The sequence below is a fragment of the Janthinobacterium glycogeni genome, from assembly GCF_051380725.1.
Classification (GTDB): domain Bacteria; phylum Pseudomonadota; class Gammaproteobacteria; order Burkholderiales; family Burkholderiaceae_D; genus Janthinobacterium.
Genome location: NZ_JBNYXP010000013.1, coordinates 57,672 through 113,879 on the forward strand (window position 1 = coordinate 57,672; position 56,208 = coordinate 113,879).

Sequence of the window (56,208 nt, forward strand, 5' to 3'; positions counted from 1 at the left end):
CACCGGCGACAACACGCACCAGCTTGCCCTGGGTCTGCTCGACTTGATAGTGCAGCCCGCGCAGTACATTCCTGGCAGATTTCGAGTGGTTGTCTTGCACGAAATTGGTGACGACCCCCGTCAGCTCCTGAAAGCGCCGCTGGTTAAAGCTTTCATAAAAGAAACCTCGGTCATCGCCGAAAACCGTCGACTCAATCAGCAACACATCGGCAATCGCCGTCTTTTGAATTTGCATAAAAGTTAAAATATTTTTTCATTCAACAGGCGTAACAGGTACTGCCCATAGCTATTCTTCTTGAGCGCCTGTGCAAGCTCATTCAATTGAGCCGCGTCAATATAACCCCGACGGAAAGCGATTTCCTCAGGACAAGCCACTTTCAGCCCCTGACGATTCTCGATAGTGGCAATAAATTGCCCCGCCTCAAGCAATGATTCATGTGTTCCTGTGTCGAGCCATGCCATGCCGCGCCCCAAACGCTCCACCGTCAGTTCGCCGCGCTGCAAATAGATCTGATTGACATCGGTAATCTCAAGCTCCCCGCGTGCGGACGGTTTAATCGAGGCGGCGATATCCACTATCTGTCCGTCATAGAAATACAAACCAGTCACCGCGTAGTTCGACTTGGGCTGCGCCGGCTTTTCTTCGATACTGATGGCACGCTGCAGGTCATCGAACTCCACCACGCCATAACGCTCGGGGTCATGCACATGATAGGCAAACACCGTCGCACCATCTTTACGGCTGGACGCGGCAAGCAGCTGCGATTCGAAATCGTGACCGTAATAAATGTTATCGCCAAGAATAAGCGCCGTCGGCGCATCTCCGATGAACTCGCGGCCGATAATGAACGCCTGCGCCAAGCCATCCGGGGAAGGCTGCACGGCATAGCTCAACCGCAGCCCCCATTGCGCGCCGTCTCCCAGCAACTCTTGGAAACGGGGGGTGTCCTGGGGCGTGGAAATGATCAGAATCTCGCGGATACCGGCCAGCATCAAGGTTGTCAGCGGATAATAAATCATCGGCTTGTCATAGACAGGCAACAATTGTTTCGACACCGCCATGGTGACTGGATACAGACGGGTACCCGAACCGCCCGCCAGGATGATGCCTTTCCGTGCGGCGTTCACAGCACCTGCTCCTCAACGCTGCGTTGCGCATAATTCTGCTGGACCCATTCCAGATAGGCGCCCGACTGGATATGCTGGACCCAGTCCTGATGAGCAAGATACCACTGGACTGTCTTGGCGATGCCACTTTCAAAGGTTTCCGCAGGCTTCCAGCCAAGTTCACGCTCAATCTTGCGCGCATCAATGGCGTAGCGGCGGTCATGTCCTGGGCGATCCGCGACATAGCTGATCTGCGCGCGATACGAAACGCCGTCCGCCTTGGGATCGAGTTGATCAAGCATGTCGCACAGGGCATGCACAACCGACAGATTGGTCATTTCATTCCAGCCGCCGACATTGTACGTTTCGCCAACCCGCCCTTGTTCCAGCACGCGGCGGATAGCCGAGCAATGATCGCTGACATACAGCCAGTCACGCACTTGCAGTCCATCGCCATAGACAGGCAGCGGCTTGCCGGCACGGGCATTGGCGATTACCAGCGGAATCAGTTTTTCCGGGAAATGGAACGGACCGTAATTATTGGAACAATTGGTCGTCAGGGTCGGCAAGCCATAGGTATGATGGTAAGCCCGCACCAGATGGTCCGATGCCGCCTTGCTGGCAGAATACGGACTATTGGGCGCATACGCCGTGGTTTCCGAAAACGGGGCATCGTCCGGCCCCAGGCTGCCATACACTTCATCGGTGGAAACATGCAGGAAACGGAAAGCCTCTCGCTCATCCTCTGGCAATGCCGACCAGTAGCCACGCACCGCCTCAAGCAGCGTGAAGGTACCATTGACATTTGTCTCGATAAAGGCCGCAGGCCCCAGAATGGAACGATCGACGTGGCTTTCCGCCGCAAAGTGCAACACCGCGCGGGGCCGATACCGCTTCAGCAGACTCGCCACCAGCGACGCGTCGCCAATGTCTCCGTGAACGAAGATATGCCGTTGATCTTGCTCGAGCGACTGCAGATTTTGCAGATTGCCAGCATACGTCAACTTGTCAAGATTCAGCACCGGTTCATTACTTTTCGCCAACCAATCCATAACGAAATTAGAGCCAATAAAACCGGCACCGCCACTTACTAATATCATGTTGACGCCTCATAAAGAGTATAAATATGGTCGTTCATTTTAATACAAACGCAACTTTATTACCAGAAGCAAGAAGGCACGAGTCAAGCCATCAACTCAAAAAATACTTGCCCAGCACGCCTCAGCGCCCTCTTATTGAGCACCTTGATGCTGCGCATAACTTAAACCTCCAAACTGCCAAGCACTTAATTCTCGACAGCAAGAAACCATCGGATTCTGCCAAGAGATAGCACAAATAATGCAATAGTGGCAATATAAATTTCAAGCGGCAGCGTCAATAACCGAGCAGCAACAGGAATCATGCACAACTTTTTCGCAGCGAAATAACAGCACGTCACAACGGCATCCGGACGTGCCATATTAGATGCAACAATAGCCTATACTACAATGGCTTATGCAAAAAAACCTCTTACACCTTGTCACAAAAAAACACAACAATGTGGAAGGCAAGAGACAGCATTCCACGTCCAAGATCTCCGTCACGCACAGGTAGAAAATCAGCAGCACTGGCCAGTCAGAATCTGCTGCACTCACCATCCCCACTCGCACCGCCTATATCCCCTGGCAACATCACCAGCAATGCCGCTCTCATCAATAATTCATTACTCAAAAGATCACTCTTCACAATAAGGCCAGAAATGCAGCATTACCGAATATAGCCAAATGGAAAGTAGAGTAAAAAACAATGATACTGAGAAATCAAGGTAGCCATACATCAAAATACCAGAATAATCGCAAAACAATCTGAGTCTGTGACAATGAAAAACCGCAGAGTGCAACTGCTGATATACAGCGATGGATATAAGATGGATATAACAATATTGCCAGCATGCACGCTGGACCATGAGGAATATTATCCTGCCCTGCGATATGGCACCACACCGTTGCGTCAATAAGGTTGGACACCACCGCGCATGCACCACACATTCACGCGCCAGACGGCACCACACGCCGAGGTTTGGCAATTCCCATAAAAAAAAGCAGGCCACCGGCAAGGCGGGCTGCTTTTTCATGGCGGCAGGAGGGCGGTAGACCAAGCCAGACCAGGACGCCTCGCCCTTCGTCATAGCTTTAGCCCATTGCATCACTGCTTTGACAAACCTCCGAGCAGGGCCGCAAGCTTTTGCTTAGGCTTGACAGACGGCAGAGTGGCGGTCGCGGCAGGCGCTGCCGCCTTTGTCGGCTCATACGGCTTGAGGAACCAGGGATCGGCCTTTTCGCGGCGGGCGCCGGGGCCAAAGGCGGGACGCACACCGCGCTCGGCGGAGCGGCTGTCGCGGCTCTCACCGGCATGGCGGCTCTCGGGGGCACGCGCAGGACGCGCCTCGCCGCCTTCGCTGCGGCGCGGCGGACGGCGCTCGCTGTCGCCGCCGCGGGCGGGAGCCGGCGAGAAGCCCGTCAATTCACCGCGCTTGATGCTTTGTTTGATGAGTTTCTCGATATCGGCCAGCAAGCGCTCGTCTTTGTCCGAATAGATCGAAATGGCGTCGCCCGAGGCGCCGGCGCGGCCCGTGCGGCCGATGCGGTGCACATAGTCTTCCGCGTTGTACGGCAAGTCGAAGTTGATGACGCAAGGCAAGTCGGAAATATCCAGGCCGCGCGCCGCCACGTCAGTCGCCACCAGCACGTCGATCTCGCCCTTCTTGAACGCTTCCAGCGCCGCCATGCGTTCCTGCTGGCTCTTGTCGCCATGAATCGCCGTGGCGCTCATGCCTTCCTGTTCCAGCACGCGGGCCAGGCGCGAGGCGCCGATCTTGGTGTTCGAGAAGACGATAACCTGCTTCAGGTCGCGCTGGCGCAGCAGATGGGCGACCAGGGCATGCTTCTGGTCCTCCGTCACCTTGTACACCACTTGCGTGACCTTGTCGGCCGTCTGGTTGCTGCGCGCCACTTCGATCGTCAGCGGATCGTTGAGGAAGGTCGCGGCCAGTTTCTTGATTTCTGGCGAGAACGTCGCCGAGAACATCAGGTTCTGGCGTTGCTTCGGCAGCAAGTTGATGATGCGTTGCAAGTCGGGCAGGAAGCCCATGTCCAGCATGCGGTCGGCCTCATCCATGACCAGCATCTGCACCTGGCTCAGGCTGATGTTCTTTTGCTCGATATGGTCGAGCAAGCGGCCCGGCGTGGCGATGACGATTTCCACGCCACCGCGCAGGATGACGGTTTGCGGCTTCATGTCCATGCCGCCGAAGACGACGGTCGAGCGTAGCGGCGTGTGCTTGGCGTAGGCCTTGACGTTTTCGGCCACCTGCACCGCCAGCTCACGCGTCGGCGTGAGGATCAGCGCGCGCACCGGGTGGCGTGCCGGCGACATGCTGCTGCTGGCATGCGCCATCAGCAACTGGATGATCGGCAAGGAAAAACCGGCCGTCTTGCCGGTGCCCGTTTGCGCGGCACCCATCACATCGCGGCCTTGCAGCACCACGGGGATCGCTTGTTCCTGGATCGGTGTCGGATGGGTGTAACCCTGGTCGGTCAATGCGCGCTGGATTTCAGGCGCCAGGCCAAAGTCGGCAAAAGTCAGGCTGGGAGCAGCGGATGCGGCAGGTGCTGGTGCAGGCGCAGCGGCGACGGGCGCCGCTTCAGGGGCAATCGCTGGGCTGGGCGTAGGAGTCGATTCGGTTTCAGACATAAATTTTCTGGTGTGCCTCCGCACTGCGGAAGCCATGCTTTCTCAATAAACAACATTTCGGGGCACAGGCAGCTCCGTCTTGCAAGCCATGGATCATTGCTCTTGCGGCACCTCCGTGCTCCGGGACATGCTGTAGGGCGTATGCGGGAGCGTCGAAGAGATGTGCTGCGATGGCGGCGGAGATCGCGCCGGCGGAACATCGCGCGCAGAAGATACAATATCAGTGCTGTAAACGATACCCTAATTCACCGCAACTGTACACGGAAACCGTGATTTTTGAGCAAAAAGCGTTCCAGCAACGGAACGGCGGGATACCGTATCATGCCAGCTCCTATGCCAACTTCGATGCCGCCGCCGCCGCCCCCTGCCCGCACCATGTCCACCCCGCTTTTACCTCTCGATCCGCAACCGCAGCCGCCCAGCAAACCGGGCAATGACGAGTGCTGCCACAGCGGCTGCACCTTTTGCGTGCTGGAAATGTACCAGGAAGACCTGGCCGCCTACGAAGAGGCCCTGAGGGCGTGGCAGCAGCGCCAGCAAGCCGCTGCCGCACGCGCCGTCCAGAGCGTCAGGAAACCGCGCAAGCGCGCTTGACTTAATTTACATTAAAAGCTTTCCCACTCATCCACTGGCGCTGCGCGACGCGCCGTGCTGGTAAGTTGACGCGGCGCCGCTGCCGACGCCGCAGTTGCCGGCGTCTTGACGGTGACGGTCGTGCGCGGCCGGGTTGCAACGGTACTGGCCGCGTCGAGCTTGAAAATGCTGACCACGGCGCTCAGGCTGGCAGCCTGCTCCTGCATCGATTCGGCCGCTGCCGCCGCCTCTTCCACCAGGGCCGCATTTTGCTGCGTCACCTGATCCATCTGGGCGATCGCCTGGTTGACCTGCTCGATACCGGCGCTCTGCTCGCTGCTGGCGGCCGTGATCTCGCTCATGATGTCCGTCACGCGGGTGATGCTGGCAACGATGTCATCCATCGTGCGGCCCGCCTGGCCGACCAGTTTCGAGCCCGTCTCGACTTTCTCGACCGAGTCGCCGATCAGTACCTTGATATCCTTGGCCGCCGCGGCCGAGCGTTGCGCCAGGTTGCGCACTTCCGTGGCGACGACGGCAAAGCCACGCCCCTGCTCGCCTGCGCGCGCCGCCTCGACGGCCGCATTCAAGGCCAGAATATTGGTCTGGAAAGCAATGCCGTCGATGACGGCGATGATGTCGACGATCTTGCGCGACGAGGCATTGATCGATGCCATCGTGCCCACCACTTCGCTGACCACCTTGCCGCCCTCGATGGCGATGCTCGACGAGGTTTGCGCCATGGTGTTGGCCTGGCGCGCATTGTCCGCATTCTGCTTCACGGTCGAGGTCAGCTCTTCCATCGACGAAGCCGTTTCTTCCAGCGAACTGGCCTGCTCTTCCGTGCGCGACGACAAATCCTGGTTGCCGGCGGCAATCTGGCTCGACGCCGTGGCGATGGTATCGGTGCCACCGCGTACCTGGCCCACCAGGTTTTGCAGGCTGGCGTTCATGTCTTTCAGGGCTTGCATCAATTGCCCCGTTTCGTCTTGCGATCGCACAACAATATGCGCCGTCAGGTCGCCGGCCGCCACCCGGCGCGCCACGCCGACGGCCGCGATCAGCGGACGCGCCACGCTGCGCGCCACCCACAGCGCCAGCAGCATGCCGATGACGACGATGCCCACCAGTAAACCGATCAGGCTGGCGCGCGAGGCCGCATAGGTGGCGTCGGCGCTGGCGCTCGAGCGCACGCCGCCGTCCGTGTTAATCGACACCAGTTTATCGAGCGTCGCCATCATGTCCGTCATGACCTTGGCCGACGGCCCCACGGCCAGCGCGCGCGCCTCTTCCTTTTTCATCTCGCGCGACAGGCTCAGCATGGTTGCGTGCAGGCGCATGAATTCATCGTTCAGCGCCAGGAAGCGCTCGAACACCTCCTTCTCGCCCGGTTCGGAAATCAGGCCGCGGTACTTGTCGGCATCGGCCTTCAGCCTGGCCTGGGTTTCCGTCATGCGCGTTTCGTCCTGCGCCATGTCGGCATCCTGCGCGGCCAGCATGTGCGCCAGTTCCCAGCGGCGGAAATCGCTGACATCGCTGCGCATGGACATGGCCGCCAGCACGCTGGGCATCCAGTTGTCGGACAGGTCCGTCGACGCCGTATTGATGCGCGCCATGGAAAAGATTGCCGACACGCCCAGCGCTGCCGTCAGCAGCAGCACGGCGCCAAACGACAAGATCAGCTTGGTGGCAATTTTCAGATCAAAAAACCATTTCATGCGTTGCTTTCTTCATTAACAGGTAAACGGGACAAGGCAGGCGCGCAGCAACGCGGCGCAGGGAATGAGGTGGCTCATACCGAAACGCCGGTTAAATTTCCACAAGGCAATATTTTATCACCGTCGTACTGCAGCGCAGAGTGGTTTGATCGCGGCATGCTTCCAAAGTTCCGGGGTAGCGGGCAGCGTGGCGCATTGTGTTCCAACACTGTTGTTTCCAAACGGGAAAATGAAAAGCAGGCGTAGGAGTTGGATGACACGAGGCAATGTTCCTAGCCTACATAAGCACGTCGGCTCATCCGATGCCCGTCCGCCCCCCCTGGTTCTATAGTTGATACAAGATTCAGCACAACGCTAGCAAGCCAGAAAAGCAGCGCCATCCAACAAAATCAGAAGACGAGGCCCTACCATGTACAAAGCTTATAGCAACCTGACACCCGCAACGAATAGCCACGCAGCCGCCCAGCACAACTGGCAAGCCGCTCCCGCCACACCCATGATCAGCATCACGGGCGCCCAACAGAACGAATTGCTGCGCGCCTTGTCGCGCGCCGACCTGGAGCGCCTGTTTTGCCAGTTGGAATTGGTCGCTTTGCCTGCCGGCAAGCACCTGTTCGATTGCGGCGGCAAGATTGAATACACCTATTTCCCCACCAACGCCATCGTTTCCCTGCTGTACGTGATGGAGGACGGCGCCACCACCGAGATCGCCGTCATCGGCCGCGAAGGCGTGGCTGGCGTGGTGTTGTACGAAGCCGAGCGCGCCACCTGCACCGCCATCGTACAGACGGCAGGCTATGGCTACCGCCTGAAAACCGCCTTCCTGCGCGAAGTATTCAATGAAGGCGGCGCGCTGGCGCAATTGTTGATGCGCTACACCAGCGCCATGTTTGCGCAAATGGCGCAGAACGTGGTGGGCGGGCGTCATTGCAGCATCGAACAAAAACTGTGCCGCTGGCTGCTGGACCGCCTCGACCGTTCCCTGTCGAACGAGCTGAAGGTCACGCAAGACACCATGGCCAACATGCTCGGCGTGCGCCGCGAAAGCGTCACCGTCACGGCGCGCAAGCTGCAGGACGAAGGCTTGATCCAGTACCGTCGCGGCACGGTCGAAGTGCTCGACCGCGAAGGCCTGGAAGCGGCCGCCGGCAATTGCTATAAAGCCGCACGCGCCGGTTTCGAACAATTCCGCAGCGGCATCAGCGCGCACAATTAAGCCACGTCGCAAGCTGATGCGGCAGGAAAGCAACACCTTGCCCCTCATTTGCCACTTCGCCTTGCCTGGCAACAATCCAGCCTCTATTATTCTCGTTGAAATTTCCCAATTGAAACTTTAGTTTCAATTGGGAAATTGTCGCGTACATAATTAGACCTACGACTGGAGTCAGTAAGCATGAAACAGCAATACCTGATCGCCACCCTGCTGGCAGGCATGTTCTGCGCAAGCCAAGCCCAGGCAGAAATCGCCATCGCCGCCGACGTGGGTACAACTGGCGTCGGCGCGCACCTGAGCGTGCCGCTGCAATCGAATCTGAATGCCCGTTTTGGCGTCGGCTTCCTGAATTACTCCTACGACTCCAGCACCGAAGACGTCGACTACAAGCTGAAACTCAAGCTGCGCACCTTCGACGCCTTGCTCGACTACTTCCCCATGGACGGCGCGTTCCGCGTCAGCGCCGGCGTCGTGTACAACGGCAATAAAATCGATGCCAAAGGCAAGCCGAACAAAAGCGGCAGCTACACATTGAACGGCAACACCTACACGGCAGCCAGCGCCGGCCAGCTGGACGGTACCATCGATTTCCGCAAGGTCGCGCCCTACATCGGCATCGGCTGGGGCAATCCGGTGAAAGAAGCTGGCTGGGGCATTTCCAGCGACATCGGTGTATTGTTCCAGGGCTCGCCGAAAACCTCGCTGCGCAATACCGGCTGCGACCCATTGGTATGCGCCGCCCTGAAAACGGACGTTGCCGCTGAAAACGAAAAACTGTCCGACAAGGTCAAGGATTTCAAGGCGTATCCGGTGCTGCGCATCAGCGCCAGCTACCGCTTCTAAGCACCTTTCCTCCCCCTGGCGCCAACCCGCCAGGCAAGATATCAAGGCACGCTGCGGCGTGCCTTTTGCATATCCGGTGTTCTTGAGATGCCGCAGGCCAGGCATTGCGGCATGGGCACCTGATCCGTACCTTGATCGACACGGCGCCACATAAGCCGCCACCTGTCCGCATCACATGCGCCATTGCCTCTCCTTGTTTGCACCGTTGCGTACCCGCCAGCTGGTACGTACCCGTTACAATATTGCCATACCTCCCTCGCTGACGCGACCCGCAACGCAGCGCGCCGGCACTATGAAAGAATAAATGGAAGACATCAATTGCGAAGGCTTGCCGCACATCCGCGTACTGGCAGGCGAAAACACAGACGGCCCCGTGTATGAAACCCTGCCGGCGCGTCAGATTGACGAGCACGTCTACGAACTGCTGGCCTCGCCAGGCCTGACCCTGAACCTGGCGCGCGGCGACATCGTCAGCATCGCCGACCCGCTCGCCCCCGCCGAAGTCTTAAAGCGCGGCGGCAATTTCTGCATCCAGATCTATGCCGATGACGTGCCGCAAGAGGCAGTGGACCAGCTCGAACGCGACGTGCAAAGCCAGTTGGGCGGCACGCTGGACGGCCAGTACAAGGGCAACCTCACCTTCAGCGTGCCGGGCCACCACGGCATCTACAACGTCAACGGCCCCTTTGATGCCTTCCGCACGGCGACGGGCGTGGAATGGTACTTCTCCAATATCTACGTCAACCTCGATGACGACGATGATGAAACCTTGCTCAACTGGTGGGTGGGTATGTAAGCATGCCCGTGCGACAGGCGGGGCCATGACACATGTCAATGCTCCGTATTGCTCTGGCACACATCAAACTGCTTGCCCGTGACTTGCGTACGCTCTCTCCATCGTCAACCACAGAGAGCAACGATATGCCCTACATTGCACGCGCCGACTATGCGAAGCAAAAAGAAATCGTGGGAAATGGCGAGTGTGTGACGCTGGCCAGGCACCTCACCGGCGCCCGTGCCTCTTCGCTTTGGCGCGAAGGCGACAAAGTGCCGGACCTGCTGGAACAAGGCGGCATCGCGAAAGGCACGCTGATTGCCACCTTCGTCAATGGCCGCTATCAGAATCTGCGGCAAGGCAACCATGCGGCACTGTTCATCCGTCAGGTGCCTGGCGGCATAGAAATTTTCGACCAGTGGCGTAACCATAAGCCCAGCGCCCGCGTGATCTACTTCGGCCGTTCGGCGGCCGGAGCATCGAATCGCCCCGAACGCTATTCGGTGGTCGAATGAAGCCGCTCGCACTGCTGGCATTGGCCATCTCTGCCGCGCCAATGCGGCCAACTGCCGCAGCCCCCCTTTCTTGTCCACCAGCCGCTCCATCAAGCTGGAACCTGCCCGGTAGCCGACTTGACGGCGTGCGCGTACTGTCCTACCCGGCGGATCAGCCGCCAGCAGATGGCGAAGCCTTGCCTATCCTGGTCCCGGACAGGGAATGGACTCGCGACGGCACCTTGTATCAACGCTGGAATATCAACTTCGATGCTCCCCAATACCTGTTTCAGGTGGACTGCCTTTATGCGGGTACCGAGCGTTACCTGCGCATGGCTTTGCCAGGCGTCAGGCAGTGCGTCGCAGCCAATCAACAACGACCAAAAATGGTCAGGCTTCAGTGTAAGTAGGCAACGCGGCTGGGATTCAGCGTAGCGGCTATCGCCACCGGATCGTCGTATTCCGTTAAACGGGCTGTAGCCCAATTCCGCCACCTGCAAGCGTCACCGCCCGCGCCCCCTACGATTGACATATCTCAAGGTAGCGGCCCAGCACCTTGTCCATGCCCAGTTCGATACACTCGACGACCAGCGCGTGGCCGATCGACACTTCCAGGATGCCGGGTATGTCCAGGAAGCGCGCCAGGTTGTGCAGGTCGAGGTCATGCCCGGCATTCACGCCCAGGCCGAGCGCCTGCGCCCGCCGCGCCGCCTGCAGATAGGTATCGAATACGGCATCGCCGTGCTCGCTGCCATGGCTTTCGGCAAACCGCTCCGTGTACAGCTCGACCCGCGCCGCGCCCACTTCACGCGCCCATTCCAGCGCCGGGTAGTCGGCATCGACAAACAGACTGACGAGGATGCCCAGGTCATTCAATTCCGCAATGACGGGACGCAATAGTGTTGCGGACTGCTCGATGTCCCAGCCGTGATCGGACGTCAATTGCCCCGGCATGTCCGGCACCAGGGTGCATTGCGCCGGGCGCGCGCTTTTCACGACTTGCAGAAATTCCGCCGCCGGATACCCCTCCACATTCAGCTCGCGCCCCCGGTCCGCGCACAGGCTCTGCAACGAGGCAACATCATCGTAGCGCGCATGGCGCTGGTCCGGGCGTGGATGCAAGGTGATGCCGGCGGCGCCCAGGTCGAGAAAGCGCGCGGAAAACGCCAGCAGGTCGGGGAAGTTGCGGCCGCGCGAATTGCGCAGCAGGGCGATTTTATTGACGTTGACGGAGAGCTGGGTCATGGGCAGAAAAGAAGTGAGGGGATGGGTCTGACAGCGATTGTAGCGGATCGCCCGCGCAGGACATGGCCAACCGAACTCAACACTACGTGCTACGATGCAAGACAAGTTCCTTTCAATACATACCATGACCTACCAGCTATTCCTGTTTGACCTGGACGATACCCTGCTCGATTTCAGGGCGTCCGAAAAACGCTCGTTCCTGCACACCATGCATGAACTGGGCTTGCGCGACGGCATCGACGGCCTGTTTTCCCACTACCAGGCGATCAACGTCGACCTGTGGAAACGTTTCGAGACGGGCGACGTGAGCAAGGATTTCCTGAAGGTGGAGCGCTTCCGCAAGACGTTTGCACTGAACGGCATCGCCATCGCCCCGGAACTGGCCAGCCGGCTGTATCTGGAATCGCTGCCGGACACGGTCGTGCTCATCGATGGCGCCAAACAAGTGTGCGAAACCTTGTCGCGTATCGGCGAAGTGGGCATCATCACCAATGGTGTCGAGGCCATCCAGAACCGCCGCATCGCCGCCTCCGGCTTGGGCGACTACATTTCCTTCGTCGCCACCTCCGAAGCGTGCGGCCACGCCAAGCCGGACGTGCGCTTCTTCGACTACGCGGCCGACATGGCGCGCGCATTCAGCAAGGATACGACCATCATCATCGGCGACCGGCTCGATGCCGACATCCTGGGCGCCAACCGCTACGGCATCGACAGTTGCTGGTTCAACCCGGACAGCATGGCCAATACCTCGGCCGCCATTCCCACCTGTGAAGTGGCCAGCCTGCACGACATCGTGCCGGCGCTGGACGCGATGCAAGTCAAGCTGAAACAGGCTTGATCTTCCACAAGCGCACCACCTGAAATACGCCGGCAGCGGCACGAAACACGCCGCTGTTCGCGTACCATCAGGACTCTTCCATCCTGATGCCAGCCCATGCCCTCCTACACTATCCTGCTCGCCATCGCGGCCTTGCTCCTGTTCTTTGCCATGCTGGCCGTGCGCGGGAACGCGAAATCCCGTGCGCCGCTGCGACTGCACAGAAAACCCGTCATGACGGCGCGCGAGCAACAGATGTACCACCTGCTGAAAACGGCCTTGCCGGAATGCACGGTGCTGGCGCAGGTGGCTTTTTCCGCGCTGGTGACGGCGAAGGGATGGGCGAACAGAAACCGTTTCGACCGCAAGGTGGCCGATTTTGTATTGTGCAGCCAGCAACTGAACGTCATCGCCGTGATCGAGCTCGACGACAGCAGCCACGCTGGCCGCGAACGCCAGGACAGGGAGCGCGACGCCATGCTCAGGCTGGCCGGCTATGTCACCTTGCGCTATGCCACCTTCCCCACGCAGCAGGCGCTGCGCGCCGATGTCGAGCAACTGTTGCGGCAAAGAGGCGACGTCGTTCCCGCCTGATGGCACTATCGCGTATCAATCGCGCGTCAGCACTTCCAGCAATTCAATCTCGAAGACCAAATTGGAGTTCGGCGGAATCAAACCCACCTGCCGCTCGCCATACCCCAGCGCCGCCGGCACCCACAGCTTGCGCGTGCCGCCCACCTGCATGCCCTGCAAACCCAGAATCCAGCCCTGGATCACCTTGTTATTGCTCAACACGCAGCGAAAAGGCTCGCCCCGCTTGTGCGACGAGTCAAACTCCGCCCCATCTTCCAGCCAGCCCCGGTAGTGGGCCGTAATCAGCGCGCCGCGCGCCGCCGCCTTGCCATCGCCCACCACAATATCGTCCATCTTCACTTCAGCCATCATCTCGTTTCACCCTTCATCAATCGCCAAGCCGCGATTGTACGACAGCACGAAAAAAGCCCCGGCAGTTGCCCGCCGGGGCTTGATCTATTATTGCTAAATTCTGGTGGGCCTCCCGTGAGTCGAACACGGCACCAACGGATTATGAGTCCGCTGCTCTAACCAAGCATGAGCTAGAGGCCCGGGGGACTGCGGCGTGGCGGCGCTGTTGATGCCCGCCTCGCGCGGCCGTTTTGGAAACGGACACGCGAGGATAGGGGTATCAGGGGCGCGCGTCAAGCCCTATTGGCTTCTAGTTGCCTTCCAAGAAGCTTTTCAGCTTGTCGGAGCGCGATGGGTGGCGCAGCTTGCGCAGCGCCTTGGCTTCGATCTGGCGGATGCGCTCGCGCGTCACGTCAAATTGCTTGCCCACTTCTTCCAAGGTGTGGTCGGTGGACATCTCGATGCCGAAGCGCATGCGCAGCACTTTCGCTTCGCGTGGCGTCAGGGAATCGAGCACGTCCTTGACCACGCCGCGCATGGACGCGTGCAGCGCTGCATCGGCCGGCGCCAGGGTGTTGTTGTCCTCGATGAAGTCGCCCAGGTGGGAGTCGTCGTCGTCGCCGATCGGCGTTTCCATCGAGATCGGTTCCTTGGCGATTTTCATGATCTTGCGGATCTTGTCCTCGGGCATTTCCATCTTGATCGCCAGGGTGGCCGGATCGGGTTCCGCGCCTGTTTCTTGCAGGATCTGGCGGGAAATCCGGTTCATCTTGTTGATCGTCTCGATCATGTGCACGGGAATGCGAATCGTGCGCGCCTGGTCGGCGATCGAGCGCGTGATGGCCTGGCGGATCCACCACGTGGCATACGTCGAGAACTTGTAGCCACGGCGGTACTCGAACTTGTCGACGGCCTTCATCAGGCCGATATTGCCTTCCTGGATCAGGTCGAGGAATTGCAGGCCGCGGTTCGTGTATTTCTTGGCGATCGAGATGACCAGGCGCAAGTTGGCCTCCGTCATTTCGCGCTTGGCCTTGCGCGCCTTCATTTCACCGGCCGCCATCTGACGGTTGATGTTGCGCAAGTCCGGCAGCGGCAAGACGACCCTCGCCTGCAGGTCGATCAGGCGCTGCTGCAGTTCCTTGACGGTCGGAATGTTGCGGCCCAGGATGGCGCTGTAGGCGTGCCCTGCGTTGACTTCGCCATCGACCCAGTCCAGGTTGGTTTCATTGCCCGGGAAGACCTTGATGAAGTGGGCGCGCGGCATGCCGCAGCGGTTCACGGCCACGTCGAGGATCTGCTTTTCGATATGGCGCACTTCGTCGACCTGGCCACGCAGGGTGTCGCACAGCTTTTCCACGACCTTGGCCGTGAAGCGGATGCCCAGCAACTCTTGCGAAATGGCTTCCTGCGCCTTGGCGTACGGTTTCGAGTTGTAGCCTTCTTTTTCGAAGGCGCGGCGCATCTTGTCGAACTGCTGAGAAATGACGGCGAATTTTTCCAGCGCCGTGCGTTTCAGGGTTTCCAGCTGTTCCGCCGAGAAACCGGCGGCGCCCGACGCGCTCGCTTCTTCTTCCTCTTCTTCTTCCTCTTCTTCCGCTTCGCCCTCTTCCTCGTCTTCTTCGACGGGAGCGGCCACGACAGGGGCGGCGGCGACCGGCTCGTTTTCATCGACGAGGCCGTCGACGATTTCATCGATCTTGATCTCGTCGTTGGCGATGCGGTCGGCGGCGGCGATGATTTCGGCGATCGTCACGGGGCAGGCGGAAATGGCCTGGATCATGTCTTTCAAGCCATCTTCGATACGCTTGGCGATCTCGATCTCGCCTTCGCGCGTCAGCAGCTCGACCGAGCCCATCTCGCGCATGTACATGCGCACGGGGTCGGTGGTGCGGCCAAAGTCGGAATCGACGGTCGACAATGCGGCCTCGGCCGCCGCTTCCGCCTCGTCGTCGCTGGTGACGACGGCAACGTTATCGGACAGCAACAACGTTTCCGCATCAGGCGCGTGTTCGTAGACGGCGATGCCCATGTCATTGAAGGTACCGATGATGCCTTCGATGGCCTCCGGATCAACGATGTTTTCGGGCAAGTGATCGTTGATTTCCGCGTAGGTCAGGAAACCGCGTTCCTTGCCGAACTTGATCAATGTCTTGAGTTTCTGGCGCCGGCGCTCGAGTTCTTCCTCGCTCGCTTCCGTGTCGGACGAGAACGCGTCCTTCAGCAGCGCGCGCTCCTTCGCCTTGCGGTCCTTGGCCTTGGCCTTGTCGACGGCCTTCAGTTCAGCCCGTTCGACGGCGTTCAGGGCGGCGACTTCATCATTTTCTGGCTGGAATTCTTTGGGCTTGCGGCCGCGGCGGCCTGGCACTTTTACCGACGGCAAGACATAACCGGACGTATCGATGGCTGCCAGGGTGGCGGCGTCGGTGGTCTGGCTGACCACGGGCGCGCTGGTGACGCGCGCTTCTGGCCGGTCGAGCGCCTTTTCGGCTTTCGTGGTAACTTTAGTGGGCTTTGCAGCCGCTTTGGATTCGGGTTTCTTGATTGGCACAGGCGCTTTCGATTACACAACGACTTGCTTTACGGTGGATTAGGATAAAGTTTGCTGCCAGTTCCCTGTCTACCTGCGGGAACCACCATCTTCGAACCTGCCGACTACGCAAATTCGACACTGTTACGTTACTTACACCTCATCGGCCACGATCCGCGGGAAGCGCAGCAATTCCTGTCCACCGGCTGTTGCCAGCCGCCTCGGCAAAAATTCCTGCATCGACCGCGTTGGGAGCGAGAGCCTGGCGCGGCTTGCCAGCGTCTGCGAGCCTTGCCCGCAACGCCGAAAGCGCCAGTTGGCCCTGGCTGCCGACACGATCCACCGCGCCGATCAAGAGCCTAACTTACTGAAAACAAATACTATTTACGAAACAGAACTAGCTTGCCAAAGCACACAATACTTAGCATTTAATTATAGCACGCGAAAAATGTTTTTCCAGTACGCGCCATAGCCTGAGAGCAAGGTTAGCGATTCACCAACTCGGCGTCGCGCTCGCGCTCCAGCACCCCCTGCTCCTGCATGATTTCGCGGTAGCGTACACCAATTTTCTCCGATGGCAAACCCGACGCGAACAATTGCTGCAATTCCGCCTTCAATGCATTCAATTTGATCTCGCGGATGGTGCTCACCAGCCACGACAATTCACTGTCGTAATCGGATTCCGTGCCGGCCGCGATCTCGCCGATGATCTCGTCGTATTCGCTGCCCAGCTCCTTCAACTGCTGCGCCAAGGCGGCAAAACTGCCGTGCTCGCCCAGCGCCTGCCCCACTGCTACCAGCTGCCCCAGGCTGTGCGCCGCATCGGGTCCCAGGTGCTGGAAGGCGGCCAGCGCGGCCTCGTCGATACGCAGGGTCAGCGGCGGATGCGCCACCAGCATGCGCATGATCTTCAATTCAAGACCGACAGGCACGGGGCGGCCCGATTTCGGCGGCGCGCGGCGCGCCACGGCAACGGGTTTCGCCAGCTCGAACAGGGCTTCGATCTCGGCCGGCGTGGACTGCGTCAGTTGCGCCAGGCCGCGCACGATCTGCAGACGCAGCGAAGACGGCGCCATCAGCTGCAGCAGGGGCTTGGCGTCGAACTGCACGCGGGCGCGCCCTTCCGGTTCCGACAAATCATGCTCACCCGACACTTCTTTCAGCAAGAATTGCGACAGCGGCATCGCTTCATGCACCTGCTGCTCAAAACCTTCGGCACCGAATTCGCGGATATAACTGTCCGGATCGTGTTCCGACGGCAAGAACAGGAATTTGATGGTCTTGTTGTCCGACACGTGGGCCAGACTCGCTTCCAGCGCGCGGCGGGCGGCGCGGCGGCCGGCCTTGTCGCCGTCGAAGCTGAAAATCACGTTATCGGTCTGGCGCAGCAGTTTTTGCACGTGGGTGGGCGTGCACGCCGTGCCCAGGGTCGCCACTGCCTGCGGGAAACCCATCTGCGCCAGCGCCACTACGTCCATATACCCCTCCGTCACCAGCACATAGCCGGCGTCGCGGATGGCCTGGCGCGCCTCGAACAAGCCATATAGTTCGAATCCCTTGGAAAACAAGGGGGTTTCCGGGGAATTCAGGTATTTCGGTTCGCCATGGTCGAGCACGCGGCCGCCAAAGGCGATCACCTGCCCCTTGGTATTGCGGATCGGGAACATGATGCGTTCGCGGAAACGGTCGTAGCGCTTGCGATTGTTGCCCTCTTCATCGACCTTGTCGATCACGAGGCCTGCCTCGGCCAGCGCCACCACGTCGTAGTCGGGGAAGACGGAGCGCAGGTTGTCCCAGCCGCCGGGCGCGAAGCCCATGCCGAAGCGAGCGGCCACTTCGCCCGTCAAGCCCCGGTTCTTCAGGTAGGCGATGGCTTCTGGCGCGTGGCGCAACTGGCCGCGGTAATAATCGCACGCCTGCGTCATGGCGTCGGACAAGGCCATGCTTTGCGCCTGGATCTGCGCGCGCTGGGCCGGCGGGATCTTGTCGTCCGCCTCCGGCACGACCATGCCCACGTTTTGCGCCAGGTCCTTGACGGCGTCGACAAAGCCCATGCCCGAGTACTCGATCAAAAAGCCGATCGACGTGCCATGCGCGCCACAGCCGAAGCAGTGATAGAACTGCTTGGTGGGGCTGACGGTAAAGCTGGGCGACTTTTCACTGTGGAACGGGCACAAACCCATGAAATTGGCGCCACCTTTTTTCAGCTGCACATAGCGCCCCACGACATCGACGATATCGACGCGGTTGAGCAAATCGGAAATGAAAGATTGAGGTATCACTGGCTAGGGCGGGTCTTGTTATAGGTCAGACTATACTACCGCACGTGGCCGGAGGTTGAGCCAGGTCAACGTGTGGGCTGTTATAGGCTGCCAGTGCGACGACTGGCAGCCCTTGCTACTATTGTTGCTTACGCTGCCGGCGTCAAGGCTTTCTTGACCAGGGCGGACACCACGGTCATGTCGGCGCGGCCAGCCAGCTTCGGCTTGACGATGGCCATGACCTTGCCCATGTCTTGCGGACCGGCGGCGCCCGAGGCGGCCACGGCGGCAGCCACTTCGGCCGCCACTTCCTCGTCCGACAGGCCGGCAGGCATATAGCCCGTCAGGTGCACCAGTTCGGCTTTTTCGATGTCGGCCAGGTCGGCGCGGCCACCGGCTTCAAACTGGGTGATGGAATCCTTGCGCTGCTTGATCATTTTTTCCACGATGGCCGTCACGTGGGCATCCGTCAATTCGATGCGCTCGTCGACTTCCTTGCGCTTGATTTCCGCCAGCAACAGGCGAATCGTGCCCAGCTTGCCCGCTTCCTTGGCGCGCATGGCGTTTTTCATGTCTTCGGTAATTTGTTCTTTCAAGCTCATGGCAATCCTCGTGTTGGTAAGTGGGGTTCGATACTTGTCCGCGCACGCTAAGCAGGCGGCCACAAAAGCGAAAACCCGCTGCGGCGAACCGGAGCGGGTATGCGACTCATCTGAAGTATCACTTCAGGCGAATCAAAACAAAACCCGTGGCGAACAATGCGCCGAACTACCCGGGTTGGTTCTGACTGAACAGTCTTAGAATAATTTTTTCGGCAGTTGTTGGCTGCGGATGCGTTTGTAATGACGCTTGACAGCAGCTGCCAGCTTGCGCTTGCGCTCAGCTGTTGGCTTTTCGTAGAATTCGCGAGCGCGCAATTCGGTCAGCAGACCCGTTTTTTCGATGGTGCGTTTGAAGCGACGCATTGCGACTTCGAACGGCTCGTTTTCTTTAAGGCGAATAGTGGTCATGTAAAATTCAAACCGTTGAGGTGGTGTATAGGAAGAGATAGATAGTAGCAGCTTTTATTCGGAAAGGGAAGCCCCTCCCCCACTTGCGTGCGGCATGCAGCCTGCGGTCGCTGCCGGAATGTGGCGTAAACCACGCACCGGGATCGGCGCACCGGGCGCCAGACCCCATATTACAGAGTAGCTTACTGCAAGGCAATACCTGCCGCCACGCCCGACGCCCAGGCCCACTGGAAGTTGTAGCCGCCCAGCCAGCCCGTCACGTCGACCGATTCGCCGATGAAATACAGCCCTGGCACTTTATTGGCCATCATGGTCTGCTGCGACAGTTCGCGCGTGTCGATGCCGCCGCGCGTCACTTCCGCCTTGCGGTAGCCTTCGGAACCGTTGGGCACGATGGACCAGGCATTGATGGCCTGGCCCAGCTTGCGCAGCTGCGCGTCGGGCATGTCGGCGATGCGCGCGTCCGGCGCCAGGCCGCTCGTGGCCAGCAAGCAGTCCGCCAGGCGCTGCGGCAGCCATTGCGCGACGATATTGCCCAGTTGCTTCTTCAGGGTGCCCTTGCCTTCGATCAAGGTCTGCGCCACGTCCACTTCCGGCAACAGATTGATGACGATGGGCTCGCCCGGCAGCCAGTAGCTGGAAATCTGCAGGATCGCCGGACCCGACAGGCCGCGATGCGTGAACAGCAAATCTTCGCGGAAACGCGCGCCCGTGGCCTTGCGGCCTTTCAGACTGCCCGTTTCCACATCGACTTCCAGCGCGATGCCGGACAATTCCGCGAACGGCGCCCAGCTGGCCGGGTCGAACGTCAGCGGCACCAGGGCCGGACGCGGTTCGACCATCGCCAGGCCGAATTGTTTGGCGATGCGGTAGGCAAAGTCGGTGGCGCCGATCTTCGGGATCGACAGGCCGCCCGTGGCGATGACGATGCTGGCCGTCTCGATGTCGCCGCTATCGGTCTGCAGCACGAAGCCGCCGTCGGCTTGCTGAGCAACATTGTCGATCTTGCACGGCATGCGCCAGTGCACGCCGCCAGCGGCGCACTCGTCCTTGAGCATGTCGATGATCTGCTCGGCCGATTCATTGCAGAATTGCTGGCCCTTGTGCTTTTCGTGGTAGCCGATCCGGTATTTTTTCACCAGCGCGAGGAAATCCTGCGGCGTGTAGCGCGACAGCGCGCTCTTGCAGAAATGCGGGTTTTCCGAAAGGAAGTTTTGCGGGGTGGCGTTAATATTGGTGAAATTACACCGTCCACCACCCGAGATGCGGATCTTTTCGGCCAGCTTGGCCGCGTGATCGATCAACATCACGCGCTTGCCTTGCTGGGCGGCAACAGCCGCACACATCATGCCGGCCGCGCCCGCGCCGATCACTGCCACATCAAATTGTTTTGCCATAAGAATTCCGGTCACCGCTGATTACAAAGACGCCATTGTAAACTGCGGCGACGCGGCTAGCGCGGCCGTGCTGCAATCTGCCGCGACGCCATCAGGCATTGCTCCACCTGCCCGGCGATCGACGGCGGCACGGGCACCTCGCCGCGCAGCACGGCGGCGATCCAGGCGGCCGTGGTGGCCGCATCGCGCTCGGCGGGCAAATGCGGCAACTCTTCCACCAGCAACTGTTTTTCCACCAGCAGCGTGCGTTCGCTCCCGTAAAACCAGTCGATCTGCTGCGCCTTGTTGGCGTTGGCCACCGTCTCGCCTTCCGTGCCGCGCATCAGGAAAGCGTCGCCGCGCGCGGGATCGGAGGCGGTCAGGAAATATTCGCCGAGCATTTCCAGGTATTCCGGGTGCGTGTACGACACCAGGCGCAGGGCCGGGCCGGCGAACGGCTGCATGATTTTCACCAGCGTATGCGTGGAATTGCGCACGCCCAGCACGCGCCGCAGCGACAGCATGTATGCCAGGCGCGGCGCCAGCGCTTCAATGGACAGGAAGGCCGCCTCCCCGCGCGCCATGGCGGCCTCGGCCTGCGCATGGTCCTGCGAGGCGGGCACGCCCAGCGCGGCCAGCACTTCGGCCGTGGTGATGCGGCCCGGGTCGCTGGTGACGCCATGCACGAGCACGGGCGCCCCCGCGCGCGCCAGCAGCAGCGCCAGCAAGGCCGTCAGGTTCGCCATCTTGCGCGCGCCGTTGTAGCTGGGAATGATGATCGGGGCGAACTCGCCGGCCGGCGCGGCCAGCGGAGAGAACGACGTTTCGGCCGCGTCGAGGAAGCCGGCGATCTCGTCCACGGACTCGCCCTTGATGCGCATCGATAACAAAATGCCGCCCAACTCCAGGTCCGACACGCGGCCCTCGAGCATGGCGCGGTACAGGGCGCGGGCGTCATCGCGCGTCATGCTGCGCGCGCCGTTCTTGCCGCGTCCTATTTCCTTAATGAAACGTGCTGCGGGGAATGGCTCACCGGCCACATCGGTATGGGGGATGGATACAGTCGTCATGGCGCCAGCTTACACGGATTTTCTTCCTTGCAGAGGGGCTGGAAGACGCCATAGGCGCCAATGCAACAGTCTTTCCCGCTATTTTTTGGGGAACTGCCTCGCGACCGCATCCAAACGCGCCACCGCTGCGTATAAGACGGTACAGGGGGAACTCATCATGGAACACGCGAGCAAACAGGAAACCGCCTTCGTCGGCATCGAAACGAGCAAGCTGCTGCTGAAAGCCGTGCTGCGCTCGGGCGGCGACGTGCTGTGCAAGGTGCTGGAGAACGACCTGGCCGGCTGCCGCTGGCTGCGCAGCTGGCTGCAGAAGAACGACGTCACCATCATGGGCTTGCGCGTCTGCATGCGCCTCGACGCCCCATACAGCGAGGCGCCAGCGCGCATGCTGGCCGACATGGGCATGCTGGTCTGCGACGCCCAGCCCGCGCCGCTGGCAGACTATCTGCGCAGCCAGGGTTTGCCCAAGGATGCGGCGCACAGCGCCGTGGTGCTGGCCCATTATTGCGCGGCGGCACGTCCTGCTCCCTGGACGCCGCCCTCGCCCGCCTACGTGGAATTGCGGCTATGGCTGCGCCGTCTGCATGCCGTGCGGCAGTTGCGCCAGCAGGAAATGGCGCGCCTGGAAGGCCACTTCCATGCGGGACAGATTGCGCTGCATCAGTTACTGCGCCAGCAAATCGCCTGCCTGGACGCGCAGATACGCCAGCACGAAAGCGCCATCGTCGCGCATGTGCGGCGCCATCCCGACCTGCCCCGGCCGCCTGAACTGGCCGGCAGCTACCCGCGCATCGCCCGCTACAGCGTAGGCGCCAGCCTGGCCGGCGGCCATTGAGCGCGAGGGAGCAAGGGGCCGGCGGCGTGCCGGCCCTGCCATAAAAACAACTCGGCCATTCCCGTTTTACCCCCTTCCCCGCCGCCAGGCCGCATTTCCGCTACACTATTGCCTCTTAAAGAACGCAATAGCGAAAGCCGAGCCAGAATCATGAATACGCCAGACATCGAAAATATCAACGTCACTTCTTTCGCGCCCATGCCGACACCGGCTGAACTGCACGCCAAGCTGCCCCTGTCGGAAAGCGCCTTCGACACCGTCAGCCGCGGCCGCGAAGCGCTGCGCAACATCATCGACCGCAAGGACCAGCGCCTGTTCGTTGTCGTCGGCCCATGCTCGATCCACGACCCGGTCGCCGGCCTCGATTACGCGCGCCGCCTGAAAGCGCTGCAAGAGGAAGTCAAGGAGACGATGCTGCTGGTGATGCGCGTGTATTTCGAAAAACCGCGTACCACCACGGGCTGGAAGGGCTATATCAACGATCCGTACATGGACGATTCCTTCAAGGTCAACGAAGGCATGGAAAAGGCGCGCCAGTTCCTGCTCGACGTGTGCGAACTGGGCCTGCCCACCGCCACCGAAGCGCTGGACCCGATCTCGCCGCAATACCTGGGTGATCTGATCGCGTGGACGGCCATCGGCGCGCGCACCACGGAATCGCAGACGCACCGCGAAATGTCGTCGGGCCTGTCGACACCGGTCGGCTTCAAGAACGGCACCGATGGCGACATCAGCATCGCCGTCAACGCGATTTTGTCGTCGGCGCACCCGCACTCCTTCCTGGGCATCAACGCCGAAGGCAATGTCGCCATCGTGCGCACGCGCGGCAACGCGTATGGCCACGTGGTGCTGCGCGGCGGCGACGGCCGTCCAAACTACGACTCGGTCTCGATCGCCATCGCCGAACAGGCGCTGGCCAAGGCCAAGCTGCCGGCCAACCTGGTGGTCGACTGCTCGCACGCGAACAGCTATAAAAAGCCGGAACTGCAGCCGCTGGTGATGGGCGACGTAGTCAACCAGATCCGCCAGGGCAACCGCTCGCTGGTGGGCGTGATGATCGAATCGAACATCGTCGGCGGCAACCAGAAAATCCCGCAAGACCTGTCGCAACTGACCTATGGGTGCTCCGTCACCGACGGCTGCATCGACTGGGACACGACGGCCACCATGCTGCGCGATGCGCATGCGCATTTGCTCAATCGCCCAAAATAATGCCGGCGATGTTGTCGGATTACGGCCCTTCGGGCCTAATCCGACCTACGGTCGAAGGAGACCAAAACACCACGCTGCGCGATGAACATGCGTATGCAACGTAGGTCGGCTTAGCGCGTAGCGTGTAAGCCGACACATCACTGCAGACAAAGAACGGCGCCCTGTGCGCCGTTTTTGCTTTTCCCTTCATCACGCCATCTGCACATGCGGCAGCACGGCGAACGATCCCGCCAGCGCCTGTTCCGCCTTGCTGGCCGGGATATTGAGTTCATTGACATCCAGGTAGATGCGCCCGTCGAGGATGCGCACGGCGTACAGGCGCGCCATGCCCTGCACGGGCGCCACCAGGCGACCCGAATCGAGCTCGATGATCCAGCTGTTCTTCGGCCCCATCAGGTTTTTCTCCATCAGCACCCCGTGCGCCAGCGGGCCACCCAGGCACGGCACCGTGTCAAGCAGCGCGTACACCGTGTCATCCGTCGCTCGAAACAGCGCCACGCCCGGCAAATCCTGCCAGGCCAGGCCCCGCTGCACCATGCGCGCGCCCGACAGCGGCATGTCCTTCAGGCGACAGATCATTTTCCATTGTTCCGACATTGCTAGCTCCCGTGAGAAAGGCACACGCCTGTCTAAGCAAGAGCGGTGCCAATGCCTGCATAAGCGAAAAACAACCGCAATCCCGGGCAAAACCGGCCCGCGGCGCACTGCGCAAGTGCACACTGCCGCCGAAATGGTGCGCCGGCCACACGGTGGACTGCCCGGCTTTCCTTTACAATGGCGGATTACTCCTCCCTATTTAGCACCTTCATGATTGTTCTTGGCGTCGAATCCTCCTGTGACGAAACCGGCCTGGCCTTGTACGACACGCAACGCGGCCTGCTGTCGCACGCCCTCTATTCGCAAGTCGCCATGCACGAGCAATATGGCGGCGTGGTGCCGGAACTGGCGTCGCGCGACCATATCCGCCGCGCCATCCCGCTGCTGGAAGAAACCCTGACGAAGGCCGGCATCACCCTGCCCGAGATCGACGCCATCGCCTACACGCAGGGTCCGGGCCTGGCCGGCGCGCTGCTCGTGGGATCGTCCGTCGCCTGCAGCCTGGGCCTGGCCATCAACAAGCCGGTGCTGGGCATCCACCACCTGGAAGGCCATCTGCTGTCGCCGCTGCTGGCGTCCGAACCGCCGCAATTCCCCTTCATCGCGCTGCTGGTGTCGGGCGGCCACACGCAGCTGATGCGCGTCGATGGCGTGGGCCAGTACACGATGCTGGGCGAAACCCTGGACGATGCGGCCGGCGAGGCCTTCGACAAGTCGGCCAAGCTGCTGGGCCTCGGCTATCCGGGCGGCCCCGCCATTTCGCGCCTGGCCGAATTCGGCGATCCGCTCGCCTATAAACTGCCGCGCCCCATGCTGCATTCGAAGGATTTCAATTTCAGCTTTTCCGGCTTGAAGACGGCCGTGCTGACGGTGGTGAAGAACCATGAAGAAAAAGTCATCGCCAATATCTGCGAACAGGACAAGGCGAACATCGCGCGCGGCTTCGTCGACGCCATCGTCGACGTGCTAACGGCCAAATGCGTATCGGCCCTCAAGCACACGGGCTTGAAACGCCTGGTGATCGCCGGCGGCGTGGGCGCCAACGCGCAGCTGCGCGCCTCGCTCAACGCGGCCGCCGCCAAGAAGCGTTTTAAAGTGTACTACCCTGAGCTGGAATTCTGCACCGACAACGGCGCCATGATCGCCTTTGCCGGCGCCATGCGCCTGCAAATCAATCCGGACGCGGCCAAGCACGATTACTCGTTCAACGTGCGCCCGCGCTGGCCGCTGGACGACATCCGCGAAGTTTAATCGTTTGGGGACAGTCCCGCCGGGCCTGTCTCCTGCCATTTGTCGTTTTTTCTCCAGCGCCTACTTCGTCAACAAAAAATTCCGGCCCACCGCCACGCTACCCTCTTCCACCGTTTCATCCTTCAATGCCACGCCCGACAGCTGCCGGCTGAACGCCTGCGACAACAGATAATGCAGCCGGTACGCGGCCGGCGCATACGCCAGGCCTTCCGGACGCACGTTCGAGACGCAGTTGCGGCGCTCGTCCAGCAGCCCCACTTGGGGCGCCCACGTCAGGTACAGGCCCAGGCTGTCCGGGGAACTCAAGCCAGGCCGCTCGCCGATCAGCACCAGCACGGCGCGCGCCTGCAGTAACTCTCCCACCTCGTCGCCGACGGCCACCCGCCCCTGCGCCACGATGTGCAGCGGCGACAGCGTCCACGCTTCCTGCGCCAGCCGTGCGCGCAAGGCGGCCAGGAAGGGCGCCGCGTGGCGCTGCACGGCCAGCGCCGACAGGCCATCGGCCGCCACCAGCGCCAGGTCGACTCCCCTGGCACTGGCGGCCAGCCGCGCGCGTGAAACGTCGTCGAGCCTGCGCCCCAGGTCGGGGCGTTGCAGATACTCGGCGCGCGTGACGGCGGCGCTATGCAGTGGCACGCAGTCCAGCCCTTGCGCTGCCAGCGCTCCGGCCAACGCCTCGCCATCGAGTTTCAGGTGCACGGCGTCGCGCGCCTGCGCGTGGGCCAGCTGGAACGCCAGCTGCGCGCGGGTCGGCACGCTCACGCCGCGGCGCCCCAGCGCGATGCGCGCCGCCGTATGCGCGCGCAGCGTTTGCCACGGTTTATGGTCGTCCATGCGTCCCCCTAATCGCCAAGGCGCAGCAGGGCCGCCTGGAAGGCCGGCGCCAGCGCCACGTTCAGATTTCCCCGCGCATCCGTGATCTGCATGCGCGCCAGCCAGGCCGCGAATTCGGGCGCAGGGCGCAAACCCAGCACGCGGCGCGCGTACAGGGCGTCGTGGAACGAGGTGCTCTGGTAGCCGAGCATGATGTCGTCCGCGCCCGGCACGCCCATGATGAAATTGCAGCCGGCCACGCCCAGCATGGTCAGCAAGGCATCCATGTCGTCCTGGTCCGCTTCCGCGTGGTTGGTGTAGCACACGTCGCAGCCCATGGGCAGCCCAAGCAGCTTGGCGCAGAAATGGTCTTCCAGTCCCGCGCGCATGATCTGCTTGCCGTCGTACAGGTATTCGGGACCGATGAAACCCACCACCGAATTGACCAGCAGCGGCCGATACGCGCGCGCCACCGCATACGCGCGCGCCTCGCACGTCTGCTGGTCCATGCCGTGGTGGGCGCCGGCCGACAGGGCGCTGCCCTGCCCCGTCTCGAAATACATGACGTTGTTGCCCACCGTGCCGCGCCCCAGCGACAGGGCCGCCGCCTGCCCCTCGGCCAGCAGCGCCAGGTCGATGCCGAAGCTGCGGTTGGCCGCCTGCGTGCCCGCCACCGACTGGAACACCAGGTCGACGGGCGCGCCGCGGCGGATCGCCTCGATCGTATTGGTGACGTGCGTGAGCACGCACGACTGCGTGGGAATCTGATATTGATCGATGACGGCGTCGAGCAGGTGCAACAGCGCGACCACCTGCGCCACATTGTCGGTGGCGGGATTGATGCCGATCACGGCGTCGCCGCTGCCCAGCATCAAGCCATCGAGCATCGACGCCGCAATCCCCGTGGCGTCATCCGTCGGGTGATTCGGCTGCAGGCGCGTGGACAAGCGCCCTTCCAGGCCCAGGGTATTGCGGAACGACGTGACGACACGGCACTTGCGGGCCACCAGCACCAAGTCCTGCAGGCGCATGATTTTCGAGACGGCGGCCGCCATTTCCGGCGTGATGCCAGCGGCGACGCGTGCCAGCGTTGGCGTATCCGTCGCGTCGTCGAGCAGCCAGTCGCGAAAGCCGCCCACGCACAGGTGGGAAATCGGCGCAAAGGCGGCGCGCTCGTGGGAGTCAAAAATCAGGCGCGTGACTTCATCGTCTTCGTACGGCACCAGCGCCTCATTGAGGAACAGCTCCAGCGGCACCTCGGCCAGCGCCAGCTGCGCGGCCACGCGCTCGCGCGCGCTCGATGCCGCCACACAAGCCAGCACATCGCCCGAACGCAGCGGCGTGGCCTTGGCCAGCAGCTCCTTCAAGCTGGCAAACGCATAGGTATGGCTGTCTATCGTATGGCTGAATGAGGGCATGGGCGTCTCCTGATGGGGTCAGACCCGCCGGGTCTGACCCCGGAGCATGCCTCATTCTACGCCAGGCTACAAACTGCGCAGCGCGCTTTCCAGTCGCGGATAGCGGAAGACAAAGCCGTCGGCCAGCAAACGGCGCGGAGCCACCCTCTGGCCTTCCACCAGCAAGTCGGCCTGCTCGCCCAGCAAGGCGCGCATGACGAAGGCCGGCGTGGGCATAAAGCTGGGGCGGTGCAGCACGGCGCCCGCCACCCGGGCGAAGCGGCGCTGCTCGATGGCTTCCGGCGCGCAGAAGTTATACGCGCCGCTCACTGCCTGTGCTTCGCTGCGGCGCGCCAGGTAGGCGATGCCGCGGATGACGTCGCGCACGTGCACCCACGTGACCCACTGCTTGCCGCTGCCGAGCGGGCCGCCCACGCCGAAGCGGATCGGCAGCAGCATCTGCGGCAGCGAACCCTGGTGGCCGAAGACGAGGCCGAAGCGCATGCAGCCCACCTGCACGCCAAATTTCTCCGCCTGGCGCGCGGCCGCTTCCCATTCCTGGCACAGCTGCGACATGAAGATGGCTTGCGGCGCGCTCTCCTCCGTCAATTCCGTGTCGTCGCCCTGCGGCTGCACGCCGTAATAGCCGATGGCCGACGCCGACAGCAGCACGCGCGGCTTGTGCTGCGCGCGGGCGATCCACGCCACCAGATCCTGCGTCAGCGCCACCCTGCTGCGGCGCAGTGCCGCCTTGCGCGCCTCCGTCCAGCGCCTGCCGACGATGCGCGCGCCGGCCAGGTTGACCACCATGTCGATGCGCTGCGCGTCCGACAGCTCGTCCAGCGTACGGATGCAGCGCACCTGGCCATCGAAGGTCCAGGCAGCCTGTTTCGGCTGGCGCGTCAGCACCGTCACCGTATGGCCGTCGGCCAGCAAGGCGCTGACCAGCTGCTGGCCGATGAACCCCGTCGCGCCCGTCACCAGCACGGACTGCGGCGCGGCGGCAAAACGCAGGCGCTCCTCTTGCTCCGCTGTCTCCTGCACCTTGCGCCGGCCCAGCTGCCACACGGCATACGCGTCGCGCAAGCCGGACAGGCCCACGCCCACGCCGCACAGGGCGAGGAAGACGCTGAGCCAGCCGTACGGCTGCCATACGAGGGCCGTCGGCAACGTCGCCCACTGGCTGCTGTTCAGGGCCAGCAGCGCGATGAAGGCGCCCGCATTAATCGCCAGCACCGTGTGCGTGACCCGCTCTGTGGCGGGCAGGAGGCGGGTCTGGTCTTCGACGACGAAATCCCACAGGGTCAGCACGATTTCCACGCCAAACACGATCACCAGCACCCAGGCCCAGGCACCATGCCATTCCCAGGCCGCCAGGCCGACAAACAGCAGGCTGTAGATCAGCGCGCGCGTGGCATGGATGGTCAGTTCCAGGCGCGCCGAAGCCTTTTGCGGCAGCGCTTCCGTGATTTCATGGTGGTAGATGGTGTCAAAGGCGCCCAGGCAGCCTTGCGCCGCCATCAGTTGCAGGGCCAGCAGATGCGTATTCATGGTGTCTCCTTGTGAATTTCCGGCGCGGCGGACTCGCGGAATACCCCCGCCTGGGTGAACGTGGTGCCGAACAGGGCGTGGCGGATCTCGATGCGGATGTTGAACTGCTGCGGCGTCTCGTTGCGGTGGCACAGATAGGTCTTGCCGGGCGTGAGCACGCCGGGCAGCGGCATGCGCCAGCCGAAAAGATCCCAGAAATAGCCGTCGCTGGTGAAGTGCAGGTTGCCGTCTTCCACGTGCAGCACGAGCTTCATGCCCAGGCCCATGCCCACGTATTCGAGCACTTCTCCCTTTGCGCTTTCGGCCATGTAGGAAGTAAAACGGATGGGCGCGCGGCCATGCAGGCGGTAGGTGCGCTGCTTGAAGATGAAGGGACAGCCGGGGCGCGAATACACTTCAATGTCGACAGGAAAGTCGTGATCGTCATGCGGGATCAAGGCGCCGTCGATGAAGGGGCGCGTGAGCCAGCCCAGCACCTTGCCCAGCCGCGAGCTGGTGAGTTCACGCAGTTCCCCCCGGTAGTACAGGGGCTGGCCCGGCGCGGGATTTTTCTCGAAGCGGCGGCGGATGTCCGGGTGCAGGGTGAGCCATTGCTCGCCCATCACCTTCTTGAACAATTCTCCTTCCGAGGGGCCGTTCATGATTTGCCGCGCTTGCCCGGCTTGTCGTCCGGGCTGAGGAACTTGGCCACCTTGCCGCCCATCGACAGCATGCGCTGCAGGGTCGCCGGCGGCAGGTTCTTGTAGTCGCTGTAGGTAGAACTGAGCATTTCCAGGAAAGCCAGCACTTCGCCCATGCGCGCCAACGTCTCTGGCGGTATCGCCGCATCGTGCTCGCCCTCGATCGCGCATTCGCGCAGCACCGTCAGCGTGGGATCGATCTCGCGCCGCTTGCGCTCTTCCATGATGACGCGGAAGATTTCCCACACATCCTGCAATGCCACGAAATGGTCGCGCCGGTCCCCCATCACATGCGTGATGCGGACCAGGCCCCAGCTTTGCAATTCCTTCAGGCTGTTGCTGACGTTCGAGCGGGCCACGTTCAGGCTGGCCGCGATGTCTTCCGCCGTCAAGGGAGCGTTGGCCAGGAACAGCAGCGCGTGGATCTGCGCCACGGTGCGGTTGACGCCCCAGCGGGTACCCATCTCGCCCCAGTGCAGAATATACTTTTGCGTGGTCGGACTCAGAACGCCTACCATAATCTACTCCGCGTCGCGCTTTGCGGTCTGCGATGCTCACTGTGCTCACGCACAGCTGCGCTTCTCGGCCACAAATCACTGCCGCTCGCTACGGTTCTGTTAGACGTTCTTGATTCCATGATTTTCTCTTATTTCTGTCGTTACAGAAATGTAAGACGAAACGGAAACCGAGTCAAGCGCGATTCGTCAGGGCTTTGCCGGTGGCTGCCCCATGGCGCGCAGGAACGCTTGCTGCGAGGCGTGCAGCTGGCCGTAACCGAGCTCGCGGTAGACGAGGCCGTGGCGCGGCGCCAGTTCGGCGAGGATGCGCGCCAGCGCAGGGTAGTGGCGGTGGCTCCAGGTGGGGAACAGATGGTGCGTCAGGTGCAGATTCAGGCCGCCGAGCCAGTAGCCGAGCCAGCGCAGCGCGCGCGGCTTCGGCGTCCAGTCGCAGGCCGTGTAAAACGTGTGCTGGTACCAATCGTGCGGCAAGGTGCCGTCTTGCCCCGGCTGGAAAAACTCGACTTCAGCCCAGTGCGTGCCGAGGATCAGCGCCACCAGCGCGCACGAGGCGAGCATCTGGCCCAGGAAATACGCGCCCAGCACCACGCCCCAGCCGATACCGTGCTGCTGCAGCACCCACATGGGCAGCGCCAGCACCAGCGCCACGTGGCCCAGCTTCCAGCCCAGGAACGACAGCCAGCCGCGCCAGCCCCGCAGGCGGCTGTGCGCGGCCACGGGCGTCTTGCCGAAGCGGTCCAGCCAGTCGCCATACCAGTTCAAATACGGCAGCGACAGGGCCGCCACCACGGGCCAGTACAGGTATTGATAGCGGTACTGGGGCGACCAGCTTTGGAACGGCGTCTGGCGCAGGAAGGGGTTCGGTTCCGTGTCCAGGTCATAGCCTTCCACGTTCGCATAGGTATGGTGGAAGTGCACGTGGCGGATGGTCCAGAAATCCGTATCCACGCCGACGGGCATGCCCACCAGGCGGATCAGCATGCGGTTCAGGCGTCCCTGGCGGAAGACGGCGCTGTGGGCCGCATCGTGCAGGGTATTCATGGCCAGCGCCATGGCCGCGACCAGGCAAGCCACATAGCTGGCGACAAACGGCCAGGTGCTGTCGGCGCTCAAGGCCAGCGCATACAGCCCCGCCGCCAGCGCGGCCAGGAAGATGGTCTTCGCATGCAGGCGCCAGTCGCCGAAGCGGTGTTTTCCTTCGGCTGCCAGGTAGGCGTCGGCGCGCGCGCGCAGTTCGCGGCGGAAGGCGGAATCGCGGGCAGGCTGGAAGCGCAGCGGCGGCAACGAAGGTACAGGCTGCGTCACGCGCGCGTCCCCGCCGCTGCCGGCCACCACAGGCGGCGCGCGCCGTCGAGGCCATGCGCCAGCAACGCGGCCAGGAACACCATGCCCCACGCATCGCGCGCGCCATACCAGCCGAGGAACAGCAGCGGCATGGCCACGGCGATGGCGACCCAGGCGATGGCGCCCCAGCGGCGCGCATCCGACAGGCCGCCCAGCGCCAGCGTGCCGCCGAAGATCAGCGCGAACAGGATCGCTTGCTGCGCGCCGGCCAGCACCGCTTCATGGTTGACGTAATAGATCACCAGGCCAAACAGGATCACGCCGCCGACGCCGATGAACAGTTCGGGCACCTCGAACGTGCCGCGCGACTGCCAGTGGGGAAAGCGCGCGCGCAGCCACTTGAACAGCTTGCCGTTGCTGGCCAGGAGCGGATTGTGCGTGGGCGTCATGCCCTTCACGCCATAGCGCATTTCCACGCCCTCGAGTTCCGGCTGGAAGCTGCCGAACAGCCTGTCCCACAGCAGCAGGGTGCCGCCGAAATTGCGGTTGATATAGCGCTTGTCCGTGCCATGGTGCACGCGGTGGTGCGACGGCGTGACCATGAAGCTATCGAGAATGCCGGACTTGTTCACCAGCGCATTGTGGTTGTAGAACTGCACCGTGTAATGCAGCGACGAGACGACAAGGAAGATTTCCAGCGGCACGCCCAGCACGGCCAGGATGGCGATGAAGGGGAAATTCGTCAGCGACGAATACCAGGAATTGCGCACGCCCAGCGACAGGTTGAAATGCTCGCCCTGGTGGTGCACCACGTGCACGGCCCACAGCAAGGGAATCTTATGGTGCAGCCGGTGCATCCAGTAAAAGCACAGGTCCCAGGCAAAAAAGGCGAAGACCCACTGCGCGGCCACGGGCCACTGGTCGACGATGTGCAGGTTCACATGGCGCAGCAGCAGGGCAAACGCCGCCACTTCCACACCGCGGAACACCCACATTAATATGTGGCCGGAATTGAGGTTGAAGATCACGTCCTTCCACGGCACGGGGGTCTTGCGTACCCATTTGAGGATCAGCAGTTCGGCCAGCACAAAGGCCAGCATGATCAGGAATGACAGGGCAAAGGGATTCATCATGGTGCGGTTTTGATGGAAACGGCGCGGCGGGCAGCCAAGGATACCTGCATTTTCGCCAGCATGCCGCCAGCGATGCCGACAGCCAGGCCGGCGGCCAGATCGATGCTCACGTGCCGGCGCAGCGCGATGATGGCGTAGCAGATGGCCACGCCCAGCATCACGGCCAGCGCGGAGCGCAGCAGGTGGCGCCTGTCGCACAAGGCCCACACGCACAGCAGGGTCAATGCGCCATGCAGCGAGGGCAGGCAGTTTTGCGTGGAGTCCGCCGCCTGCAGCATGCGCAGCGCCTGCGTGCTCCAGGCGCTGCCGTCGGCCACGGGCGGATACGCGAGCGTGGTCGGATACAGCAGGAAGACCACGCCGCAGGCCAGCGCGGAGAGCGCCATGGCGCGCGCCAGCCAGCGCACGCGGGCCGCATCGGCCGCCAGGTAGGCGTAGGGAATCAGGATGAAGAAGGACAGGTACAGCCAGATGGCGGCGTCCGTGTAGGGGATGGCGCGGTCGATGGCCGTCTCGGGCAGCAGCACGCCCTGGCCTTGCAGCAGGTCGCTGGAAAAATACACGAGGCCGACGCTGCCCCAGCCGGCCAGCAGGTGCAGCAGGCGGCCGCGTACGGTCATGGAAGAAGGATTCATGCGGTCGCAAGGCGCCGGATGCGGCGCCGTTTCATGGTGGGGTCAAAGGGAGGCAGGTCGCCGCTCACCGTCCAGGCCAGGCCGTCGACGGCCACGCCCAGGCCGCGCAGCACCGCTGTCAGGTGCGCGCGCAGGGCGGCCAGGCCGGCGTCGTCGAGGGCCGCGTGCAGCTGCAAGGCATTGTCGCCCGACTGCAGCAGGCGGTAATCGGCATCCGCCGGCAAGGCTTGCGCGAACGCGCGCGTCAGCACGTCGGCAAACACGGCGACAGGGGCGCCGCCGTCCGCCGACGGCAAGGATGGCAAGAACAGCATGTCGTCGCAGCGTCCTTCGATGCCGTCGATGGCGCGCGTGGCGCGGCCGCACGGGCATGGCGTTGCGCGCGCGAGCAAAATATCGTCGAGGCGATAGCGCACGATGGGCTGCGTGATGCGGGTAAAGTCCGTAATCACGGGCACGAAGCGACGTTGTTCGTCGTCCAGCCACTGCGGCTCGATGTGCACGTATTCCTCGTTCAGGTGCAGCACGCCGTGTTCGCAGCTGCTGGCGAGGAAACCCTCGGTGGCCTGGTAGATTTCATGCACGGCGCCGAACGCCTGCACGATCAGCGCGCGGTCCTGGGCTTCGAGCACTTCGGCCACCGAGATGACTTTTTTCGGCGCCAGCGCCAGGCTGCCATCGATGACGCGCAAGGCCAGCTGGCGCAGCACCTGGGCCGGCGCGACGATGACGGAGGGTTGATAGCGCGCCAGCTGCGCGCACAGGCTGTCGAACGGTGCGAACAAGTCGTAAAAGGCAAAGGTCAGCCACGGCGAGCGCACGGCCGTGTACAGATTGCTGTTCGCGCGCAGGAACAGCGCCACCTTTTCGCCGGAAAACAGGCCCTCGGGCAGCGCCTTGGCCAGCATCACGCCCGCCCATTGCGCCTTTTCGCGGGGGCTGACGGTAAACACGGCGCGCCGCGACGAGGTGCCCGACGACAGGCCCACCGTGATGTCGCCCACGGCCGGCGTGAAGTCGCGGCTCTGCTCGGCCGCCATGGCCGCGTCCATCGCCTGCGCCAAAGTCACCCCCTCGGTGTTCATGGCATCGAAATGCTCGAGCATCAGCGCCTTGTTCATCGTCGGCCACTGCGCCAGGGGCAGATCGCGGTACGCGGCGAAGTAGCGGCTGCGCGCGCACAGGGTGTCGATGAAGCGCGCCAGCTGCTTGCGCTGGTAGGCGTCGAGCTGCGCGCGGCTTGTGAAACGCAGGCGGCGCGTGCGCCAGTACGACAGCAACAGCCAGAAAATACGCTTCACGGGCGGCCCGTCACAGGAACATAGTCCGCCGTGTCTTCATGAGTGATGCGGATCCGCGCATTGCCCGACTGGTGCAGCTGGTGCAGCCGGTTCAGGGTGGCGTAGTACGGCGCGCGCTTGTGCTGGATGAGGAAGGACAGTTCGGACGGTCCGCGCAGCTGCTGGAAGCTTTCCGGCACCCAGGCAGCGTCCGACGCCAGCAGGGTCCAGCCTTCGTCCTGCAGCACGAAGGCGCCCAGATGGCCGATGGCGTGGCCGGGCAGGTCGACGATGTAGATTTCGCCCGTGCCGCTGACGTCGCGCCCGTGCGTGAATGGCAGCAGGGCCGCCGGCAAGGCCGTCTCGGGCACGCTTTCCACGAAATCCAGGCGATCAGAAATATCGTTCGGCAGCAGTTCGGGCACGAAGGCCTGGCGCACGGCGGCCACGCCGGACAGTCCCCGCACGGCGTCCCAGCCCGTTTTGGAGGCCATCAGCCGCGCGCCGGGAAAATCGCGCAGGCCGGCGATATGGTCGGCGTGGAAGTGCGACAGCAGCAAGGTGTGGATGTCGCCGGGCGATACGCCATGCGCGCGAAGCTGGCCCTGCAGCGATTCCTGCTCGTCGAAGGAAATCGGCGTCACCCACGCGTACATGCGGTAGACGCCTTTCGACGTGGCGGCGCGGAAGTGTTCGGCGTAGCCCGTGTCCCACAGGTACAGGCCCGCGCGCGTTTCGATCAGGTAGGCGCGCGAGGGGAAGCAGCGGCTGGACAGTCCGCTGCCTTTCAAGACCATGCACGAAGGATGGGTGCAGTGGCCGACGCGAAACGCGGTGATGCTAGCCATTGCGCTCCTTGCCCACCTTGTGCGCCGCCGCTTCCTGGCGCATCCACTGCGCCGTGCGGGCGATGCCGTCCTGCAGGCTGACGACGGGACGGTAGCCGAGCACCTTGCGCGCCTTGGCGCTGTCGAGCGTCATGTCGAAACTGAGCGCACCGATGCTGTAGGGCGTGAGCGACGGTTCGCGGCGCGTGAAGCGCGAGGCGAACTGCATCAAGCGCGCCACCAGCGCCAGCACGCGGTAAGGCACGCTGACGATCTCGAACGGCTGCTGCAGATGGTCGCGGAACAGGCTGCGCAAGATGTCGCACAGGCGCGCCGGCTCGCCATTCGTGATGTTGAAGGCGGCGCCCGAAGCGATAGTCTTGTGCACGGTGGCCAGCCACATCGCATGCACGACATTGTCGACATAGGTGACGTCGATGGTGGCCGCGCCGCCGTTGGGCAGCGGCAGCTTGCCGCCGCGCTCCTGCAGCACGCGCGCCAGGCGCGGGATCAGCACCTGGTCGTGCGGGCCGAAGATGGCGCGCGGGCGCAGGATCACGCACGTCATGCCGCGGTGGCGGTCGACGCACTCCTGCACCAGTTTTTCCGCCATCGCCTTGCTGCGCGCATACGCGTTGACAAAAGAATCGGGGCGGAAGGTTTCCGGCACCTCGTAGCGGTTGCGGTAATCGAAATAGATGGCCGGGGTGGAGATATGCACGAAGCGCGCCACGTGCAGGCTGGCGGCCGCGCGCAACAGCTGGGCCGTGGCCGTGACGTTGGCGGCGATGAAGTCGCGTTCCGCGCCCCAGGGCGACGACAGCGCGGCGCAGTGCCAGACGGCGTCCATGCCGCGCACCAGCTCGTCGACCTGGCGCGGCGTGGCCTGCGCCAGGTCGAGCACCACGAATTGCGCGCCCATGCGTTCGAGTTCGCGGCCCACGGCGGCGTTGCGGCCCGTGGCGCGCACTTCCACGCCTTGCGCCAGCAGGGTGCGCACGGCATTGCGCCCCAGACCGCCCGTCGCTCCCGTGACCAATATCCGCCTCATCGCACCACCTTCACAGGTCAAGAATCATGCCGCCGATGGTCAGGCCCGCGGCCGTCCCCATCATCAGCAATCGCTGGCCTGCCACGGCCCGCCCCGTCATCACCGCCTCGTGCAGGGCGGTGGGCAGGGACGCGGCCACCTGGTTGCCATGCGTTTCAAAGATCTTGATGATTTTAGCATCGGGGACGTCGAGGATGCGCGCCGCATGCGCGAGGCCCAGCGGGCTGGCCTGATGGGGCACGACCACGTCGATTTTTTCCAGTCCCGCGCCCGATTCCTGCATGAGTTCCGCCAGGAAATCCGGCATCACCTTGACGGCCAGGCGGAACACGGCCTTGCCATCCATGCGGAACAGGTAGTCGCCCGGTTCGCAGCCGTTGCGCGGGTTGCGCTCGGTGCCGCCGCCGCGGATTTCGCAGTAGCGCCGCCCTTCCGGATACGTGCCCATCTTGTAAGCGCGGATGCCGGCGCTGCCGTCGCCCTGCTCGACGATGACGGCGGCGGCGCCGTCGCCAAAGATCATCGACGCTTCCGGCTCGCTCCAGTCAACGCCGCGCGAAGCGAGGTCGGATGAAACGATGGCAATGCGCCGGTAGGCGCCGCCGGCCAGCATCGAGGCGGCCACGCGGAAGGCGGCCATGAAACTGAGGCAGCTGGCGTTGACGTCGAAGCTTTGCGTGCCTGGCGGCAAGCCCGCGTGTTCGGCCACGAAGCAGGCCGTGTTCGGCAATGCCTGTTCTGGCACGCCGTTGGCGCAGATCAGGAGGTCGATGTCGGCCGGACGCAGGCTGGCGTTCTTCAGCGCGTCGAGCAGGGCGGCGGCGCCCAGCTGGCTTTGCGACTCATCGGGCGCAGCGACAAAGCGCGACAGCACGCCGCTCTTGCGCAGGGTAAAGCCGGCCGGATGACCCAATGTCAGGTCCAGGCTGGCGGAAGTCACACTATGCGACGGCACGGCTTTGCCCGTCGCGATCAGGCGAACTGGAATCATGTTGGCCTTAACAGAGTAAATATGGTGATGAATTAATCACGTGCCAGCGGCGGCAATGCAACACCGCAGTTCTTGCAGAAATTGGCATCGTCATCGAGCCCTTCTTTCAGGCACGTGGGACAGGTACGCGTGGTGACCAGCTTGGAACTGCGCTGCACCGTCATTTCGGCACTGATAATGCCGGTAGGCACTGCCAGGATGCCCCAGCCGAGCAGCATCATCAGCGAAGCGATGGTGCGCCCGATATCGGTGCGCGGCGTGATATCGCCGAACCCGACGGTAGTCATGGTGCTGATGGCCCAGTAGATCGACGTGGGGATACTGCTGTAACCGTTATCGGGCCCTTCCACGACGTACATCACAGTACCCAGCAGAAAGACCACCATCATGACAAACGATAAAAAGATGAGGATCTTGCGCCGGCTGGCCAGCAAGGCCCGCCCCAGCACCGTGTATTCATGCACATACGACGTGAGCTTGAGGATACGAAACATGCGCAGCAGGCGCAAAATGCGCACGTCGATCAGCACGTGCGCGCCCGGCAGCAGCAAGCCGATGTAGGTCGGCACGATGGCCAGCAAGTCGATGATGCCGAAAAAACTCTTCGCGTAACGCACCGGATGCCGCAGGCACGACAGGCGGGCGACATATTCGATGGTAAATAAAATGGTGAAAAACCACTCCAGCGCCGTCAGCCAGACGCCATAGCGCTCGGCCACGGAGGCGACACTGCTGAGCACGACCACCGTCACGCTGACCAGGATGGCGGCGATCAGCAGCAAGTCGAAGGCGCGGCCCGTGCGCGTTTCCGCCTCGAAAATGACGGTGTACACCTGTTCGCGCCAGCCCCGCTCGGGCTTGCCATATTTTTGCTGCGTTTCCTGCGCCGCCAGTTGCTGCGGCGTCAGGGGTGCCGCACCGCTCTTCGTCGCGGCTTTCATGTGGTGAGTGTGCTCATATACTATTATTGTATAGATAATTGACAAAGCACGGCGACACGCACGATTGCAATAAGGTTTGCGCTACGCCAACTTCTTCGCCAGCAACACGGCATTGCGCCGGTCGCGCTCCGCCTGCACGATGTCAGTCGTGCGCGCTTCCGACAGGCCCACCGTGTGCAGCACGGTGGCCGTCAGCTGCAGCGCCGACTCCAGCGCCTCGGGCACGACCAGGGTGGCGCCCGCCTGGATCAGAGCCACCGCATGCGCCTCGTCGCGGGCCCGCGCATACACGGGCAACTGCGGATATTCGCGGCGGATCGATTTCACGGCATGCAGCACGGACGCCGCATGGTCCATCGTCAGCACGACGGCGGCGGCCCGGTCCGCATTCACCTTTTGCAACAGTTCCGCGCGCGACGCATCGCCGAAATACACGGGAAAGCCGCGCGGATGCAGGGTCGTCACCAGCCGCGCGTCATTTTCAATCGCCACATAGGCGATATCCTGCTCCGTCAGCACCTTGGCCAGCAACTGCCCCACCCGGCCGAAACCGGCGATGATGACGGTGCTGCCCTGCGGCGGCAGCGCGCCGTGCGCCAGGTCGGCCAGCTGATGGTGGTGGCGCTGTTCCCACCAGTTGCCGAAGGCGCGCGCCGCCTTGGCCAGCGCCGGCGTGGCGAACAGGCTCAGCCCCACCACCAGCATGACGAACTGCGCCACCTGCGGGCCGATTAACTTGGTACCGAGCGCATACGCGACGACGATGAAGGCGAATTCGCCGCCCTGCCCCAGCAGCACGCCCGTTTCCACGGCGCGTCCCCAGTGAAAGCCGCCGATGCGGAAAATCACGCCGATGACGAGGGTTTTCAAGGCAAACAGGCTCAGCACGGCCAGGGGAATCAAGACGGGCGACTTGAGGATTTCGCGCACGTCGATCTGCATGCCCACCGACATGAAGAACAGGCCCATCAGCAAGCCCTTGAAGGGCTCTATCGTCACTTCCACTTCATGGCGAAATTCCGTTTCCGCCAGCAGCAGGCCGGCCAGCAGGGCGCCCAGCGCCATCGACAGGCCCGCCAGATAGGTCAGGCCCGCGATGCCCAGGGTGCTGAGCAGGGTCAAGGCCATGAACACGTCGGGCTGGCGTTTCTTGACGAAAAACTGGAACAGAGGGCGAATCACGCGGCGTCCCAGCAGGTAGATCAGCAAAATGGCGCCGGCCGATTTCACGGCCGCAAAGCTGAGCAGGTAGGCCAGGTCGTCGCTGCGCCCGCTGGCGAACACGTCGATCAGGATGAACAGCGGCACCACCATCAGATCCTGGAACATCAGAATGGAAAAGCCCGCCTGGCCGGCCGGCGTCTGCAGGGAACGCTGGTCCGTGAGCAGCTGCATCACCACGGCCGTCGACGACAGCGACAGCACCAGGCCCAGCACGATGGACGCTTCCAGCGACAAGCCGAAGTAATACGCGACGCCGCCGATCAGGCAGGCGCTGACGGCCACCTGCCCCACGCCCGCACCGAACACCCAGCGCCGCAGCGCCCACAGCCGTTCCGTCGACAGTTCCAGGCCGATCATGAACATCAAAAACATCACGCCCAGCTCGGCCAGGCCGCTGACCTGCTCGGCGCGCACGAACGAAAAATACGTCAGCCACGGGAAGTCGCCGGCCCACAGACCGAAGCCGAACGGGCCGAACAGGGCGCCCACGGCCAGGAAGCCGAGCACCTGGTTGACTTTCAGACGTTGCAATAGCGGAATAAAAATCCCCGCCAGGGCGAGAAACAGCAGGGTTTCCCGCAAATACGGTAAGGCGTGTTGCTCTTCCAAAATAGTCCTAACTCAATGGTATCCATGCCGAATTGATAATTGTCGCATGCTGGGCGACAGAGAAGTAAGTGCACACGTGATATTTTTCCACAAGGCAACAAATACGCTACGGGCGCGCCGCTGGCGGCGCCAGCATGTCGGCGCGTGGGCGGTCCCAGCCCGGCACATAGGCGGGACACGGCCTGCCACGGAACTGTTGCAGCTCGACGGTCGTAAAATTGGGCAGCAAGCCGGGGTTGAAGCGCACGTCCGTCAGCTTGTCCGCGTTCAAGCGGGGCATGCGGGCAAAGCGGAACCAGGCGTCGACATAGCAATTGTCTTCCTGCAGCGCACGCAAGGCGGCCAGGCTGCCCGCCGCCTTGGCGGAGACGGCAATGCCGGGCGCCAGTTGCTGTTCGCGCTTGCCCGTCTCGGCCAGCCCCGCCGGGCAGGCCGCGGGCGCCAGCGATGCGGGCAGCAGGCTCAGGGTGCCGCGCCGCAAGGTGTACACGTCCGTCTTGCTGTCGAGCGAGACATAGATCCAGCACAGGGGGTTGCTGGGAAACGCCGTCATCGCCACATCCCACACGCGCGTGCCGGGATCGAGCCGTTGCACGGCCGCCTCGATGCGCGTACGGCCGAGGGCCGAGGCCACGCCCTGCGTGCCGATAAACGTGGCGGCCAGCGCGAAGGCCAGCAGCAGCGCCCCCCGCCCTCGCTCGCCAGCCCGTCCCTGCAGCACGGCCAGCACCGCGCCCAGCCCCAGCAAGACGGCCAGCGAGGCGGGCGCCAGATAGGTCTTATAGGTAAAGAAGCACAGGGCCGCCGCCAGCCCCGCCAGCAGTACGCTTTTGACGATGCCGTAACGCAAGGACATGATCACGGGAACGCCCAGCAGCACCCAAAACATGGGTTCGACAATGAAGACCATGTCGCCATACAGCCAGCGGCTATCGAACGGATAGAACGGGTGCAAGCCATAGGAATTGAGAAAATCCATGCCCATGTGCAAGCAGAATCCCAGCAGCAGACACGCCGCCAGGCCGATGCGGGCGGGCATGCTTTCCTTGAGCAAGCGCCGTGCGCCGGGCCACAGCAGCCACAGCAGGGCCAGCAACAGCAGCGCCTGCGGCAAGGCCAGCAGCAAGGTATGCGTATGGCCGCGGTGGTGCAGCATGTAGCCGAAGGGGCGCGGCAGCAGCTTGGTCAGCACCAGATCGAGGTCGGGCGCGTTGCTGGCAAACCAGGCCGTAAACAGAAACAGCGCGCGCCGGGTGCGCTGTGCGGGGGCTTGCGGCTCGGGCGGCAGGCTGCGATGTACCAGTTCGCCGACACCGAGGCCGATGACCGAATGTGTAATATTATCCATCGGGCAATTTTACAGGATGACCGCCCCGGTGCGCTGTCGCGCGACTACTTGCGCTACAGTTTTTCCAGCTGCTCGCCGCGCATGCCCACCAGCAAGGCGCGGCCATCGGGCAGCACGCGGAACTCGCCATAGCGGGCCTTCTCCCAGCGCGCCGCCTCGCCTTCCTTGAAGAACCAGGCATCGCTGACCAGCACCCAATTGCCATCCTTCGGCGTCAGTTCGAGCAGGAATTCGCCGGGCGCCAGCGCCTCTCTGGTGTACGGGCGCAGCAATTCGGCCACGCCGCGCGCATCGCGCCGGGCTACCACGAAGGGCCGGCCGGGCGCCCGCTCCACGCTGGCCAGGGTGGACAGGACGCCCAGGTTGACGAAATTGAGGCGCATGTAATCGCCCTGCATCAGCGAACGGGGATCGACGGGTTCCAGCGCCACGAAGATGGCCTCGCCCTTGGCGATCAGCTGCTCTTTCTGCCAGATGCCGCCGTTGGCGACCAGCAGCACCAGCAGCAATCCGCCCAGCACGCCCAGTCGCGCCGCGCGATATTCGGCCGCCACGCCCGGTGGTTTGTTTTCCACCAGGTGCAGCACGGCGCCGCGCGTGGCCAGCCACGACAGGGCACACAACACGGCGCCGGCCACGGCCAGCAGCGCGGCCTTGCTGGCCAGCGGCCAGGCCAGCTGGTAATAAAAACTGCCGATGATCCACGCCGCCGCCAGCGAGGCCGCGACGGCCACGCGCGAACGTCCGCTCGTCACGCAATACGCGAGGATCAGCAGCACGGGCCCCAGCGCCGGCATGAACCACGCCAGCACGATCAGCACCAGCGCCACGCCGATGGCGGGCAACTGGCGCAACGCGGGCCAGCGCCATCCCGTCCAGGCGGCGGCCGCCGCGGCCAGCACGAGCGAGACGCCGTTCAAGGCCTGCGCATACCAGGCAGCGCTCTGGTGCCGGCTCACTTCGCGCGCCACCTCGCCCGTGAAGCCGCCGCCCAATGCACCGCCCAGCATGAAGGTCATGCCGGACCAGAAGACCAGCCCGAGCAAGATGGCCAGGACCCACCCCGTCGACAGCGATTCCAGGAAGGCGGCGATGGGGGCGCCGCGGCCATCGTTGAAGGCTTGCTTCTGCAGCCAGTGGGCCGCCAGCCAGCATGCCAGGGCCAGCATCCACGCCAGATACAGTTGCGTCGGATCGTTGTCGAAGATCCAGTCGCGCGTGCTGTCGACGATGCCCAGCCCCAGCAAGCCGCAGGCGACCAGCCCCAGCAGCACGCGCAGCCAGTCGCGCGGCAAGGCGGCGGCCACCACCAGGCTTGCCAGGCACAGCAGCAGCGACGCCGTCTGCGTGGAATAGTCGCGGTACAAGGCATAGCCGAGCAAGCCGCCGCCCACCAGCAGGCAGGGCACGGCCAGCTGCTCGACAAACAGCGCCACGCCGCGCGTGCGGATCAGCAGCACGGACACCACCAGCACGATGGCAGCCACGACATACGCGCCGGGACCGTGGCGCACGACGCTTTCCAGGCCCACGCCCAGCGCAATCATCAGCGGGATGGCGGCAAGCCAGGCGCCGAAGGCCGTCATCAGCACCAGCGGCCACGGCCGTACATCCTGCACAGGGCGGCTGGCGTTGGGCGGCAACAGGCCGGCGCGCGTGGCGTCGTCGATCAGGGTGGCGAGCGCATCGGCTCGCTGACTGTTCATCTTGCTCATGCCGCCTCCTGGCGCGCGCGCCACAAAATGCCTTGCACGGTCAGCGCCAGCAGTACGGCAGCGACCAATCCCAGCATGATCAGCTTGCCCACATCACTGCCGCCGCCGCCGTTGAACAGCAAGTACATCAATCCTCCCACCAGCAGGGTATTGAGGCCCAGCGCGACGGCGCTCAGGCCGAACACGTCAAAGTAGCGGCGCGTGGCCAGCAGGACAGCGGCGACGGCCAGCAAGCCGAGACCAGCCCAGTACGGCGACCCGACCTCGCTGCCGAACAGGGCACTGACGGCCGTGCCCGTGATGAGGATGGTGGCCAGCACCAGGCCCAGGCGCAAGGCCCAGCTGCCCGCGCCCGTCCAGCGCGCCAGCAGGGGCGAGACAAACGCACAGGCCAGCAGCACGGCCAGCCAGCCGCTGACGAAAATGCTCAGATCGGCCGAATCGATGCGCCAGCTGTGGCGCGCATGCGCCTGCATCCACAGGGCGGCGGCCGTCGACAGTATCAGCATCCACGGCGTCCACAGCACGTCGCTGCGCGCGACAAAACACAGGGGCAAGGCCAGCACGGCCCACAGGGCGAACAGCTGCCACGGATCGGCGCCCGTCTGGTAGGTCTGGCCGAAATACGCGAACAGGCCGCCGATGGCCAGCAAGGCCATCAGCAACAGCGGTATGCGCGCCTTGGGCACGGCGAAGGCGCCCACGCAGGCGGCCGCAAACACGCCTTGCAACAGGGCAAAGCGGCCCATGCGGCCAAGGTCTTCCCAGTTGGCGGCGACCCAGCAGATCAGACCCATGCCCAGCAGCGCGGCGCCCAGCACGGCCACGCCGCGCGGCAGCCAGTAGGCCAGGCGCGCCGGTTCGCGCTGGAAGCCGGCCGCTTCCTGCAACTGCCGGGTCTGCTGGGCATCGAGCGCATGGGCCGAGGCGAGTTGGTACACGGCGAGGCGTAAATCCATCGTCTGCTTTCTGTATCAGGAAATAGGAGAGAAATAGAAGAAGTCGGGTCAGCGCTCGACGCTCACGCCGCGCCAGAAGGCGACGTGGCCGGCAATTTGCTTGGCGGCATCCTTGGGCTGGGAGTAATACCAGGCCGCGTTGGCATTCGTCTGGCCATCGACGACGACATCGTAATAGCTGGCCGTGCCCTTCCACGGGCAGATGCTCGTGTGGCTGCTGGGACGCAGATAGGCCTGCATCACCGCCGACAAAGGAAAATACACATTGTTTTCAACGACTTGCACCTGCGCATCGGTGGCTTGCGCGATGACGGCGCCATTCCAGCTGGCTGTTGGCATTTGACTACCCTCCTTCTGCGCCGAGTGTAGCGCAAAAAGTCCGCCATGGCGCGCGCCATTGGCGCCCCGTTCAGGCGCCGGAGATGATCTGGCGCAAGGCTTGCTCAAACACTTCGGGCGGCTGGCCGCCGGAAATCAGGTGGCGCTCGTTGATGATGACGGCGGGCACGGAATTGATGCCGTTCTGCTGGTAGAAGCGCTCCTGCGCGCGCACCTCGTCCGCATAGGCGCCGGACGCCAGCACCTCGGCCGCTTTCACGGTGTCCAGGCCCACCTTGTCCGCCACGGCCAGCAGCACCTCATGCGAGGACGGATCCTGGCCTTGCGTGAAGTAGGCATCGAACAGCGCCATCTTGAGTTCCTTCTGGCGCCCTTCCAGGGCGGCCCAGTGCAGCAGACGGTGCGCATCGAAGGTGTTGTAGATGCGCCCGCGCTTGTCCATGGCAAAGGTAAAGCCCAGCTGCTCGCCGCGCGCGCGGATCGCTTCGCGCGACTGCGCCATCTGTTCCGGGCTGGAACCGTATTTGCGGGCGATGTGTTCGCCGATATCCTCGCCTTCGGGCGGCATATTGGCGTTCAGCTCGAAGGGCTGGAAATGGATGTCGGCCTGGACGGTGTCTTGCAGCTTGTCCAGCGCCTGTTCCAGCGATTTCAGGCCCACCACGCACCAGGGGCAGGAAACGTCGGAAACGAAGTCGATACGGATGGGAACGGGTGTGGCGGGAGTGGAACTCATGGTGGGCAGCCTTTGCGCGAGTCGGTGGCGGCCGCACCGCGCGGCGCCGCAAGGTTGGGGTCAGACCCGGTGGATCTGACCCCGGCATTTTACTTCTTCTTCACGGGCGCCTTGCCCGCATCCTTCTTGCCGCCGATCTTGCTTTCCTTGCCAGAGAGCAGGTTCGCGATGTTCTGGCTGTGGCGGTAAGCGAGCAGCACGCTCATCACGATGACGGCCAGCAAGATCGGGTCGACGCCGAACAGCAAGCCATAGTAAAACGGCGCGAACAGGGCCGCCACCAGGGCCGCCAGCGAGGAATAGCGGAAGGCATAGGCGATGATCAGCCAGGTGGCCAGGGTTGCCAGGCCCAGCCAGGGATTGATGCCCAGCAGCACACCGAGGGCCGTCGCCACGCCCTTGCCGCCGACGAAGCGGAAGAACACGGGCCACAGATGGCCGAGGAAGACGGCGATGGCCACCAGGGCCACGGCCGTATCGCCCACACCCAGCGCGCCGGCAAAATGGTCGGCCAGGAACACGGCCAGCCAGCCTTTGGCGCCATCGCCCAGCAGGGTCATGATGGCGGCGCCCTTGTTGCCGCTGCGCAGCACGTTGGTGGCGCCCGGATTCTTCGAGCCATAGGTGCGCGGATCGGCGATGCCGTAGACCTTGCTCATCACCACGGCAAACGATATCGAGCCGAGCAAGTAAGCGGCCACTGTCATTGCCACGGTTGTGATTACTGGATTCATTTCTTCCCTTTATTGTGTTTATTGCACCAGCATCGAGGCTGGCGCAGCAGAATATACACCAGCGTCCAGTCCGGGAACAGGGCGGCGTCTGGTTTTCTTAATCTTGCAGCGCGCACTGCACCGGCTTGGCCTTGAGCAAGTCGAGCAAGACCTGCGGCGCCAGCGAGACGAGGAAACCGCGCCGTCCGCCATTGATGTAAATGCGCGGCAAGTCCAGGATCGATTGCTCCACGTACACGGGCATGGTCTTTTTGGTGCCGAACGGCGAGGTGCCGCCGATCATGTAGCCGGAATGGCGCTGCGCCACCTCGGGCTTGCACGGCTCGACGGACTTGCAGCCGATGGCGCGCGCCAGGTTCTTGGTCGACACCTTGCAATCGCCATGCATGAGCACGATCAGCGGCTTGGCCGCCTCGTCCTGCATCACCAGGGTCTTGATCACATCGTGCTCGGGCACGCCCAACTCGCGCGCCGAGACGCTGGTGCCGCCATGCTCTTCGTAGGGATACGGGTGTTCTTCGAAGGAAACCTGGTGCTTGCGCAGCAGCTGCGTCGCCTGGGTTTCGGAAATATGCTCTTTTTTAGCCATGCGTGATACGCTGATCGTTCAGTGAGGAGTGCTAATTATGCAGGAAGAAATTCGCTTTGCCACATTCAATGTCTGCAACCTTGCCCCCGCCGGGGCGAAATTGTATGACAACCTGGAACCGTTGAGTCCGGCGCAATACGAGGCCAAGGCGGAATGGACGGCGCGGCAGATCGACCTGCTCGACGCCGACGTGATCGCTTTCCAGGAAATTTTCTCGCAAACGGCCCTGCGCGACGTGCTGTCGCGCACGCGCCACTACCGCGCAGCCACGCTGGCCGGCTACGATGCGATGGATACTGCCGGACGCATGCTGCCCACGGTGGCGCTCGTATCGCGCCTGCCGCTGGCCGGCGCTGGTGTTGCCTGGGCGAATTTTCCAGCCGGCGTGACCGTGTCCGCCGACAGGCCGGGCGCCGACGACAACGCCTGCCGCTTCGCCCGTGCGCCCCTGCATGTCCAGGTCATCTTGCCGGGCGGACAACTCACCGACGTGGTCGTCGTGCATTTGAAATCGCGCCGGCCCGACTACCGCCATGGCGACGGCAACGATGCCATCGCCTACGCGCTGGCCAACCTGCGCTCGCTGCAGCGGCGCGGCGCGGAAGCCGTGGCCTTGCGCGTGCTGGCAAGCGAACTGGGTCACAGTGGCCGTCCCCGCATCGTGCTGGGCGACTTCAACGACATCGCCAATGCCGTCACCACGGCCATCGTCATGGGCGCCGGCGCGCCGTGCGAACCTGGCATGGAAATGCGCGCGCGCCTGTACGACGCCAACGCCATCCAGCTGCGCCAGGGCGCCTTGCGCCACGCGGGCTACACGAATATTCACGACAGCGCCTACATGACGATCGACCATATCCTCGTGTCCGACCATTTTCATCCTGCCTCGCCGCGCGCCATCGGCGTGCTGCAGGAAGTGACTTATCTCAACGACCATTTGCTGCTGGGCCTGCCGCACGCCTCCGACCATGGCCAGGTGCTGGCACGCATCAAGCTGCTGGGAAACATTCATTAGTTCAATAGTGCCGCCAGCGCGCTGCCCGCGACTTGCGCGCTGGCGTAGCGCCCCTGGTACTGCTGGCAACCCTGGCCCCGCAGATACGCCAGCTGCTGCGCCGTTTCCACGCCTTCGGCGATCACCGTCAACTGCAGCTCGCGCGCCATGGCGATGATGGTGGCGGCCACGGCCGTGTCGGACTCGCCCGCCGCGGCAGGCAGGAAGGACGGGTCGATCTTCAGCTTGTCCACCGGGTAGTGGCGCAGATTGGCCAGGCGCGAATAGCCGGTGCCGAAGTCGTCGATGGCCAGCCTGGCGCCCAGCGCGCGCAATTGCGCCAGCACGCCGGCCAGACGCGCGCCGCCCTTCATCAGCAAGGACTCCGTCACTTCCAGTTCCAGGCTGGCGGCGGGCAAGCCCGACGCGGCCAGCGCGTCTTGCACGCTGAGCAACAAATTATTGTGCAGGCATTGCGCCGGCGACAGATTCACGGCCACGCGCCAGGCATGGCCCGCATCGTGCCAGCCGCGTGCGCGCCGGCAGGCTTGCTGCAGCACCCAGTTGCCAATCGATACCATCAAGCCGCACTCCTCGGCCACGGCGATGAAGCGCTCGGGCGGCAGCAGGCCCAGTTGCGGGTGGCGCCAGCGCAACAGCGCTTCGGCGCCGAGGATCTGCCCGCTGGCCACATCGAGCGCGGGCTGGAATTCGAGCACGAACTCGTCGCGCCCCAGCGCCTCGCGCAAGCCCTGCTCCAGGCTGGCCCGCTCGACGATTTGCGCATTCATCTCGGCATTGAAAAACTGGAAATTGTTGCGCCCGTTTTCCTTGGCGTGGTACATGGCGACATCGGCGTTGTGCACGAGGCTATCGATGCTGTCGCCATCGCTGGGAAAGATGGCCACGCCGATCGAGGTCGACACCTGCAATTCGTATTCGCCCAGCTGATAGGGCTGCGTGACGGCATGCAGCAGGCTGGCCGCCACATGGGCCACCTGGTCGATGCCGCCCACCTCGGCCAGGATGATGACGAACTCGTCGCCGCCATGCCGGCTGACGGTATCGACGCCGCGCACGCAGCGCACGAGGCGCCGCGCCACTTCCTTGAGCAGCAGGTCGCCCACGTGGTGGCCCATGCTGTCATTGATATGCTTGAAGTGGTCGAGGTCCAGGTACAGGACGGCCAGCATGCTCAGCTTGCGCCGCGCCGCCGCCAGGGCCAGCGACAGCCGGTCCAGCAGCAGCACGCGGTTCGGCAAGTCGGTGAGGAAATCGTGCTCGGCCAGGTGGCGCGTGTGTTCCTCGTTTTTCTTGCGCTCGCTGATATCGCTGAGGATGGCCAGGTAATTGCTCAATTGCCCCTGCGGGTCGCGGATGGCCGTCAGCGACAGCCAGGCCGGATAGCGCCCGCCCGCCTTGCGCTGGCCCACGATGTCGCCTTGCCAGTAACCGTTGGCATCGACTTCGTCCCACACGTGGTCGAAAAACGCGGGCACGTCCGCCTCGACGCCGTGCGGGACGAAGGGCTTGCCCAGCATGTCGTCCAGGCTGTAGCCGCTGATCTCGCTGTATGCGGGATTCATGCTGACGACCCGCTGCTGCGGGTCCATCACGACGATGGCGACGCTGGCATGCTCGATGACCTGCATCGACAGGTACAGGGCCCGCTCGGCAAGTTTGCGTGAGGAAATATCGCGGATCACGGCGTAAAACAGATAGGTATGGTCGAGCGTGACGGAGGTGAGCAGCACTTCGCCCCAGAACAGCTGGCCCGTGCATGTCTGATAGCGCCAGTCGTAGCGGCAGTTGCCGTCGGCATGGGCCTGCGCCGCCAGCTGCGTGCCGCGCAACGAGGACAATGCGCCATCGGGCTGGCGCAAGGGTGAAAAGTCGCTGAGGCGGCGCCCCAGCAGCCGTGGCCGGTCTTCGCATTGAAACAAGGCAATGGCGGCCGGATTCGCCTCGGCGATATGCTCGTCGCGCAGCAGCAGAATGGCGTCGGCGGATTTCTCGTACAGCTGGCGGAAATTGTCGCCCATCAGCAGCAGGGCGCCCTGCGCCGCGCCATCCTGGCCGCTGGCCGTGATGTCGACATCGATGCACACCACTTGCCGCACTCTTCCTGACTGGATGACAGGAAACACGGTGGAACAGATGCAGCGCGGCGCGGCGCCGTCGGCGCCGAGCTTCCACAGGCGCATGCCGCGCGCCTTGCCGCTCTCCCACACGGCCGCCAGTTCGTCTGCCCCCTCCTCGGCCAGGCTGGCGGCGTCCGGCAGCGAGGCGGCCACCCTGGCCCACGGCTGGCCCAGCGCCAGCTCGGCCGCCACGCCATACAGACGTGATGCCCCCGCGCTCCAGTAGCGCACGATGCCGTCGCGGTCGATGCCGCGCATGGCCAGGCCCGGTGTCTGTTCGACGGCAGCAACGATGATGGACAGCAAATCGAGCGCCTTGCCGGCCGCCCCCGCCTGCGGTTCGACCGGGGCCAGCAAACGGCCAGGCGACGGGGCGGCTCCGGCAATCCGATCAGACATCAGGCCCCCTGTGGCGCGGCCGCGCGGCAACCGGCGGGCGTGTGGCCTGTCCGGTGGCGCAACCATCCCGACCATTCTTGCGCGCCGGCGAATCGGCTTCTTGAGAAGGCGCAAGCATCGTGACGTGGACGGCGCGCATGCTGGCGGTGGTCTTTGGTCGCCGTTTTTTGCATTCCAGCCCCGATTTTGTGCAATCTGTCGCACGGCGATGGCGGCCGGACTTGAATCTTCCTAAAGTGGCAACATGCGCATCGCCGTGGACGGCCGCAGCGGCAGGCGTGCTGTCTGCGGCCGCCACGGTGATGCGCTACCCGAATTCCCCCGGCCTGCCGCAGGCCGGCCGCACCGAGACCTGGCGCCGAAACCCTGCGCCGCTCCTGAAAAAAACCTATGAAAAACGAGACCCTGCCCCCCGCCTCTCCCCTTGCCGCCACGCGCCGCCGGCGCTGGCGCACGCCCCTCTTGATCCTCGTCGTGCTGGGCCTGGCAGGCGGCGGCTGGACGGTGCTGCAATCGAAGCAGCAAGCGGCCAAGGCTGCGGAACAGCAAGCGAGCAAGAAGAAGGAGCAGGAAAAGACGCCCGTGCATGAACTGGCGCAGGGCGACGTGGCCGCCATCGATGCGCGCGCCCTCAGCATCAGCCTGCCCCTGTCCGGTTCGCTCGCGCCCGTGACCCAGGCCACCATCAAGGCCAAGGTTTCCGGCGTGATCCAGGAAACGACCTTGCAGGAAGGCCAGCAAGTGGCCAACGGGCAAGTCCTCGTGCGCCTGGACGCGGCCGACCTGCGCGCCCGCCTCACGCAGCAGCAAGCCATGCTGGACGAAGCGCAGGCGCGCCTGTCGATGGCGGCCAAGAATGAGGCGAACAGCCAGGCGCTGCTCAAGCAAAAATACATTTCGCAGACGGCCTACGACACGACGCAAAACTCGGTCGACCTGGCGCGCGCCAACGTCAAGTCCGCCGCCGCCATGGTCGACATCGCCCGCATCGCGCTGGCCGATGCGGTGATCCGCGCGCCGATGGCCGGCATCGTCAGCAAGCGCCACCTGCAGGCCGGCGAAAAAGTCTCGCCCGACATGCCCGTCTACACCATCGTCAACCTGGCGCAGCTGACGCTGGAAGCGCCCGTGCCCAGCGCGGACATCCCCCGCATCAAGCTGGGCCAGGACGTGCACTTCAAGGTCGACGGCTTCGGCGCGCGCGACTTCGCCGGCAAGGTCACGCGCATCAACCCCACCACAGAGAGCGGCTCGCGCGCCATGCTCGTCTACATCGCCGTCGACAATGGCGATGGCGCGCTGCGCGGCGGCATGTTCGCCAAGGGCAGCATCGTCACCGAGCGATCAATCGTGGCGCCGCTGGTGCCCTTGACGGCCGTGCGCAATGAAAAGCAGGGCCCCGTCGTGTATGCGCTGGTGGGCAACAAGGTCGTCGCCCAGCCCGTCACCCTGGGCTTGCGCAACGAAGATGAAGGCTACGCCGAGGTCAAGTCCGGCCTGGTGCCGGGCGCGAAAGTCATCGTCGCCAAGCTCGATGGCGTCAAGCCGGGCCACAGCGTGACCTTCGCCGCGCAATCGGCTACGCCCGCCGCCCCCGCCGCGCCGGCAGCCGTGCTGGCACGGAAGGATTAAGCCATGTGGATGACCAAAGTCAGTATTCAAAACCCCGTCTTTGCCACCATGGTCATGGTGGCGCTGGTGGTGCTGGGTATCTTCTCGTACCGGGGCCTGGGCGTGGAAAGCATGCCCAGCGTGCAGTTCCCGTTCGCCGCCATTGAAGTGAACTACCCGGGCGCCTCGCCCGAAGCCGTGGAAAACGACATCACGCGCCCCATCGAGGACGCCGTCAACACCGTCAGCGGCATCAAGACCATCCGCGCCAACTCGTGGGAAGGACGCGCCGGCGTCTACCTGGAATTCGAGCTGTCGACGAACATGGACAAGGCCATGCAGGACTTGCGCGACAAGGTAGCCCTGGTGCGCCCGCGCTTCCCGAAGGAAGCCAAGGACCCGTTCATCGCGCGCGCCGAAGGCGACAACGAGCGTCCCATCGCCACCATCGTGCTGACCTCGACCGGGCATGACCTGCGCTCGCTGTCGACCATGACGGAGCAGATCATCAGCAAGCGCTTCCAGGGCGTGGCCGGCGTGGGCCAGGTCAAGCTGCGCGGCCTGCGCGCGCGCCAGATCCTCATCAGCATGAAGCCGATCGAACTCAATGCCCAGGGCATCGGCGTCGATGAAGTCATCCGCGCCATCCAGGCGACGAATACCAATTTGCCGGCCGGCTCCATCAGCCATGGCGCGGCCGAACAGCTGGTGCGCGTGGAAGGCAAGATCAAGGATGCGCGCGAATTCGGCAAGATCATCGTCGCGCGCCGCGCCGTCGGTCCCGTCTACCTGGACCAGGTGGCCACCGTCGTCGACGGCGAGCAGGAAGAACTGTCGATTTCGCGCATGAACGGCCAGCAGGCCGTGACCATGGAAATCACCAAGGTGCAGGACGCCAACGTGGTCGAAGTGGGCACCGGCATCCTGAAAGTGGCGGCGGACCTGCAAAAGACGCTGCCGCCCGATATCACCCTGCGCGTGCTGGACGATGAGTCGGAACGCGTGCAAAGCCAGCTCAATAACGTCAAGCGCACCATCATCGAAGGCGCCGTGCTGACCATGGTGATCGTCTTCCTGTTCCTGCACTCGTGGCGCTCGACCATCATCACGGGATTGACCCTGCCGATCTCCGTGCTGGCCAGCTTCATCGCCATGAAGGCCTTCGGCTTCACCCTGAACTTTTTGACTCTGATGGCGCTGTCCCTGTGCATCGGCCTCTTGATCGATGACGCCATCGTGGTGCGCGAAAACATCGTGCGCCACCTGGGCATGGGCAAGAACCACTACCAGGCGGCCAACGACGGCACCAATGAAATCGGCCTGGCCGTGATGGCAACCACCTTCGCCATCGTCGCCGTGTTCGTGCCCGTCGCCTTCATGGACGGCATCATCGGCCGCTTCTTCCTGCAGTTCGGCATCACTGTGGCCGTCGCCGTTCTCGTCTCGCTGTTCGTCAGCTTCACGCTCGACCCCATGCTGTCGTCCGTCTGGCGCGATCCCGTCAAGGACCGCTTCAAGTACGCGCCGTGGCTGGGCCGCTTCATGGCCTGGATCGAGACGGGCATCGACCGCCTGCATGTCTGGTACGGCAAGGTGTTGAAAGTGGCCCTGCGCTGGCGCAAAACGACCCTGGCCACGGCCGTGGCGCTGTTCGCGGGCAGCCTGATGCTCGTGCCCATGATCGGCGGCGAGATGTTCCCCGAGACGGACCAGGGCTGGGTCAACCTGCGCTTCAAGACGCCCGTCGGCTCCAGCCTCGAATACACGGACAGCAAAGTGCGCCAGATCGAAACGGCCTTGAAGGAATTTCCCGAGATCGACAGCCTGGTGGCCAATATCGGCACGCCCGATGGGCGCAACGCGGCCGAGGTGAACCTGAAGCTGACGGACATCAAGACGCACAAGCGCCGCTCGCAGCAGGAACTGGAAAAACTGATCCGCGAACGCCTGGCGCCGATCGCCGGCATCACCCTGTCCGTCGGCCAGCGTCCCATCTTCATCGCCATCCTGGGCACGGACGAAGGCAAGCTCGATGCGGTGGCGCACACCCTGATGGACAAGATGCGCAACATCAAGGGCCTGGCCGACATGGAATACAGCCAGGAAGGCGCCAATCCGTCGACCACCGTGAAGATCAACAACGAGCTGGCCAGCGACCTGGGTTTGTCGGTGCAGCAGATCGGCAATGCCTTGCGGCCGTTCGTGGCCGGCGACACGGTCAGCCACTGGCTGGCGTCCGACGGGCAGAACTACGACGTCAACGTGCAGCTGCCCAAATCGGGCCGCCAGAAAGTGGCCGACCTGGCCGACCTGTCGCTCGCGTCGAGCAAGTTCGACGCAAATGGCAAGCCCGTCATGATCCCGCTGCGCCAGGTGGTCGAATTCGTGCCGTCATCGAGCCCGCAGGTGCTCAAACGCCAGGCCTTGCAGCGCCGGGTCGCCATCTATGCGGGCGTGCAGGGCCGCCCTGCCGGCGACGTCGACGCCGACGTGCAGAAGGCCATCAAGTCCATCGACCTGCCGCCGGGCGTGCGCTTCGACGTGGCTGGCAATGCGCAGCAGATGGCCGAAACCATGGGCGGCGCGATGATGGCGCTGGGGATCGCCGTGATCTTCATCTACCTGGTGCTGGCCTCGCAGTTCGGCAGCTTCCTGCAGCCGATCGCCATCATGGTGTCCTTGCCGCTGTCGCTGATCGGCGTGCTGGCCGCGCTGCTGATCACGGGCAGCACCCTGAACATCTTCTCCGTGATCGGCTTCATCATGCTGATGGGCCTGGTCACCAAGAATGCGATTTTGCTGGTCGACTTCACCAACCAGCGTCAGCGCGAGGGCCTGGGGCAGTTCGAGGCGCTGATGGAAGCGGGGCAAGTGCGCCTGCGCCCCATCCTGATGACGACCCTGGCGATGGTGTTCGGCATGCTGCCGATGGCCATCGGCATGGGCGACGGCGGCGAATCGCAGGCGCCGATGGGCCGCGCCGTCATCGGCGGCGTCATCACCTCGACCCTGTTGACCTTGGTGGTGGTGCCCGTCGCCTACACCTATCTCGACAGCCTGGGCAAGCGCGCCGCGCGCTTTTTCGGCGGCGGCGACGACGCGCATGCGCACGCTGAATCCACCGACGATGGCAAAGCACACGCCCACTGATTGACCGGTCGCCTTCACCGTCCCCGCATTGGCGGGGACGACGCGGCGGCTGCCTGAAGAGAGCTTCAGTTGACCAATACGGCACCACTGGCTAGACTGTCCCCGTTATCAATGATATGGAGTGACTCGTGGGTGCTTGTTCCAGTGACAGTAGTCGATTGACCATCGGCGATCAGCCTTAGGCAAGACGCGCGCATTCCGCCCGCCCTGCCCTCGGCAAGGTGCGGTTTTACCAGCGGCGATGTCCATTCGCCGCCACTTCCCCCTCATCGTTCCACCGTGATCGTCTGCTGCCCCCTTGCGGGCGGATTGTCTTCGCCCTTGCACTCGCCTGTTCCTCCCCAGCCGGGAGAAACTGATGGTGGTATTTGATTTTGCGCTGCGCGTTGCCGCGGCATTGACCCTGGGCGCCATGATCGGCGCCGAACGCCAGCTGCGCCAGCGCATGGCGGGCCTGCGCACGAATGCGCTGGTGTCCGTCGGCGCCTCGCTGTTCGTGATGGTTTCCGTGCTCGAAGGCGACAGCGCCGGCCATATGCGCATCGCCGCGCAGGTGGTATCGGGCATCGGCTTTCTCGGCGCCGGCGTCATCATGCGCGAGGGCATGACGGTGCGCGGCCTGAACACGGCCGCCACCCTGTGGTGCTCGGCCGCCATCGGCATCCTGTGCGGCCTGGGGTTTGCCCTGGAAGCGGCCATCGGCACAGGCTTCGTGCTGATCGCCAACCTGGTGCTGCGCCACCTGGCGCAACGGATCAACGCCCACGGCAGCGAAGCGGGCATCGAGACGGAAAGCATCTACCGCGTGACGGCCGTGTGCGAGGCGGAGCAGGAAGTGCAGGTGCGCAAGCTGATGCTGCGCCTGATCAGCGGCATGCCGGCGCTGATGCTGCAATCCTTGCACAGCGAAGACGCGGCGCAGGCCGGGCGCATCGAAGTGCGGGCCGACCTGCTCACGCCCTTGTCCAGCCTGGGA

At 63.4% G+C, this 56,208-nt stretch carries 51 protein-coding genes and 1 tRNA gene (2 of these 52 running past the window's edge); 15 read left to right on the plus strand and 37 right to left on the minus strand.

Translation table 11 applies throughout. The features are described from left to right. The 4 genes from rfbC to ACQ4W4_RS23605 form a co-directional block, all read right to left on the minus strand. Positions 1 to 235, minus strand: partial view of a dTDP-4-dehydrorhamnose 3,5-epimerase gene (gene rfbC, locus ACQ4W4_RS23590; protein ID WP_436544018.1) — the beginning only. The gene continues 311 nt to the left of window position 1, outside the view; the window shows 235 of its 546 coding nt (coding positions 1-235); its start codon is at positions 233 to 235; the stop codon falls past the left edge of the window. A 5-nt stretch (positions 236 to 240) separates the two neighbouring features. Beyond that, a complete protein-coding gene (rfbA, locus tag ACQ4W4_RS23595) occupies positions 241 to 1,128 on the minus strand; it encodes a glucose-1-phosphate thymidylyltransferase RfbA (protein ID WP_436544019.1) in 888 nt (295 codons plus the stop codon). Next, positions 1,125 to 2,207 carry a dTDP-glucose 4,6-dehydratase gene (gene rfbB, locus ACQ4W4_RS23600; RefSeq protein ID WP_436544020.1) on the minus strand — a complete coding sequence of 361 codons (1,083 nt, stop codon included), beginning with the start codon at positions 2,205 to 2,207 and terminating at the stop codon, positions 1,125 to 1,127. Before rfbB ends, rfbA begins: the two co-directional genes overlap by 4 nt. A gap of 1,084 nt (positions 2,208 to 3,291) precedes the next feature. Further along, positions 3,292 to 4,839 (minus strand): DEAD/DEAH box helicase, encoded by a 1,548-nt coding sequence (locus ACQ4W4_RS23605; RefSeq protein ID WP_436544021.1) that lies wholly within the window; start codon positions 4,837 to 4,839, stop codon positions 3,292 to 3,294. A 333-nt stretch (positions 4,840 to 5,172) separates the two neighbouring features. Between ACQ4W4_RS23605 and ACQ4W4_RS23610 the strand changes: the two genes are divergently transcribed. Beyond that, entirely contained in the window at positions 5,173 to 5,433 is a 261-nt protein-coding gene (locus tag ACQ4W4_RS23610; RefSeq protein ID WP_436544022.1) for an oxidoreductase-like domain-containing protein, read from the plus strand. 11 nt (positions 5,434 to 5,444) lie between these two features. On the opposite strand, the gene ACQ4W4_RS23615 is transcribed toward ACQ4W4_RS23610, so the two are convergent. After that, the gene (locus tag ACQ4W4_RS23615; protein ID WP_436544023.1) at positions 5,445 to 7,130 is read right to left on the minus strand and encodes a methyl-accepting chemotaxis protein; all 1,686 of its coding nucleotides are present in this window, start codon (positions 7,128 to 7,130) and stop codon (positions 5,445 to 5,447) included. 496 nt (positions 7,131 to 7,626) lie between these two features. Here ACQ4W4_RS23615 and ACQ4W4_RS23620 point away from each other — a divergent pair, with 496 nt between their 5' ends. From ACQ4W4_RS23620 to ACQ4W4_RS23640, 5 genes are all read left to right on the plus strand, one after another. After that, positions 7,627 to 8,346 (plus strand): Crp/Fnr family transcriptional regulator, encoded by a 720-nt coding sequence (locus ACQ4W4_RS23620; RefSeq protein WP_035828139.1) that lies wholly within the window; start codon positions 7,627 to 7,629, stop codon positions 8,344 to 8,346. 177 nt (positions 8,347 to 8,523) lie between these two features. Next, complete coding sequence (locus ACQ4W4_RS23625) at positions 8,524 to 9,186, plus strand: hypothetical protein (RefSeq protein WP_436544024.1); 663 nt, start codon at positions 8,524 to 8,526, stop codon at positions 9,184 to 9,186. A 304-nt stretch (positions 9,187 to 9,490) separates the two neighbouring features. Continuing rightward, the gene (locus tag ACQ4W4_RS23630; RefSeq protein WP_436544025.1) at positions 9,491 to 9,982 is read left to right on the plus strand and encodes a DUF4265 domain-containing protein; all 492 of its coding nucleotides are present in this window, start codon (positions 9,491 to 9,493) and stop codon (positions 9,980 to 9,982) included. Between the two features lie 32 nt (positions 9,983 to 10,014). Then, positions 10,015 to 10,476, plus strand: coding sequence for a BPSL0067 family protein (locus ACQ4W4_RS23635; RefSeq protein ID WP_436544026.1), 462 nt, complete (start codon positions 10,015 to 10,017; stop codon positions 10,474 to 10,476). Next, the gene (locus ACQ4W4_RS23640) at positions 10,473 to 10,865 is read left to right on the plus strand and encodes an STY0301 family protein (RefSeq protein WP_436544027.1); all 393 of its coding nucleotides are present in this window, start codon (positions 10,473 to 10,475) and stop codon (positions 10,863 to 10,865) included. The genes ACQ4W4_RS23635 and ACQ4W4_RS23640 overlap by 4 nt, the downstream gene beginning before the upstream one ends. Before the next feature lie 109 nt (positions 10,866 to 10,974). On the opposite strand, the gene ACQ4W4_RS23645 is transcribed toward ACQ4W4_RS23640, so the two are convergent. Continuing rightward, positions 10,975 to 11,700, minus strand: a complete 726-nt coding sequence (locus tag ACQ4W4_RS23645) for a pyridoxine 5'-phosphate synthase (protein ID WP_436544028.1) — start codon at positions 11,698 to 11,700, stop codon at positions 10,975 to 10,977. A 124-nt stretch (positions 11,701 to 11,824) separates the two neighbouring features. Between ACQ4W4_RS23645 and ACQ4W4_RS23650 the strand changes: the two genes are divergently transcribed. After that, complete coding sequence (locus tag ACQ4W4_RS23650) at positions 11,825 to 12,538, plus strand: YjjG family noncanonical pyrimidine nucleotidase (RefSeq protein ID WP_436544029.1); 714 nt, start codon at positions 11,825 to 11,827, stop codon at positions 12,536 to 12,538. Positions 12,539 to 12,634: 96 nt separating this feature from the next. Then, positions 12,635 to 13,111, plus strand: a complete 477-nt coding sequence (locus ACQ4W4_RS23655; protein ID WP_436544030.1) for a DUF2726 domain-containing protein — start codon at positions 12,635 to 12,637, stop codon at positions 13,109 to 13,111. 15 nt (positions 13,112 to 13,126) lie between these two features. On the opposite strand, the gene ACQ4W4_RS23660 is transcribed toward ACQ4W4_RS23655, so the two are convergent. From ACQ4W4_RS23660 to ybiB, 8 genes are all read right to left on the minus strand, one after another. Next, on the minus strand, positions 13,127 to 13,462 hold the full coding sequence (locus tag ACQ4W4_RS23660; protein WP_436544031.1) for an FKBP-type peptidyl-prolyl cis-trans isomerase: 336 nt from the start codon (positions 13,460 to 13,462) through the stop codon (positions 13,127 to 13,129). A gap of 101 nt (positions 13,463 to 13,563) precedes the next feature. Beyond that, positions 13,564 to 13,642: transfer RNA gene (locus ACQ4W4_RS23665), tRNA-Ile, on the minus strand. Between the two features lie 109 nt (positions 13,643 to 13,751). Beyond that, on the minus strand, positions 13,752 to 15,992 hold the full coding sequence (gene rpoD / locus ACQ4W4_RS23670) for an RNA polymerase sigma factor RpoD (protein ID WP_436544032.1): 2,241 nt from the start codon (positions 15,990 to 15,992) through the stop codon (positions 13,752 to 13,754). 464 nt (positions 15,993 to 16,456) lie between these two features. Then, a complete protein-coding gene (gene dnaG / locus ACQ4W4_RS23675) occupies positions 16,457 to 18,253 on the minus strand; it encodes a DNA primase (protein WP_436544033.1) in 1,797 nt (598 codons plus the stop codon). A gap of 128 nt (positions 18,254 to 18,381) precedes the next feature. After that, positions 18,382 to 18,834 carry a GatB/YqeY domain-containing protein gene (locus ACQ4W4_RS23680; protein ID WP_034746974.1) on the minus strand — a complete coding sequence of 151 codons (453 nt, stop codon included), beginning with the start codon at positions 18,832 to 18,834 and terminating at the stop codon, positions 18,382 to 18,384. Between the two features lie 195 nt (positions 18,835 to 19,029). Beyond that, positions 19,030 to 19,242 (minus strand): 30S ribosomal protein S21, encoded by a 213-nt coding sequence (gene rpsU / locus ACQ4W4_RS23685; protein WP_008451879.1) that lies wholly within the window; start codon positions 19,240 to 19,242, stop codon positions 19,030 to 19,032. 182 nt (positions 19,243 to 19,424) lie between these two features. Continuing rightward, positions 19,425 to 20,639 (minus strand): BaiN/RdsA family NAD(P)/FAD-dependent oxidoreductase, encoded by a 1,215-nt coding sequence (locus ACQ4W4_RS23690; RefSeq protein ID WP_436544034.1) that lies wholly within the window; start codon positions 20,637 to 20,639, stop codon positions 19,425 to 19,427. A gap of 56 nt (positions 20,640 to 20,695) precedes the next feature. After that, a complete protein-coding gene (gene ybiB / locus ACQ4W4_RS23695) occupies positions 20,696 to 21,688 on the minus strand; it encodes a DNA-binding protein YbiB (protein ID WP_436544035.1) in 993 nt (330 codons plus the stop codon). 157 nt (positions 21,689 to 21,845) lie between these two features. Between ybiB and ACQ4W4_RS23700 the strand changes: the two genes are divergently transcribed. After that, positions 21,846 to 22,523 carry a hypothetical protein gene (locus ACQ4W4_RS23700; protein ID WP_436544036.1) on the plus strand — a complete coding sequence of 226 codons (678 nt, stop codon included), beginning with the start codon at positions 21,846 to 21,848 and terminating at the stop codon, positions 22,521 to 22,523. Between the two features lie 150 nt (positions 22,524 to 22,673). Further along, positions 22,674 to 23,735 carry a 3-deoxy-7-phosphoheptulonate synthase gene (locus ACQ4W4_RS23705; RefSeq protein ID WP_436544037.1) on the plus strand — a complete coding sequence of 354 codons (1,062 nt, stop codon included), beginning with the start codon at positions 22,674 to 22,676 and terminating at the stop codon, positions 23,733 to 23,735. Positions 23,736 to 23,924: 189 nt separating this feature from the next. Here ACQ4W4_RS23705 and ACQ4W4_RS23710 read toward each other — a convergent pair whose 3' ends face one another. After that, positions 23,925 to 24,332, minus strand: coding sequence for a nitrite reductase (NAD(P)H) small subunit (locus ACQ4W4_RS23710; RefSeq protein ID WP_436544038.1), 408 nt, complete (start codon positions 24,330 to 24,332; stop codon positions 23,925 to 23,927). Between the two features lie 210 nt (positions 24,333 to 24,542). On the opposite strand from ACQ4W4_RS23710, the gene tsaD reads away from it, so the two are divergent. Continuing rightward, positions 24,543 to 25,583: a tRNA (adenosine(37)-N6)-threonylcarbamoyltransferase complex transferase subunit TsaD gene (tsaD, locus tag ACQ4W4_RS23715; RefSeq protein WP_436544039.1), complete on the plus strand. Its 1,041-nt coding sequence runs from the start codon at positions 24,543 to 24,545 to the stop codon at positions 25,581 to 25,583. A gap of 60 nt (positions 25,584 to 25,643) precedes the next feature. Here the strand turns inward: tsaD and eutC are convergent, their stop codons facing one another. The 21 genes from eutC to ybaK all read right to left on the minus strand — a co-directional run bounded on the left by eutC (position 25,644) and on the right by ybaK (position 46,937). Continuing rightward, positions 25,644 to 26,417: an ethanolamine ammonia-lyase subunit EutC gene (gene eutC, locus ACQ4W4_RS23720; RefSeq protein ID WP_436544040.1), complete on the minus strand. Its 774-nt coding sequence runs from the start codon at positions 26,415 to 26,417 to the stop codon at positions 25,644 to 25,646. A gap of 8 nt (positions 26,418 to 26,425) precedes the next feature. Then, positions 26,426 to 27,814 (minus strand): ethanolamine ammonia-lyase subunit EutB, encoded by a 1,389-nt coding sequence (locus ACQ4W4_RS23725; RefSeq protein WP_436544041.1) that lies wholly within the window; start codon positions 27,812 to 27,814, stop codon positions 26,426 to 26,428. 66 nt (positions 27,815 to 27,880) lie between these two features. Then, positions 27,881 to 29,344: a TIGR01777 family oxidoreductase gene (locus tag ACQ4W4_RS23730; protein ID WP_436544042.1), complete on the minus strand. Its 1,464-nt coding sequence runs from the start codon at positions 29,342 to 29,344 to the stop codon at positions 27,881 to 27,883. Continuing rightward, positions 29,341 to 29,985, minus strand: a complete 645-nt coding sequence (locus tag ACQ4W4_RS23735; protein WP_436544043.1) for a DUF4166 domain-containing protein — start codon at positions 29,983 to 29,985, stop codon at positions 29,341 to 29,343. The genes ACQ4W4_RS23730 and ACQ4W4_RS23735 overlap by 4 nt, the downstream gene beginning before the upstream one ends. Then, a complete protein-coding gene (locus ACQ4W4_RS23740) occupies positions 29,982 to 30,542 on the minus strand; it encodes a GbsR/MarR family transcriptional regulator (protein ID WP_436544044.1) in 561 nt (186 codons plus the stop codon). The genes ACQ4W4_RS23735 and ACQ4W4_RS23740 overlap by 4 nt, the downstream gene beginning before the upstream one ends. Before the next feature lie 186 nt (positions 30,543 to 30,728). Then, a complete protein-coding gene (locus ACQ4W4_RS23745; RefSeq protein ID WP_436544045.1) occupies positions 30,729 to 31,847 on the minus strand; it encodes a fatty acid desaturase family protein in 1,119 nt (372 codons plus the stop codon). After that, entirely contained in the window at positions 31,844 to 32,959 is a 1,116-nt protein-coding gene (locus ACQ4W4_RS23750) for a sterol desaturase family protein (RefSeq protein ID WP_436544046.1), read from the minus strand. The genes ACQ4W4_RS23745 and ACQ4W4_RS23750 overlap by 4 nt, the downstream gene beginning before the upstream one ends. Next, a complete protein-coding gene (locus ACQ4W4_RS23755) occupies positions 32,956 to 33,594 on the minus strand; it encodes a phosphatase PAP2 family protein (protein WP_436544047.1) in 639 nt (212 codons plus the stop codon). The genes ACQ4W4_RS23750 and ACQ4W4_RS23755 overlap by 4 nt, the downstream gene beginning before the upstream one ends. After that, on the minus strand, positions 33,591 to 34,895 hold the full coding sequence (locus ACQ4W4_RS23760; RefSeq protein ID WP_436544048.1) for a F390 synthetase-related protein: 1,305 nt from the start codon (positions 34,893 to 34,895) through the stop codon (positions 33,591 to 33,593). Before ACQ4W4_RS23760 ends, ACQ4W4_RS23755 begins: the two co-directional genes overlap by 4 nt. After that, positions 34,892 to 35,722, minus strand: coding sequence for an MBL fold metallo-hydrolase (locus ACQ4W4_RS23765; protein WP_436544049.1), 831 nt, complete (start codon positions 35,720 to 35,722; stop codon positions 34,892 to 34,894). The genes ACQ4W4_RS23760 and ACQ4W4_RS23765 overlap by 4 nt, the downstream gene beginning before the upstream one ends. Then, a complete protein-coding gene (locus tag ACQ4W4_RS23770) occupies positions 35,715 to 36,752 on the minus strand; it encodes an NAD-dependent epimerase/dehydratase family protein (protein WP_436544050.1) in 1,038 nt (345 codons plus the stop codon). The genes ACQ4W4_RS23765 and ACQ4W4_RS23770 overlap by 8 nt, the downstream gene beginning before the upstream one ends. A 10-nt stretch (positions 36,753 to 36,762) precedes the next feature. Further along, on the minus strand, positions 36,763 to 37,743 hold the full coding sequence (locus ACQ4W4_RS23775) for a 3-oxoacyl-[acyl-carrier-protein] synthase III C-terminal domain-containing protein (protein ID WP_436544051.1): 981 nt from the start codon (positions 37,741 to 37,743) through the stop codon (positions 36,763 to 36,765). Between the two features lie 32 nt (positions 37,744 to 37,775). Beyond that, positions 37,776 to 38,684, minus strand: a complete 909-nt coding sequence (locus ACQ4W4_RS23780; RefSeq protein ID WP_436544052.1) for an ion transporter — start codon at positions 38,682 to 38,684, stop codon at positions 37,776 to 37,778. Between the two features lie 81 nt (positions 38,685 to 38,765). Then, positions 38,766 to 40,517, minus strand: coding sequence for a cation:proton antiporter domain-containing protein (locus ACQ4W4_RS23785; RefSeq protein WP_436544053.1), 1,752 nt, complete (start codon positions 40,515 to 40,517; stop codon positions 38,766 to 38,768). 106 nt (positions 40,518 to 40,623) lie between these two features. Beyond that, on the minus strand, positions 40,624 to 41,865 hold the full coding sequence (locus ACQ4W4_RS23790) for a metal-dependent hydrolase (protein WP_436544054.1): 1,242 nt from the start codon (positions 41,863 to 41,865) through the stop codon (positions 40,624 to 40,626). Positions 41,866 to 41,918: 53 nt separating this feature from the next. Next, positions 41,919 to 43,580: a GDYXXLXY domain-containing protein gene (locus tag ACQ4W4_RS23795; protein WP_436544055.1), complete on the minus strand. Its 1,662-nt coding sequence runs from the start codon at positions 43,578 to 43,580 to the stop codon at positions 41,919 to 41,921. Further along, positions 43,577 to 44,539: a DUF2157 domain-containing protein gene (locus ACQ4W4_RS23800; RefSeq protein ID WP_436544056.1), complete on the minus strand. Its 963-nt coding sequence runs from the start codon at positions 44,537 to 44,539 to the stop codon at positions 43,577 to 43,579. Before ACQ4W4_RS23800 ends, ACQ4W4_RS23795 begins: the two co-directional genes overlap by 4 nt. A gap of 48 nt (positions 44,540 to 44,587) precedes the next feature. Next, positions 44,588 to 44,878, minus strand: a complete 291-nt coding sequence (locus ACQ4W4_RS23805) for a DUF427 domain-containing protein (protein WP_436544057.1) — start codon at positions 44,876 to 44,878, stop codon at positions 44,588 to 44,590. Between the two features lie 70 nt (positions 44,879 to 44,948). After that, on the minus strand, positions 44,949 to 45,614 hold the full coding sequence (locus ACQ4W4_RS23810; RefSeq protein WP_436544058.1) for a DsbA family oxidoreductase: 666 nt from the start codon (positions 45,612 to 45,614) through the stop codon (positions 44,949 to 44,951). Positions 45,615 to 45,703: 89 nt separating this feature from the next. Further along, the gene (gene plsY, locus ACQ4W4_RS23815; RefSeq protein ID WP_436544059.1) at positions 45,704 to 46,348 is read right to left on the minus strand and encodes a glycerol-3-phosphate 1-O-acyltransferase PlsY; all 645 of its coding nucleotides are present in this window, start codon (positions 46,346 to 46,348) and stop codon (positions 45,704 to 45,706) included. A gap of 97 nt (positions 46,349 to 46,445) precedes the next feature. Next, entirely contained in the window at positions 46,446 to 46,937 is a 492-nt protein-coding gene (ybaK, locus tag ACQ4W4_RS23820; protein WP_436544060.1) for a Cys-tRNA(Pro) deacylase, read from the minus strand. A gap of 37 nt (positions 46,938 to 46,974) precedes the next feature. Between ybaK and ACQ4W4_RS23825 the strand changes: the two genes are divergently transcribed. Continuing rightward, positions 46,975 to 47,952, plus strand: a complete 978-nt coding sequence (locus tag ACQ4W4_RS23825) for an endonuclease/exonuclease/phosphatase family protein (RefSeq protein ID WP_436544061.1) — start codon at positions 46,975 to 46,977, stop codon at positions 47,950 to 47,952. Here ACQ4W4_RS23825 and ACQ4W4_RS23830 read toward each other — a convergent pair. Continuing rightward, positions 47,949 to 50,471, minus strand: a complete 2,523-nt coding sequence (locus tag ACQ4W4_RS23830; RefSeq protein ID WP_436544062.1) for a sensor domain-containing protein — start codon at positions 50,469 to 50,471, stop codon at positions 47,949 to 47,951. The genes ACQ4W4_RS23825 and ACQ4W4_RS23830 overlap by 4 nt on opposite strands. Positions 50,472 to 50,861: 390 nt before the next feature. Between ACQ4W4_RS23830 and ACQ4W4_RS23835 the strand changes: the two genes are divergently transcribed. From ACQ4W4_RS23835 to ACQ4W4_RS23845, 3 genes are all read left to right on the plus strand, one after another. Further along, positions 50,862 to 52,103, plus strand: a complete 1,242-nt coding sequence (locus tag ACQ4W4_RS23835) for an efflux RND transporter periplasmic adaptor subunit (RefSeq protein ID WP_436544063.1) — start codon at positions 50,862 to 50,864, stop codon at positions 52,101 to 52,103. A 3-nt stretch (positions 52,104 to 52,106) separates the two neighbouring features. Further along, a complete protein-coding gene (locus ACQ4W4_RS23840; RefSeq protein WP_436544064.1) occupies positions 52,107 to 55,232 on the plus strand; it encodes an efflux RND transporter permease subunit in 3,126 nt (1,041 codons plus the stop codon). Between the two features lie 361 nt (positions 55,233 to 55,593). Further along, positions 55,594 to 56,208: the 5' portion of an MgtC/SapB family protein gene (locus tag ACQ4W4_RS23845; RefSeq protein WP_215406639.1), read on the plus strand. It continues 105 nt past the right edge of the window; 615 of the gene's 720 nt are visible here — the first part of the coding sequence; its start codon is at positions 55,594 to 55,596; its stop codon lies off the right edge, out of view.

Excerpts from the sequence above, each read along its gene's own strand:
- rfbB (WP_436544020.1), bottom strand. The coding sequence starts at position 2,207 with ATGATATTAGTAAGTGGCGGTGCCGGTTTTATTGGCTCTAATTTCGTT.
- ACQ4W4_RS23605 (WP_436544021.1), bottom strand. The coding sequence starts at position 4,839 with ATGTCTGAAACCGAATCGACTCCTACGCCCAGCCCAGCGATTGCCCCT.
- ACQ4W4_RS23610 (WP_436544022.1), top strand. The coding sequence starts at position 5,173 with ATGCCAACTTCGATGCCGCCGCCGCCGCCCCCTGCCCGCACCATGTCC.
- ACQ4W4_RS23615 (WP_436544023.1), bottom strand. The coding sequence starts at position 7,130 with ATGAAATGGTTTTTTGATCTGAAAATTGCCACCAAGCTGATCTTGTCG.
- ACQ4W4_RS23620 (WP_035828139.1), top strand. The coding sequence starts at position 7,627 with ATGATCAGCATCACGGGCGCCCAACAGAACGAATTGCTGCGCGCCTTG.
- ACQ4W4_RS23625 (WP_436544024.1), top strand. The coding sequence starts at position 8,524 with ATGAAACAGCAATACCTGATCGCCACCCTGCTGGCAGGCATGTTCTGC.
- ACQ4W4_RS23630 (WP_436544025.1), top strand. The coding sequence starts at position 9,491 with ATGGAAGACATCAATTGCGAAGGCTTGCCGCACATCCGCGTACTGGCA.
- ACQ4W4_RS23635 (WP_436544026.1), top strand. The coding sequence starts at position 10,015 with ATGTCAATGCTCCGTATTGCTCTGGCACACATCAAACTGCTTGCCCGT.
- ACQ4W4_RS23640 (WP_436544027.1), top strand. The coding sequence starts at position 10,473 with ATGAAGCCGCTCGCACTGCTGGCATTGGCCATCTCTGCCGCGCCAATG.
- ACQ4W4_RS23645 (WP_436544028.1), bottom strand. The coding sequence starts at position 11,700 with ATGACCCAGCTCTCCGTCAACGTCAATAAAATCGCCCTGCTGCGCAAT.
- ACQ4W4_RS23650 (WP_436544029.1), top strand. The coding sequence starts at position 11,825 with ATGACCTACCAGCTATTCCTGTTTGACCTGGACGATACCCTGCTCGAT.
- ACQ4W4_RS23655 (WP_436544030.1), top strand. The coding sequence starts at position 12,635 with ATGCCCTCCTACACTATCCTGCTCGCCATCGCGGCCTTGCTCCTGTTC.
- ACQ4W4_RS23660 (WP_436544031.1), bottom strand. The coding sequence starts at position 13,462 with ATGATGGCTGAAGTGAAGATGGACGATATTGTGGTGGGCGATGGCAAG.
- ACQ4W4_RS23680 (WP_034746974.1), bottom strand. The coding sequence starts at position 18,834 with ATGAGCTTGAAAGAACAAATTACCGAAGACATGAAAAACGCCATGCGC.
- rpsU (WP_008451879.1), bottom strand. The coding sequence starts at position 19,242 with ATGACCACTATTCGCCTTAAAGAAAACGAGCCGTTCGAAGTCGCAATG.
- ACQ4W4_RS23690 (WP_436544034.1), bottom strand. The coding sequence starts at position 20,639 with ATGGCAAAACAATTTGATGTGGCAGTGATCGGCGCGGGCGCGGCCGGC.
- ybiB (WP_436544035.1), bottom strand. The coding sequence starts at position 21,688 with ATGACGACTGTATCCATCCCCCATACCGATGTGGCCGGTGAGCCATTC.
- ACQ4W4_RS23700 (WP_436544036.1), top strand. The coding sequence starts at position 21,846 with ATGGAACACGCGAGCAAACAGGAAACCGCCTTCGTCGGCATCGAAACG.
- ACQ4W4_RS23705 (WP_436544037.1), top strand. The coding sequence starts at position 22,674 with ATGAATACGCCAGACATCGAAAATATCAACGTCACTTCTTTCGCGCCC.
- ACQ4W4_RS23710 (WP_436544038.1), bottom strand. The coding sequence starts at position 24,332 with ATGTCGGAACAATGGAAAATGATCTGTCGCCTGAAGGACATGCCGCTG.
- tsaD (WP_436544039.1), top strand. The coding sequence starts at position 24,543 with ATGATTGTTCTTGGCGTCGAATCCTCCTGTGACGAAACCGGCCTGGCC.
- eutC (WP_436544040.1), bottom strand. The coding sequence starts at position 26,417 with ATGGACGACCATAAACCGTGGCAAACGCTGCGCGCGCATACGGCGGCG.
- ACQ4W4_RS23725 (WP_436544041.1), bottom strand. The coding sequence starts at position 27,814 with ATGCCCTCATTCAGCCATACGATAGACAGCCATACCTATGCGTTTGCC.
- ACQ4W4_RS23730 (WP_436544042.1), bottom strand. The coding sequence starts at position 29,344 with ATGAATACGCATCTGCTGGCCCTGCAACTGATGGCGGCGCAAGGCTGC.
- ACQ4W4_RS23735 (WP_436544043.1), bottom strand. The coding sequence starts at position 29,985 with ATGAACGGCCCCTCGGAAGGAGAATTGTTCAAGAAGGTGATGGGCGAG.
- ACQ4W4_RS23740 (WP_436544044.1), bottom strand. The coding sequence starts at position 30,542 with ATGGTAGGCGTTCTGAGTCCGACCACGCAAAAGTATATTCTGCACTGG.
- ACQ4W4_RS23750 (WP_436544046.1), bottom strand. The coding sequence starts at position 32,959 with ATGATGAATCCCTTTGCCCTGTCATTCCTGATCATGCTGGCCTTTGTG.
- ACQ4W4_RS23755 (WP_436544047.1), bottom strand. The coding sequence starts at position 33,594 with ATGAATCCTTCTTCCATGACCGTACGCGGCCGCCTGCTGCACCTGCTG.
- ACQ4W4_RS23765 (WP_436544049.1), bottom strand. The coding sequence starts at position 35,722 with ATGGCTAGCATCACCGCGTTTCGCGTCGGCCACTGCACCCATCCTTCG.
- ACQ4W4_RS23770 (WP_436544050.1), bottom strand. The coding sequence starts at position 36,752 with ATGAGGCGGATATTGGTCACGGGAGCGACGGGCGGTCTGGGGCGCAAT.
- ACQ4W4_RS23775 (WP_436544051.1), bottom strand. The coding sequence starts at position 37,743 with ATGATTCCAGTTCGCCTGATCGCGACGGGCAAAGCCGTGCCGTCGCAT.
- ACQ4W4_RS23780 (WP_436544052.1), bottom strand. The coding sequence starts at position 38,684 with ATGAAAGCCGCGACGAAGAGCGGTGCGGCACCCCTGACGCCGCAGCAA.
- ACQ4W4_RS23790 (WP_436544054.1), bottom strand. The coding sequence starts at position 41,865 with ATGGATAATATTACACATTCGGTCATCGGCCTCGGTGTCGGCGAACTG.
- ACQ4W4_RS23795 (WP_436544055.1), bottom strand. The coding sequence starts at position 43,580 with ATGAGCAAGATGAACAGTCAGCGAGCCGATGCGCTCGCCACCCTGATC.
- ACQ4W4_RS23800 (WP_436544056.1), bottom strand. The coding sequence starts at position 44,539 with ATGGATTTACGCCTCGCCGTGTACCAACTCGCCTCGGCCCATGCGCTC.
- ACQ4W4_RS23805 (WP_436544057.1), bottom strand. The coding sequence starts at position 44,878 with ATGCCAACAGCCAGCTGGAATGGCGCCGTCATCGCGCAAGCCACCGAT.
- ACQ4W4_RS23810 (WP_436544058.1), bottom strand. The coding sequence starts at position 45,614 with ATGAGTTCCACTCCCGCCACACCCGTTCCCATCCGTATCGACTTCGTT.
- plsY (WP_436544059.1), bottom strand. The coding sequence starts at position 46,348 with ATGAATCCAGTAATCACAACCGTGGCAATGACAGTGGCCGCTTACTTG.
- ybaK (WP_436544060.1), bottom strand. The coding sequence starts at position 46,937 with ATGGCTAAAAAAGAGCATATTTCCGAAACCCAGGCGACGCAGCTGCTG.
- ACQ4W4_RS23825 (WP_436544061.1), top strand. The coding sequence starts at position 46,975 with ATGCAGGAAGAAATTCGCTTTGCCACATTCAATGTCTGCAACCTTGCC.
- ACQ4W4_RS23830 (WP_436544062.1), bottom strand. The coding sequence starts at position 50,471 with ATGTCTGATCGGATTGCCGGAGCCGCCCCGTCGCCTGGCCGTTTGCTG.
- ACQ4W4_RS23835 (WP_436544063.1), top strand. The coding sequence starts at position 50,862 with ATGAAAAACGAGACCCTGCCCCCCGCCTCTCCCCTTGCCGCCACGCGC.
- ACQ4W4_RS23840 (WP_436544064.1), top strand. The coding sequence starts at position 52,107 with ATGTGGATGACCAAAGTCAGTATTCAAAACCCCGTCTTTGCCACCATG.